Below are 57,671 nucleotides of genomic sequence, written 5' to 3'. Positions count from 1 at the left end.
GAGCTTTTGAGATGCCAATCGGCTATTCTTCGCAATCAAGATGAGCCGTTTGTTGACGTAGTGAAGAGACTCCTCGTCGAGCCCTTCAAGCATTGTGGCATTGAGGGATTGTCTTTTGATTGACAGCTTCCTGATTTCCGCTTGCGCTTTTTGAGTCAGCGATATCCGCAGGTATCTCGCATCATCGGGCGAGGTCACGCGGGAAAGGAACTCCATTGCCTCGAGTTTCTTTGTTTGGTTGGTGACGAAGGCGGGATGAATTCGCAGCTTGTTCGCAACCGCTATTCCCGAGACTCCTCGGCCTTCATCGAGTTCGTCAACAGCCATCAAGATCAACCACTGCGGTTCCGTTATGCCTAATAGCTGAGCCCAAGTCTTGTGTATTTCCTCGAGCTGGGAATGGACCTCGACGATATTCCAGATGAAGTCACTAACCGCTCGATCGAGTTGTTCTTTTACTTGCATGGTGTTGTTCCCCGGCAAATCTAGATTGGCCGACACGCGCACAGTCGATGTCCACTCCGGCGGAAACGTACCTACTCTTCTTATGCGCTCGAAAATAGAGCTCACAGGACACACTAGATCAAAAACAATTGAGGCGTGCAATTGATCCAAGTGCGCATTGAAGTTGGATGTCGAGCAAGTGGCACTTTTACGTCGATTCGTAATTTAAGCGGCGTTCGCCTTCGTTCCGATAGCCTTATCCACCAAGACTTCGTCCACGAAATGGCCTTGCGATAGAATAATGTTGCTCTCATCGAATCGCGCACATGATTTCGTTCTGACGCTTTATTGAAGCCGAGATTACCATTCGGCAGGTCGTGGCGAGACGCCTGTGCTCAGGCGGGTTGCTGACTGCGAGAATTCGATAGATTTAGCTTCAAATTCTATAGGGAGCGCTAATCGCCGTCATCCTCGAGACATGACACGCCTTTAACGTGATGGGTTGGGTGAGTTGGTCCCTCAATAGGACGAGCGTAGAGGCGGGTGGGCCGTGCTGTGGCCCTCAGGAATATCGCCGACGAGCGGCGAATTTTTTCCGCGTCTTCGGCCCTATGCGTCCGACAAAGACAAAGCTTTGAATGTTGCGTTCGGACTTGTCCTTCTGGCATCAGGAGCGTGCGCCGATGTCTTGAGAGTCTCATTCCAAGTACGCGGGGTCGGCGCGCCGAGACCGTCACTTCTTGAATGATTTAGGTCTTCCAGGCCGCCACGATTGCAATCCACACGTTCATAGCGAATGCGCATGGAGTGCGCGGGGCCAAATGCCTGGCGCAAAATAATGGCTGCGCTTGCGCGTTCAAACCGGATCGGTTCGCGCTCCGCAAAACGCTCTATTCGAGATTATGTTTGCCCGTGGCCAGAATTGCATGCCTGATCGCTTAAAAGCAGTCCGCTTCTCGAGGGCCACGGTGGCCTCAAAGTGTGGCGGAAGCGAACGCCGAGGTTTTCGCGTGCCAGCCAAGCTCTGCTAGACGGCTGACATCGAGCAACTTACGCGGCGTACCGTCGGGGCGAGAGGCATCGAACGCGATCTCGCCTCGATAGCCGACGACCTCCGCGACAAGCCGGGCGAATTCCAAGATCGTGACGTCCTCGCCAGTCCCTATATTGATCAGCTCTGCACCCGAATAGGTCTTCATCAGGTGGACGCAGGCATCCGCCATGTCGTCGACATAGAGGAATTCGCGGCGGGGTGTGCCGGTGTCCCAAGCCGGGACGCTTTTTCCACCGGAAACCTTGGCTTCGTGAAAGCGGCGGATTACACATGACTATATTCCGGGTGGTCGTTGTCGCCGGGACCATAGAGGTTGGTCGGCATCACACTGATGAAGTCACTTCCGTACTGACTGCGATAAGCCTCCACCAGCTTGATGCCGGCGATCTTGGCGATCGCATAGGGCTCGTTAGTCGGTTCGAGCGGACCGGTCAGAATCATGTCTCCGCGCGGGGGCTGGGAGCAAGTTTCGGGTGGATGCAGGAGGAGCCCAAGAACATCAGCTTTTCCGCACCATTTAGATGCGCGGCATGGATGACGTTCGCGGCGATCGCGTTGTCGTAAAGAAATTCGGCGCGCAGTGTATCATTGGCGACGATGCCGCCGACCTTGGCGGAGGCCAAAAATACCACCTGTGGCCGCGTCTTGGCGAACCAGCCGAAGACCTGGGCTTGTCGCGCAGGCCGACCTCGCTTCGCTCAATGATGACGAGCCGGGTGTCTTCCCGCGCGAGCCTGCGCATCAGCGCGGCCCCGGCCATGCCGCGATGGCCGGCGACACAGACCGTCTTGCCTTTCAGCTCAAACGGGGCGCTTGCCATTTTCGGCTTCCCGTTTCGCCTCGGCAAGATCGCTTGCGACCATCTCCTGCACGAGCTCTGCAAAGCTGCGCTTCGGCTTCCAGCCGAGCTGTTCGCGCGCCTTGCTGGAATCACCGATGAGAAGATCAACCTCCGTCGGGCGGAAATAGGTTGGGTCGATCCTGACCACGATCTTGCCGCTCTTGGTGTCGACCCCAGTTTCTTCTACGCCCTTGCCGCGCCATTCGATGCGGCGACCGACCTCGGAAAAGCCGAGCTCGACCATTTCGCGCACCGACCGCGTCTCGCCGGTTGCGAGCACGAAATCGTCGGGCTTTTCCGCCTGCAGGATCATGTGCATGCCTTCGACGTAGTCGCGAGCATGCCCCCAGTCGCGCTTGGCTTCGAGGTTGCCAAGATAAAGTGTGTTCTCGAGACCGACCTCAATGCGGGCGACGGCGCGAGTGATCTTGCGGGTCACAAAGGTCTCGCCGCGGAACGGGCTTTCGTGATTGAATAGAATGCCGTTACTTGCAAACATGCCATAGGCTTCGCGGTAGTTCACCGTGATCCAGTAGCCGTAGAGCTTCGCCACGCCATAGGGTGAGCGCGGATAAAATGGCGTGGTCTCTTTCTGGGGGACTTCCTGAACCAGGCCGTAAAGCTCCGACGTAGACGCCTGGTAGAAGCGCGTCTCCTTCTCCAGGTCAAGAATCCGGATCGCCTCAAGCAGGCGTAGCACGCCAATCGCGTCGGCGTTTGCGGTATACTCCGGGCTTTCAAAGCTAACGCCGACATGGCTCTGGGCGGCCAGATTGTAGATCTCGGTTGGCCTAATCTGCTGGACCAAGCGGATCAAATTGGTCGAATCGGTCATGTCACCGTAGTGCATGAGAAACGGCACATTGCCGGCATGCCGGTCTTGATAGAGGTGATCGACGCGCGCGGTGTTGAAGGAAGATGACCGTCGCTTAATACCATGCACGACATAGCCGAGCGACAGGAGATATTCGGAGAGATAGGCGCCATCCTGCCCGGTCACGCCAGTGATCAGAGCGACCCGCCTTTGAGAGTTTCCGTTAGGCAAATTCTACCCTATGCAAACGAAGTGATCATTTTCCGTGCCCCTTGGTCACCGCCGTACGCACCCGGTCGAAACGCTATTCGAGGGAGCAAAACCGGCCACGGTGATAAACAAAAGGCTGGCCAAGGACAATAGACGCTTACGACAATGATTTTGCAAAGGTTTTTGCCATTTTCCAGATTTGGCCGTGCAAACGCGGTCAGAGGAACTGCTCCGAGCGGGATGCGGCCTTAGATCCTCTGAATGAACCCTTTAACCGTATTCGGCAACCGCAGGCTCGCCACGATGTTCTTCATGCGCCGCAATCTCAAGGCGATAAAGATCGATCGAAATCGTGAGGACTACCATCAGAGCAAGAAGGTGAAATCCGTCGAAAAATGCAATCACGCGCGGAACTAATGCGCCAATACACCACCCCTTGCATCAATCCACTTGGCTGCTGCGCAATGAGAACTCTTGCAGGAAGCTGAAGAGAATGAATCGGCAAAACCATATCAGCAAAGGGAGATAGGAGCACGACGTTGCTGGCGCTGTCCGCCTAGTGGGGTGGGCAAAACTCCCTCGGACGGTTTGGGGCAGACGTGGATGAAGCAGTAATAGAAGCAACTGTGATCTATCCCACTTGAATTTAGGAACACGCGCTTCGTATTATCTTCTTCATGAGGGGTCGGGGGATCTGCAAATGTTGGATACGGCTACCGCCAAGCTTCTGCGCGCTGTCCTCGACGAGGTCTGCGCGAGCATTTCTCGCTATGAAACAGGCGTCCGTGCACATGTGGCCGCTAAGCTTCTGGAAGCCGCCACCAGAGGCGAAACAACGCCCAGTCGCCTCAAGCAGATTGGTATCGAAGCGCTTCGTGAAGCACCGACCATGTGGCGGTAGGCGCGGGCAACATGAAGTCTCATTCAGGTGAATCTCCAAGTTACCGTCCTAAAAATCCTTGTGAGCTGTCCGGACGGCTTCGCGCCGATGGAGGATCTTAAGCGCGACATGGCGATTCCAGCGACGAGTAGTCGAGAGTGGGACGAGCGCACGACGAGAATGGCCACCCGTGCTCAGAACCTCGACATCTTTTCCCAGAAACTCATTGAGCGGATGAACGGTGGCTGGGATACCACTGAAGAGGGCCGTGCCGTCCTTGATCTCATGGAAGCGCAGCCGGTCGTTGCACAGCTGCCGCCCGAAACGAACGAATCTGCATCCGAGCAAAGAGACGACTAGTCACGGATCGAGAAAGTCGTGCCGGTGTTGTGAACGCTAAAATTAGCATGCTGAGCACGATGGGTCCTCAAGTCTTTAGTCCCGTGCTCTATGTTCCTGGTGCGGCCGGACTGGATGCCGCGCCTCGTTCATTCCCGCTGACGAGAGATGGTGTACCGCCCAAGGTGTATTAGGCCATCGGACCTGCCTTGCATGCAGACAAGCCAAAAAAGATCCAAGCCAGCAAACGATCTGATCTGTTTGGTTCCTAGCGTTTTCCACGCTGGGCGCATGTGTCGTCTTACGTATTCTACGCGCGCCGTTGCGCGCGCAACGCGGGTGGCGGTGCCAGAGATTTAAGAACCTGCGGAACGATTCGCGATGGCTTGCGCTCTCGTTACCAAAGCGTTCGCCTATTTTCGCTCGGGGCGTGCTCATACGATTGCGGCATCCTTGGATTCCGCAATCATGCCTCAGGCCGGCCCCACTATAAGGACGATGACGCAGAGCAGGGCGATTGAGGCGGCCCACAGCGCCAAGTAGTGCCACCAACTCAACTCACGCTCCGACGTCTCACGTGCGACGGTGGCAGCCAAGCCCCCCAAGGTCATTCCGGCTATGACGGTTACGAACATATCAATGTCTTTCATAGGTGCTCCATTCAACCAGGCGCGCGTCGCGGTTTGCTCGTCACGCAAAGAGCTGGTTGCGCATTGTGATCGATGCCGGGCCCGGCGTTGGCCAGACTGATGATGGGAGAGTCGAAACATAAATGTTCGGCCCACCACAGTCGGTGCGTGACAGGAAAGCAGGATCATGCGTGGGCCCACACGGCGGGTAGTCGATATTCCAACTATGCAAACGAGTTCGTCCGGGCGAGGAAGCCCAGAGTGCGCCCCTGCACAATTGAGGTCGTGATCCTCAACCGGGAAAGCGACTTCACTGAACCACCCCTACAACTTGACGCTACGTACGGTTCAACCCCCAACGACATCCATGCGAAATTGTCCAAAGACTATTTCGCGCGCAGGCGCATGCCGAATCGCAAGTGGCGTCCTGTGCACGATCTTCAGTAGGCCACTGTTTGCGATGTGGTCTTCCGACCTGCGACACTTGGCTCTTGAGCGACATCAATGCGCGTTAAGAACGTCTCTATCTAGTTTGTGGCAGTAGCCGAACAACCCGCGCTACCGTGTTGCTGAGGCTATGGGCTCGGATTGCTGCGCAGTCCGGGCCCAACGCCTTGAGAAGCGCTTCGGACCGTACGTTTCCACGGAGCACGAATGCTTCTTGGTGACGACGCATCAGTGGGCTTCGAAAGTCGCAAACATTCCTGATGAAAAAAACCATGAGCCGGACTGTCGTGGCTGCAGGCCGTAGCGAACTGGGGACAATTGTTGCCTTGGTGACAATTCGAATGACTTGATGTTCACAAAAGCTGTCCCTTCGAAGAAGCGCATGAGAACTGCTTGTAAATGCAGCGCTCTCGGTCGCGGCACACGACTTGCTTTGTTCAACGTAGCATCGCCACCCAGTCTGGTGATGTAGGGGCGGGCCGGCGCGCCCCCGCTTGTTCGTCAGGCCCGCCCTGTTCTGTTCTAAAAGCCAGCAGCGCTCAGGCCTGGTGGTAATTCAAAAACTTGAGACGGCCTCAGATTGAAGGTCGCCCGAAGGGACAATCGTATGGAACGCCTAGACCGATTACGGCCGCACTATCACTTGTCGCATGCTGGAGTGAACATGCGGAAGCCATGGTGCTATCTGCGACACACCGTCGACTTGTTGCGTCGCCGCTTTCAACCATCGCCCGCAGTGTGCCCGCGCCAATTCATCTACATCAACGTCTGATTCCCGACGCCCGTCCACTGGTGTGAGATCTGCCGTTCTACTCCCAGTTCCCACCAGCTATTGGAGAGATAGCCGATGCACAACGTCGTTTGCATAAAACAGGTTCCGGACTCAGCGCAGATTCGCGTCCATCCCGTAACCAACACCATTATGCGCCAAGGCGTACCAACAATCGTCAATCCTTACGATTTGTTTGCGCTCGAGGCCGCCATGGAGCTGCGCGACAGGATTGGTGGCGAGATCACTGTTCTGACCATGGGCCCCCCCGCCGCCGAAGACTCGCTTCGAAAGGCGCTGACCTTCGGGGCGGATCGCGCTGTGTTGCTCACCGATCGTGTTTTCGCAGGCGCCGATACGCTGGCGACGACTTACGCGCTGGCGGCGGCCATTCGTAAGATTGGAGAAGAGTACGGCACGCCCGACCTCATCTTCGCTGGCAAGCAGACGATCGACGGCGACACAGCGCAGGTTGGGCCTGGTATTGCCAAACGGCTTGGCGTGGTTCAGCTCACCTACGTCGCCGAGATCACGAGCCTTGATCTCGCGGCGCGCGCAATCGAGGTGGAGCGACGTTCGGAAGGCGGCGTGCAGGTGCTTCGAACCAAGCTTCCATGTCTCATTACCATGCTGGAGGCGACAAACGAGATCCGGCGAGGTGGCATGAAGGACGCGCTGCGCGCGGCACGTACTGACATCGTAAAATGGAACGCGCAGGATGCAGGCATAGTAGATACACAGAAATGTGGTCTTAAGGGCTCCCCGACAATCGTTAAGCGCGTGTTCGCTCCCTCCAAGCGCGCCGAGAAAGCAATGCTGGTCGAGGGGGCCGATCAACCTGTGCCGGCATTAATCGATGCAATTTTCAAGCAGCGGCCGAAGCTTGAAACTGAGCTTACAGCGCTGGCGCGCACTTCCGACGTGCGATCGGAGCGATGAGCCGTTGAAATGTCTCTCGATCTTCGGGTCGTGGTGTTGCCCATGAAGCCTTGGTACAAGATTCTGTACGCCCAGGTGTTGATCGCAATTATGCTGGGCACCATCGTTGGGTGGTTATGGCCCTCGGTCGCTACCAACGACTGGATCAAGGCGATGGGCGACGGCTTCATCAAGCTGATCAAGATGGTGATCGCGCCGATCATCTTCTGTACGGTCGTCTCTGGCATCTCCCACATCCAAGATGCCAAGAAGGTCGGCCGCATCGGCGTCAAGGCGCTGGTCTATTTCGAGATTGTGTCGACGTTTGCACTCCTGATCGGACTCATCGTCGGCAATCTCGTCAGGCCGGGCGCAGGCTTCGGCAGCGCCGCGGCGAGCGCCAACGCAGTTGCCAATTACGCCAAGCAGGCCGAGGGGCAGAAAACCGTCGACCTCATTCTGCACATTATCCCTGACACCGTTGTCGGCGCTTTTGCGCAAGGCGAGATCCTCCAGGTGCTGCTGTTCTCGGTATTGTTCGGCTTCGCCATCATGGGCCTCGGCGAACGGGGACACGCGATCCGCAACTTCATTGACGATGCCGCCTATGCCGTGTTTGGCGTGATCTCGATCGTGATGCGCGCGGCACCGATCGGCGCCTTCGGCGCGATGGCCTATACCATCGGCAAGTTCGGCACCGGCGCGATCCTCAACCTCGTCGGCCTGATCGCGACGTTCTACGTCACCGCGGCGTTGTTCGTGGTCATCGTGCTCGGCACCATCGCTCGGCTTGCCGGCTTCTCGATCTTCAAGTTCCTTGCCTATATCAAGGACGAGCTGCTGATCGTGCTCGGCACCTCGTCCTCCGAAAGCGCGCTGCCGTCCTTGATGGAGAAGCTGGAGCGTCTCGGCTGCTCCAAGTCGGTGGTCGGCCTCGTGGTGCCCACGGGCTACTCGTTCAACCTCGACGGCACCAACATCTACATGACGTTGTCGACCCTATTCATTGCGCAGGCGCTTGGCTTCGACCTCACATTAGGACAGCAGATGACCATCCTGGTGGTGGCCATGCTGACCTCGAAGGGAGCCTCCGGCATCACCGGTGCGGGCTTCATCACGCTCGCCGCGACGCTGGCGGTCGTCGACCCGCGCCTCGTGCCGGGCATGGCAATCGTGCTCGGCATCGACAAATTCATGAGCGAATGCCGCGCGCTGACCAATCTTTGCGGCAACGGCGTCGCCTGCGTGATCGTCGCCTGGTGGGAGGGCGAGCTCGATCGCAAGAAGCTCAGTGGGCGCGTCTGCCGAATCGATCCCACGAGCCTCAGAAAATCAAGATAGCTAGACGGGCCGGCGGATCTCGGGATAACCGGCTCGACACGTGGCGCCAATCGGTGCGGCTGACGAACCAGGCATGACCCGAGGCTAACCTGCCGCTCCGAATTCCGCTGCCAACATAAAATGACAGGGGATCTCGAATCTGAAGGCCTCGGGCGGGTCGGACGTAGCCGATTGCTCTATAGCTCATGGATATCGCCGTTAGCTCGCGACGGCTATCTGAAGGCGACACCGATTGGCCGTAAAGTACGCAACGTTCCATGCAGCGACGAGAACGAGACAAGGCTATCTCCGAAGGAGGTCTGTTAGTGCGCTAACTGAGTCTGCCGAGCAACGAATGTCCCCAATGTCCTGCGATAACGCGAGCGCTCTGACCGCTATAGCCGAAAGATCTGGTATCTGACACTCAAGTTCATTCAGGCGTTGTTTCTAGCTGGGTCTGAAGTAGCTTAATCGCCGTATCTTTCTGTATTGCAGAGTTGATGCTCCAGTCCCGTAGCGCTCGCATGAGTCGTCCCCGTTTTCATCTCGCGCCATGTCTTAGCGATGTTCGTGGCCGGAATTGGGAATTCCGCGTCGAATGCTTGGCGGTTTAACGCCGCAGCAGACCCGCTCCTGCTATGGGCAGCCTTCGCATCCAACGTCATTGTTGACCAGCGGGCGCGGCCCTCCACAAGCGACTATGCTGGTAGTGGAATAAGGCTTAGCCCGGCATTGGAGTGGCTTGAATCTAACGTTGCGTCAGGTTGTAGGTCTTCAGACAATCGCGATCGACTTCACGGCGTCAACGTGTGTCGATGAGTCAGCCCTCAGGGAGAGAAGGCGGCCTCGCGGGGGATCAAACACATGTAGAGAGCGTTCGAATCAATGCGCGATGAAGGGCACAAGCGAGATCAGGAACGCTATGGTTGTAGCGCTCGTATCGAGGCGCCCGCACGCAGTCGGCAATGGCAGAAGAAGCCTTTGGGGGTCGGCGCGGCGCGTCCGTTTCGTTTGCCTCCGATCATTGGCGGCCTCGGATTGAAGCATCGGACAAGACCGGTGGCGCCATCGGCACAAATGGAGCAGGTTCGTGTTTCGCTGATCGACTGCGCCATCACCATCGCTTTCCCTAAATTCTGCTGCGCGTGTTCTTTTGTCGAACGACGGCCCGCCGAACAGATTGTCTTATTCGGACCTAGGATCAACCGTTCACTTCAAGAGATGGACCGCTTGAAGGTTTGCAATCAGCTATGCCGCAGTGTGGCGTCACGGCCGCCGCTCCTTGCTTATCGATGAGCTCGCGTTGCTTTGGGGAGCTCGACCGCTCGTTCAGCTGCGAGCCAATGGGAGCGGCGGCAGAGCGGCACTCCCTCTCGCCTAATCTTAAGGCATTGCCCAGGTTTCGACGCGATCGGGCCTTGCGCCAAATCAGCATGAGCACGGCAGAGCTAAACGCGTGGAACAACGACGTATTTCATGAATGCAGAAAGTGAACGGATGAGGAAGCAGAATGATCAATACTCGGCAGTACTCGAGGAAGCGTCTGAGAAGAATATGATCTACGCCAGTATTTGCACGGCAAAGGAGTTAGCATGAGAGCGCAAATTGGGGACCAGCTCGAGGGCGGTCGGGTACGATATGGACAGTTCGCCAGCGCACCTGGATCAGGTCCTTGCGGTGTCTTCATCGTGCAGGGACCCTGCGGCGCTAACCTCAAGATCGTCGGATCGCTCCACCCGCGCTGGGAACATGTCTCCGTCTCGATCCCGCGGCGCTGTCCGAACTGGCAGGAGATGTGCTTCGTCAAGGATCTATTTTGGGACGAGGAAGAGTGCGTGATGCAGCTTCATCCGCGCCGATCGGAATATGTAAATAACAGTCGCTACTGTCTGCATCTCTGGAGGCCGACTAATCAGGAAATTCCGACACCACCCTCGTGGTTCGTCGGGATAGTCGGGATCGGTCCATCTGAAGCGGCTAGGCTGGCTGCACGAATACCGGTCGGATGACCCGGCCCCGGATGGTGCGTTGCAGGCAGGTTCGCAGGCGTGAAGCATGGGCGGTGCATCGATCCATTTTATGGGTCTTTAGAAACTAGCGATGAGGATTCGCAACCCCTAGCCGTCCGCTAGCTTTTGCCCGTGACGAAGGACCCATCCACTGTTCGGATATGTTCTATCTATACAATCGATTTTACGAGCGACCGCGGACGGTCGATAAGAAAAACGCTTTGAAAATATGAATTCAGGTCTATCAGGATGGCACCGAGAAGAGTCTTAAGGTACGCCTCGAGCATCGAGGGCGGATGCCAGTTAAAGCAAAATGTTTCCGGCGACCGTCTGGTCGAGGGCTGCCGGCAAACCTTTGTATAAATAGTCCAACCGTTTCGATGTCGGCTACCTACTTCCGTTCGATTGAACCACCGCTAGCTCCGGTCTTAGCTTCCCGGAAAGCGAGAACTATCGATTGCAGGTGTTGTTGAATGCTGCTTCAGAAGGATCGAGTGCAGTGCGGTCAGGTCGCCTCGCAGGTGCCGAAGAGGTCCCTCCTAGATTTAGTCCGAATGGCCCACACGCTCAATATCATCTCCGTCGTGTGCGACGATCAGTCGGTCCGCGAACCACTCATGAACATGCTCATTTCGGCCGGCTGCGTCGCCGAGCTGTTCCGAAGTGCAGATGAATTCCTGAGCTCAAACGGCTATATCAGCACGTCTTGTTTAATCGCTGACACGCAGTTGCCGAGGTCAAATGGGCTCGGCTTATACGAGCAGCTCATTTTATCCGGAAACGTAATTCCCACCATTCTGCTTGTGACTGGCCCCGACGACGACAAACGTGCGCGCGCGCTGCAGGTCGGCGTGTCGCATTTCCTGGATAAGCCGTTCAACAATGGCGAACTGCTTGCGTGCATCAAATCGGCACTGAAAGATCGAACGATGATTCGACGTCGTCCTTGAATATAGGGTATGCCTGCTTGGAGATCCCGTCGTGCGGGATCCAGTTGAGCCCGATCCTGGCGACGAATGGGATGAGATTATTTATCACGCCGACCGCAATCGCATGGCAGCAACGATCCCGCTTTTCCAGCGTATTGAAAAAGGGGATCGAAGGCACGGGCCCAAAGCGTCGGGCGATAGTCGCACGGCATGAGTCGCACGTGCATTTAACCAAAGGAGAGGCTTGATGAAGATTACGCCCTTGTTCAGAGAGGATCTTCCGACGCTGTCAACGCAGCCCATGCTTGAGGACTATAGCGCATGCTAGAATCGACCTCGAAGCTACATGTCCACGAGCAGCTTGTTTCACTTCTGGGAAATCCGAGCCCCGTTATTCTGGACATCGGCTGTAATGATGGAACCGACACGAAGCGGTTTGTGGAGCTGTGCCCCGAGGCGCGGTTCTACTGTTTTGAGCCGGACCCCCGTGCTGTGGTCCGCTTCAAGAAAAATCTACATTCGGCCCTCGACAAGGTGAGGCTGTTTGAAATTGCGATTAGCGATCGAAATGGAAAGATTGATTTCCACCCAAGCAATGGGGACGGGGAGGTCGAGGAATGGGACCTCTCTGGCTCAATACGCCGACCAAAGAATCATCTTGCTGAATATGAATGGGTTCGATTCGATAAGCCGATCTCGGTTGAAACTCGAAGGCTGGATGACTGGAGCAGTGAAGCTAAACTGGACAAGATTGATTTGATTTGGATGGATGTTCAGGGAGCGGAGTCCGATGTCATCGCCGGTGGCAAACGCGCTTTGAGCAATACGCGGTTCATCTACACGGAATATAGTGACCGCGAGCTTTATGAAGGCCAGCTGTCCCTAAACGCCATCCTTGAGCTTTTACCTTCATTCGAAGTGGTAAGGCTCTATCCCCGCGCAGTGGAGGGCGATGTATTGCTTAGAAATACGAATTGTTAGCGCGGTCCGTAAGCTTGCTTTGCAACCAGAGAGCCGCATCACGCGATCCGCGCGATGCGGCAGCGCAGTTCAGCCCGAATGGTTCTTTATTAAGTTGTTCGTTTCGCTATTTGCGATAGCGCTTGCAGATTAGTTCTCGCGCGACTATTTGATCGATGAAATTTTCTCGTGCTGGCGGACCGCAATGAAGATGAATGACCTGAAGTCAATGAGTGTCGACGAGCTGTGGAATCTCCACGAGAAGGTGTCCGCCGCTCTAAACCAACGGATTGCGGCGGAAAAGCTCAGACTCGAGGAGCGGCTGCGAACCATCGGAGCGCTCGATAACCCACCTCCGCCCACCCGTGAGCGCCGACCATACCCTCCAGTGCGGCCAAAGTATCAAAATCCGAAGAACCCGGCGCAAACTTGGTCAGGGCGCGGCAAATTACCCAGATGGCTCGACCCGCAACTGCGCGCCGGCCGAAAGTTGGATGACTTCCTCATTGATCGATCTGCGCGTAAGCGTCGCCACAAGGCCTGACAGGCCGGTCAACAATCCTGATTCGACTTTATATGGCAGCGCCTGTTGCTTCTGGCCAGGTACGGTTTTCGTCACGCGTGTCTCGCAAATGCTCGACGGCTTCGTTAGAGCCTTCGGCCGTGCACGTCCACACGTTCAAGGCTGCCAAATAGCTCACTGAGCGGCCAAAGCCGTCTGGTGAGCGCCGATGGTCTCAATTTCTGGACCTTTTTGACAAATTGTCTCCACAAAAGGATTTCGGCATCCTTGGGCCAAACCTTTCAGTGAAGCGATCGGCTAGGCAGCGCAGGAACGTGCCACGCATCATCGGCTGACCAAGAGATTTGGTCCATCTCCTTCAATCTGTTTGCGTTCGTGCCAAAAGCACATGGGCGGCAAAAAAGCGGCTGTCAGGGGCTTCGCAAGGTCTTTGATGGCGGGACCAAGCAATCGATGAACTAAAGCCGGTCAACGTCATCCGTTTCTGAGGGATCTATTGGATTGCGAGGACAGGTCCACATTTTGGACCGAGCAGCCTCACTCCACGAGCTATATAGCTACCGCGCGGCGGCTCAACGTAGTCGACCCCATCGATCCAAAAGGACATATCGTCGATCGCAAGCTGCGGATTATAAGTCCACCCGGTCTGGACGGCCTTCACGACGGCGAAGGCTCCGTGTGGCGAAAACGAGTCCGGGATAACGACATCAGCATCCTGCTCGCATCCTGATAGAACCTCAATAAGCTCTTTCACCTTCATTTCGCAGCCTTAGGGTCGCATTTGCGGGGAGTATTCTTCTATGACTTCTGTAGGATCTGTAAACGCCACGTCAAGCTGAAGCTACCAATCGCGATGAAGCCTCGCTGCGTTTGCGCGCAGCTCCAGCTCTAGGCCGGTCAAAATGTCGACGCGACGCGATGTTTTCGCGTGCCTGTCACAGCTAACCGCGGACAATCGATCCGGTTGCCGCCGGCTGAACGCTCAGCTCGCTCAGCGCCGTGGCACAAGCGCAGCTAGGTGAGAAACGGGCGAGCGAATTGCCGATGTTCCACGAGCAGGAAGCTGGCTCGGCGCACAACTGATTCGTTTCTGACGCGAGATAATGCACATGAGCTGGTGCCGCCAGGTGAGCGGCTGAGCTATGTCAGCGGATATCATCGATCCATCTTCGACGATCTGCCCTTGAGCGAAGCAGTGTCGGCTGCCGCTTCCAGCATAGTATTGCGTCGCGAGAACCGTCGGGGGCTTGAACCGGACCCAGCGTCAAGTTGTAAAGGCATACCAGTGTCGACACAAACAACGAGAAGGGGCCGTTTCATGATCTCCTCGCTGTTCCGCCGGGAAAGCGCAACCGCTTTGGAAAGAGAGACTTCTTAATGACGCTGTTTCTAGTTCTGCTTCCTATCCTGTTCGTGGGGTTTGCAGCTGGGTTCGCTATTCGCGCATGGCGCTCTCGGAAAAGGCGTGAGCGCTATCGTCGGTACGGGCCTTACCTCCGGACAACATCGCGCGTGCCCGAACGTCCGTCTGAATTGCCTAAGCGCAGAGCATTCTGAAGCTTCATTTAGGAGTGTCAGCATGAAACTGAGGCGGATAGCCGAAAGGTGCGCATAGTCGGCGGTTCAGCCGATAATGCGTATCTTCCGGCAATCGATGCTCATCTTATCGACGATGCCGCGATCATGGACTAAAGGCGTGCGGACAAAGAAATCCGAGCTTGCCGCAGGTTAAGCGTCCAGCGAGTGCGGGTGCTTTATGAGACACTCGTTCGCGAGCCTCGCATCATCTGCCTGCTGAGCCCCGCCGAGCGCACCGGCGGGGGTGTCTCCATGAATGCCGAAGCGCACATCGAGCTCGATCCGTCCGGAAGAAAAACAAGGATCTTGATAGGTAGATGCTAAAACGTGAGTTCGTCAGGTTGGAAGGCGATCGCTTCTCCCGGCCTTCATTTCACAATCCCGCATGCCTTCGATGCGCGCCATGACCACACGCTGAGAAGCTTTGGTGAGAACGGTTACGGTTCCCCGGCCGCGTGTCATCTTGAGATTGCACTCTGGCCCCTCGATCATTGCCACCCTCCACCGTGGACTACCGGCGCCCACCCACCGACGTTAGGCAGGCGGCGCTTCTCTGTTTGGACCGCGCGCGTCGCTGCTCAATCGCTGCTCAATCGCTGCCGGCTAAGGCATTTACCAAGGTTCCGCCGGGGGCGAGTGGAACGGGGGCGAGGATAAGTCGTGTGGCAATGTTCGCCAGGCTGCTAAACGCCAGTGTTGGCGAAAAGTCCGCAAGCGTTTGTGAGTGTGTGGCCTCATGTTCGTTCACTAAATTGCTTGAAGTTATCGCAGCGTCAAGTTGTAGGCTTCAAAGATCGATCACGACCGAAAAGCGACTGCCGCCCGAAGGATGCAGCTGCACTCGCGGTTCGCGTGAATGCTGATGAAGGTGTGCTGTAGTGCGAGCGAGATATGGAGCATGTTTCAATTGCCGCGCGCTTGTTTGGATGGGCCAAGATACTAATTGCGTCGCGGTGATCGAGGCCAGAAGCGACGCCGGACAGGCGAAAAGCGATGAGGAGCCAAGACTCTAGCTTCGTCGGCTCCCACAATGGAAAATCGGCGTCCCGATCGATCCATCTGCTCTTACCCAATTCTAAGCGCGACCAACGCACTCCGACCGATCTGAGAGCAGACGATGGATCTGAAATTAATTATGAGCAAAGTCGCAAGCGGCGCCCTGTTAGATCAGCAGGAAATGGCCTCGGCGATTGACAGTATGATGTCGGGCAAGGCGACTTCCTCGCAAATGGGCGGGTTGCTATTGGGGCTGAGGGTGCGCGGCGAGACAGTGGAGGAAATCACCGGCGCGGTTTCCGCGATGCGCAACAAAATGCTGCGGGTCAGTGCGCCCGCCGAATCGATCGACATTGCGGGCACGGGCGGCGACGGTTTGGGTTCGGTCAACGTCTCGACATGTGCTTCCTTCATTGTCGCGGGCGCCGGTATTCCAGTCGCCAAGCATGGCAATCGCGCACTCTCCTCACGCTCGGGCTCGGCAGATGTACTGGCATCGCTCGGCGTCAAGATCGACTTGAACGCGGACGGTGTCGCTCGCTGTGTCCGAGATGCCGGCATCGGGTTCATGTTTGCGCCGACCCACCATCCAGCGTTGAAAAACGTGAGCGCAACCCGGGTCGAGCTCGCGACCCGAACGATTTTTAATCTCGTCGCACCGCTCTGCAATCCCGCGGGGGTGAAGCGGCAGATGGTCGGCGTGTTTTCGCGCAAGTGGGTGCAACCGTTAGCGGAAGTTTTGCAAAGACTCGGCGCGGAATCGGCCTGGGTGGTCCACGGCAGCAATGGGCTCGACGAGATCACGCTCACGGGTCCTACCTTTGTCAGCGCCCTCGACAAAGGTCAAATTCGCAGCTTCGAGGTGACGCCGGAAGAAGCCGGGCTCCCCCGTTCTGGAGGGGAGGGTTTGGCGGGTGGGGACCCCCATACCAACGCGCTTGCACTACGAAGCGTGCTCGAGGGTTGGCCAGGCCCATATCGTGATGTTGCCCTGTTGAACGCGGCAGGAGCCTTTATAGTGGCCGGTCGCGCTACAACTTTGAAGGAAGGAGTGGGGATCGGGCAGGAATCACTTGGCAGCGGCGCCGCCGCGGCGTGCCTGAAGCATCTGGTCGCAGTCTCCAACGCCGAATAGACAAGATGACTGACCTCGACATTCTGACGAAAATCGAGACATATAAGCGCGAAGAAATAGCAGCTGCCAGACGCGCGCTTCCCCGTGCCGAGCTCGACGCGCACGCACAGCGTGCACCGTCTCCGCGCGGTTTTCTCAACGCAATTCGTAAAAAGCACGCGTCAGGTGGCTATGCCCTCATCGCTGAAGTTAAGAGAGCATCCCCGTCGAAGGGGCGTAACCGTCCGGTGAGGGCCGCGGGATGATCGCGTGGCGCGGTGGCCCGATCAGGCCGCAGACTGAACGGGGGTTCTGTTCCAATCCCAAGGCAGCAGCTCATTGAGCTGACCTTGAGGGGTGCTGGCGATGCGGGCCAAGACGTCCGCCAGCCAGGCTTGCGGATCGACGTCATTGAGCTTTGCCGTCATGATTAGCGTCGCCATGGTGGCGGCGCGGTCGGCACCACGTTCGGAGCCGGCGAAGAGCCATGACTTGCGGCCGAGGGCAAAGCCGCGCAGCGCGCGCTCCGCCGCATTGTTTGTCAGGCAGATCCGCCCATCATCGATGAAGCGAGCAAACCGGTCCCAGCGGCGCAGCATGTAGTCGATTGGCTTGGCGACCGCGGACGAGTTTGACAGCCGGGCACGCTGCTCGCGGAGCCATGCTTCCAATGCCGTCAAAGGCGGAGCGCTTTGCTCCTTGCGCATGCGCAGACGCTCTTCGGCGCTTTGGCCGTTGATGCTGCGCTCAATATCGAACAGTGCATCGAAGCGCTTGACCGCCTCCAGGGCAATCGGCGAGATCGCTGCGGCATTCTTGTCGCGCCTCGCATTGGCCGCGATGTCCGCCAGCTCGAAGAACTGGCGCCTGGCGTGGGCCCAACAGAGTGCGGACGTGATCGGCCCCTGCGCGCGCGAGGCGTCATACAGCTCGTTGTAGCCGCTATAGGCGTCGGCCTGCAGGATGCCGGAGAAGCTTTGGAGATGCCGTGTGGGATGCTCCTGCCGCCGGTCGCGCGAGGCGTAATAGAGCGCGGCCGGCGGCGCCCGTCCGCCAAACGGCCGATCGTCGCGAACGTAGGTCCAGATATGTCCCTTGACCGTCTGGCCCTTGGCCAGGATCGGCACCGTGGTGTCATCGCCATGCAGTCGCTCGGCGGAGAGGACGTGACGCTCGATCAGCCGATAAAGCGGCTGCAGGGCCACCGCACAGGCGCCGACCTGGTCAGCCAGTGTCGACAGACTCAGATCGATGCCCTCCCGGGCGTAGCGCTCGCTCTGCCGATTCAAGGGCTGATGCTGGCCGAACTTCTCGAACAGGATCATGGCCAGCAGGTTCGGCCCGGCAAAGCCGCGCGGCGTCACGTGGAAGGGGGCTGGCGGCTGGGTGATCGTCTCGCAGTCCCGGCACGAGAACTTCTCGCGCACCGTCTGGATCACCTTCCACTGCCGGGGAACGACCTCCAGCGTCTCGGTAATGTCTTCGCCCAGCTTTGATAGCTTCGATGAGCCACAGCAAGGGCAGCTCTGCGGTGCGGCGATCACGACCCGCTCGCGCGGTAAATGTTCGGGGAACGGTTTGCGCGACGGACGCTTGCGCTGGAAGGATTGTACCGTCTGTGTCTTGGCCGCCGCCCTCTCGGCCGCCAGCTCGTCTTCGGTTGCGGTTGCTTCCAACTCTTCGAGCTCGAGCTCCATCTGCTCCAAGAGCCGTGCCTTGCGCTCCGAGCGGCTGCCGTAAATCTGGCGACGCAGCTTCTCGATCTCGAGCTTGAGGTAACTGATCAGGGCCTCGGCCGCCTTCGCGTCGGCAGCTTCTGCTTTGGCGCTCGCCGCAACCGCTTCCGCTTCCAGGCGCGCGGCGCGCTCCGCGAGGATCATCGCATGCGCGGCGGCAAGATCGGTGGGGAGCGATTCAGATGTGGTCACGATGTTGATGGAATCACATCCATCACGATCCGCAAGCTCAAAGCCTCATCCGACCGACGTCGGTCGCCACGTCTCCTGTGGGTGCCGCCAGTCGATTCCGGACAAGAGATAACCGAGCTGCGCCGACGAGATCGTCACCACACCCTCGGCCGGGCTCGGCCAGATGAAGCGGCCGCGCTCAAGGCGTTTTGTGAACAGGCAGGCGCCCTGGCCGTCATGCCAGATCACCTTCAGCAGGTTGCCGCGGCGACCGCGAAAGCAAAACAGGTGGCCGCCCAGCGGGTCGCGATGCAAGATCTCCTGAACCTGCAACGCCAGCGACGGAAAGCCCTTCCGCATGTCGGTATGGCCGGTCGCAAGCCATACCCGCACGCCGGCCGGCAACGGGATCATCGCGGCCGTCCATCAGTCAGCGCCGCCACGACTGCGCTTAGCGTCGCCGCGTCAACCGCACCGGTGATCCGCATCCGAGCGCCGGCAGCGAACTCAATCTCGATCGCACCGCAACTTCCCGAGGGCGCCGTCAACGGTTGCCGGTCTGGCGCCATGGAGACTGCCGCAAAACGGACCTCATCGTCCTGCCGCTGCATCGGCTCGGGTCCGCAAGCGAGGACGCCGGTCCGCGCCTGCCGCCGCCAGGCCGTAACCAAATTGCGGTGAACGTCATGTCGTCGAGCAACTTCGACAACACTTGCCCCAGGAGCCAGACTCTCCTCCACGATCCGAAGCTTCTCGGCACTCGTCCACCGCCGTCGCCGCTCAGGACCGGACAGAACCGTAACCGTCGTCACGTTTGCTCATTTGCTTGCGAATTAATGCGCAAACCATCTCACGCCCGTACCCGATCCGGGAAGGCGGCCTCCACCGGAGGCGTACGAAGGGGCTCATTCGCACCGACTTCGATCCGCCGTCGCTTGCCAGATCGTATGAAGCAGGCGGCGCCGCCTGCCTCTCCATCTTGACAGACAAACCGTCCTTTATGGGTGACCTTGACTTTATGGAGGCGGCGCGCGCCGCCACCAACCTGCCAGTCTTGCGCAAGGATGGATGATCGGCATCAATAACCGCAATCTGCGCACGTTTGTGACAAATCTCAAAACGACTGAAACGTTGGCGCCGCTCATTCCGAAGGATCGACTGATTGTCAGCGAAAGCGGAATCTGTGCGTTCACTGATCTCGAGCGGCTCTCACGTGCCGGTATCGCAACCTTCCTTGTAGGCGAAAGTCTAATGCGTCAGTCCGACGTGACGGTAGCAACTCGCACGCTTCTCTCAAAGAACTAAGCTGCCACCGGGGCATATCAATGACATAGAAAGGCTCCAACCAGTTGATTCGGAACGCTCAGATCCACGACGAGAACAGCAGCCTTCGCATGGTCTGTGGATCGGCAGCACACGTCAATGTGCAGCCCGCCAAAGCAAATGGTTCTCGTGCGACGAGTTCGGAATCGGCCCTAGGACCGTGGCGGCCCACGCGAGTGTTCATCGCACGTCGGCCCGCACAAGACAAGGACCGCAAGGGTACGGTCAAACTTGCAACGTTGCCCCACAGTCCGGTTGAAGTTCCTAGGTTGAATTGCCGATGAGCGAGATACGATCAAACGAGGCGGCCGAGTTTCGCCAAGCGATGCGAAATTCGGGCAGCGGCGTTGCGATCGTGGCGACGGGCACGGCGCTTGAACGGCGTGGGTTAACGGTGAGTTCTATAAAATCGATTTGCATAGAGCCACTTTGGGATCAATATCAGTTCTGGGACACACGATGCGATACTTGCGAACGGCAAGTTTGGCGTGAGCCTCCTTGCTCTGCGATTTGTTGGCCGGGATGGCTCCAAAGGTGTCCAAACGTTCGATACGGCTCCTTGGAATCAGGGGGGCCTCGATGTGCCGCTATTGCGAAGCGCAATCTGCGCTCTCGAATGCGTTCTACACCACCACCAAGTCGTTGGCACGCACGGGGTATTCATCGGCCGAACGGTTGCGGCGCGCGCAGGAGATGGTAGTCCGCTTATTAACTGTCGCGCCGAACTCCGAACATTGTTGCCACAGGGTTGAGCGCCGTTTTTGTCATTGGGTTTCGACAGGGTGGCTAGACTGAGCGTCTGCCAGGGCGCCCAAAAAGGAAAAGTGTGGCTGTCGGCACTCCTACGCCACTTGGTCGACCCCGGGGCGTCGAATCCGTCACTTCCAACGCCCGCAGAGCGGCGCCGATTTCCCGCCTGAGGCGCGCTATCAACACTGCGCAGGTCCGCTTTCATCGCAACGTCTTCAGCCGTGTCCCTTCGACCAGAATTTGCGAGGTGAGCCGCATACTCGAGGCGATTCAATGACAAGCGAAAGGACGAGCGACGCTGCGCTAGGGGGGAGCTAGACAGGGTATGAAGTGTAGCTGAGCAATGGTTGAGATAGCCGCCAGCGTTGGCATTTAGGAGGCGCCAAGAGACAGTAGGTAACCATTCCTCGCCAGCGCTGGCATGGCCAGCTTCATCTTCGGCCAGCTCCCGCGATGGACCGAATAATGATCGCTGTATTCAATGAAGCCTCCAGGGGGATATCCCCAAATGCGAGCTGACAAAGAAGATAATTGGCACCCGCCTGTTCCAGATGACTAAGAAGCGTTTGTTGTATCGAAGCGGCCGTGCCGGCGACGCACAACTCACTCTCGATTGCGGCGTCAAAGGTCAAGGGCAGGTTCGGAGGAGTGGGGATGTTGTTGCGCTCATAAAGGAACTTAAAGCTCTTGAGCCAGCGGTCATAGGCAGACGCAGCGAGTGAATAAGCATCCGCTTCAGAATTTCCGGCTACGACCATGCGCAGCAATCCAAGAAACGGCGACGATTGATCATGCGTGTCCGAGCGTATTTCTCGACGCGAGCGGTAGGCATCAGTGACCTTTCGGACAGCCGATGAAGGTCCGATGCTTGCGATGTTTGCACCAATCTCAGCGGCCCAGCTTGCCGACTCCGGTCGATTTACGGCGATCCATGTCGGGGGATGCGGTCGCTGATGAGGCGCGAGCGCCAATGGAACGTCATCCAAGTGGAAATGATCGCCTTCGTAGCAAAGCGGGCCGCCTCGCATGGCCTTAACAAGGACTTCGCTGGCTTCTGCATAACGGCCTGGTGCCGCGTCCGCGCTGACCCCGAAATAGCTCAATTCTGCGGGAAGGGAGCCGCGCCCGATGCCAAGCTCAAGTCGGCCGCCGCTCAAGTGGTCCAGCATACAGGCCTCCTCAAATGCTCGCAGGGGATGATGAAGGCTAAGCAGCATGACCATCGGGCCGATGCGAAGATGTGTTGTGCGTTGTGCGACGCTGGACAAAAACAGATTCGGTGCGGGGCTTCTCCCATGCGGGGTGCAGTGGTGCTCTGCCAGATGATAAGCATAGAATCCCAGCCGATCGCATGCCTCAGCGAGTAGGAGGCGATCGTTATACTGCTTGGCGACATCGTGGCCGTCAGCGTCCAGGTGATCGAAGATGCCGAACGCTAATTTTGAATGTTGGGTAGTTCTCACTCGATCACCTCATGTAGTGAAGCTGGATAATGATCAGTTTGGGGGTTAGTTTGAAGACGAAGAAATGCGGCTTACGTTCGAAAGAAACACATCCATTTGCCTTTCTGTGCCGATCGTAATGCGTATAAAGTTCTCGAGACCGTTTTCGGGGAAGAACGCGACAAGCACGTTTTGCTTCTGCAATGCGGCTTGCCACCAGGCGCCATCCCGTCCTTCGGGCACGCGGGCTAGCAAGAAGTTGGCCTGGGAAGGCAACACAGTAAAGCCAAGCTTTGATAGCGCGACGCTCGTTCGCTCCCTTTCAAGCATGATATGTCGATGGTTCTCCTCGAACGCTGCTCGATGCTCAATGATGCTCATGCCGACCGCATGACCAATCACATTCATATTGAAGAGATTCTGCATGGTACGAAGCCTGCCGATAAGCTCGGGGTGACCGAAGCCGAAGCCGACACGAAGGCCCGCGGTGGCATAGCTTTTTGAGAAAGTGCGTAACAAGAGAATATTCGAATAGCGATTGACGAGCCGTAGCGCATTATCAGGCGCAAAGTCGACATACGCTTCGTCAAGCACGATCAGTCGGTCCGATTGTGCGACGAGCCTTTCGATGTCCGCGATCGGAACAAACGTTCCCGTCGGATTGTTCGGATTGGCAAGCACGACGAACTTGGCATCGCGGGCGGGGCCGAAAAGAAACTGGTGCGTTGGTAGGGAATGGTCCTTACCCCACCCGATTTCCAGAAATTGGGCCTCGTGCAACATGGCGAGCTTGCGGTTAAATGAAAACCCGGGCGACATCATCGCTACGGCGTCGCCTGGAGCCAGGAACGCTTTGTAGATAAGGCCGAGGAGTTCAGACGAACCGTTCCCTGCAATCACCTGATCAGCGGATAGGCCGTAAGCGGAGGCGGCCGCCTCCCTTAGGCCGACATTGTCATCTTCCGGGTACAGATAATGCCGCTCAAAGGCTGCAATCGCGGCTTCCCTGACGACTACCGGCAACGGGAATGGGTTCTCATTCATGTTGAGCTTGACGCAATTTGCGTCAAGCTCAGCCGGAGCGGGCGGCGGCACTTCTAACTGCTTTGCCACATGTGAAAGGGATGAGAGTGCGCTTAGCAGTCTTGCGTCTGACATGTGGTCGCTCCGTCGAAAGGCATGGGTTCTGAGCATGGCGATAATCCCATCTGAGTGAAACATTCTGTATTTTGCGCATGAGCTTCCGCACCAGCAGGTCGGTTATGTCTCTACACAGCCGATCGGCGCGGGTCTTCACCACTTTCTATATGCCAATCCTAACAGTTGCATGAACTGTTGAGAAAAACTAATACTTGTGTAGCGAGACCTGAGTTGCAAGAGGGCGCTCGTCGGATGTGCGCTCTGTCATCATCAAGCGGACAAAAATGCGCAACTTGAGCGTGGTTCAACTCCAGCGAATACTCGTTACTGGCCTTGAGCACTTCAGCGACACTTCGCTGTAAGCTGTCGCTCGTAATTTCAGACAGAATGGTGTCTGCTGACCGGCCACCGCGGCGCTCAAGGATGTCCGTCCGTTGTCGCGTGGAGGGGCGACGTCGCTGCTCTCCAGCGGGCATACACAAATGCCTCTGGTTGGTTTCTCGGAATTGGCCGGGAGGCATGAGGGACGGGCGCAGCGCAAACATTTGCGTTTGAGACATCACAATCCTCGTTTTGAGAGACGAAGGCCCCGATGCCCTCCCCAGTTTTGGTAGTTTACAACTTCACCTTACGTTCGTTTCAAGCGATTTCGATGAACATCGGACAATGTGTTACTTGCTACAAAGAGCTCATAATGGGCGCGCTGAAGCGCCACGCCATACATAATCTCGTGAGCGAGTCGTGGGCGGAGCATCCAGTAAGCGAATTGGGCAAACGTCAAAGTCGTATTCAATCGTCCTAGTCGCCGCGACGATTGAAAAGTTCTAGCCAACGCTCAAGAGACATCACTGGCGTAACGTCGCAGTAACATTGTTTGAGATTGGCACTGTTGTTGCACTTGCAATGCAGCGGAAGCATGCGAGCGAATCAACGAGCGTGGCGACATGGCGCGAGCGGGAGGGTAATGGGATGGAAGAGCAATTGGCATGAAGGATCTGAACGACGACAAGAACCTACGGGACACGGAAACTCTACTTTGTCACCTCGGCCGCGCGCCGGCGGAACACGCGGGGATGGTGAATGTGCCGATCTACCGCGGCTCAACCATTATTTCGGAAACCTTAGAGGAATGGGACGACCGGAATAAAGACAATCCTAGCTACGGTCGTTTTGGCTCGCCCCTGTCGCGCGCGCTTGAGGCTGCCATCTGCAAGCTAGAGGGCGGCTTTCGTTCGATTCTCTTCCCATCAGGGCAATCGGCTTGTACTCACTCGCTGCTGGCCTGTGTAAAAGCGGGCGACGCTGTCCTGATCAGCGACGGCGTCTACGCGCCCGTGAGAGCCTTCGCGGACAACGTTCTCTCGAGGCTGCACATTGAGGTGCGATATTTCTGTCCAACCAAGCCGTCAGAATTGGCCGCGAAGATCAGCGCAAATACACGCGCCATCTATTTGGAATCGCCATCGTCCATGACCTTCGAGGTTCAAGATGTGCCGGCACTCGCGGCCATTGCACATCTGTCGAACGCTCTTGTGATTATGGACAATACGTGGGCGACACCTCTGTATTTCAGGCCGTTCGAGCACGGTGTCGACATTTCGATTCAAGCTGCGACGAAGTATATTGTTGGCCATTCCGATGCGTTGCTTGGCGTTGCAACAGCGAATGAAGCGGCATGGGCCGCGCTGAAATCAACTGCGCATCATTTCGGCGAAATTGGCGGACCAGATGATATCTATCTGGCCCTCCGGGGACTTCGTACCCTAGCTTTGCGCATGAAGCGGCATTGGGAAAACGGCGTTGTTCTGGCGCAAAGCCTGCAAACCCACCCAGCAGTCGACAGGGTATTGCACCCGGCGCTTCCCGATGATCCTGGCCATGTTATTTGGAAGAGAGACTTTCTGGGTGCCGGTGGACTCTTTGGGGTTGTTCTAAAGCCGATGTCACGGCCGCAACTTTCGGTTCTCTTCCGTCGCCTACGTATCTTTGGAATTGGTTTGTCCTGGGGCGGGTACGAAAGTCTCGCGTTGCTCTCGGAGCCACCGAAACGAACGGAAACCTCGCTTGCGTTCCCCGGACCGCTGATTCGCATACACGCGGGCATGGAAAATCCCAGCGAGCTGATCGCGGACATGCATAACGCACTGAACGCCGCCCGCGAAGCTGCAGGTAATGGCATCGTGACCCGAGAAGAGAGCGAGCTCGTCAGTGAATGTCAAATAGTCAGTTAGACCTGGTGTTTGATCCTAGGTCGGATTTTCGCGGTACCTCAAGGCTGCCGCACTGGCGCTCGGTCAGCGGCCCCTCGTGGAATTCGTGTTATGCAACTGGGAGGTAGCTGCCAGGCCCCAACCTGATGCACCCACGGCAATCTCACCCCGTGAGATATGACCTGGCCTAGCCGCGAACCCAGCCGCTCTCGCGCGGGTCATCAATCCACTCGATGCTCCGGTTGCTCGCATCGGAGAGGCCATTCGGAAGATCACTCTCGTTCCAACGCCGTGCTGGATTCCAAACTCAGCAACAGCGTTGGCAGAACTGCGACAATGTGTCTCGCGACGAGAAGTCGGTGTCAAAGCGCGAATGCCTCGTAGGTTTCACGGCCATGAATTTTCGACTGCAATTCAGTCGTTGCCGGAATGATTTTCGAAGCGCGTGCGAGCCACCAGATCGAGCCAGGCCCTCGCGGCATGCGACAGATGGGCGCCGCGCCGCCAGATCATCGCAATGCGCCAGTCCGTATCGGCTTCGTCGAGCGGAACGCGGACGATCGAAAGATGTGCGCGTTGCTCGGCAATCATCCGTGGCAGAAAGGCGACGCCCATGCCCGCAGCCGCAAGCTCGACGATGAAGTCAACCTGGCTACTCCGCGCCGCGACGCGCGGCTCAAAACCGTGCCGTCGGAAACCTTCTATAATTACGCGGTTCAATGCAAATCCGGTTTCAAAGAGAATGAGCGGAAGCTCCCGCAAGGCCGGAATATCAAGGGATCGACACCGTGAAAGCTTGTGGTCAACCGGTAGCAGAACCGTGAGGGGCTCGCGCTTGACGTCCTGCCATTCAAAGCCTTCCGATACGGGAAGAAGCGAGGCGGCAAGTTCGATCTCGCCCGACAGCAAAATCTCCTCCAGGCGCTCGCATCCGTACTCGACGAGCCGGATGTCGACGCCGGGATAACTTTTGCGATAGATCGCAAATAGCTTCGCGAACAGCGTGCCGCTGCCAATCGGTGGCAAACCGAGCTTGAGAATGCCGCATTTCAGGCCGCGCAGCTCGTTCAGTTCGGAAACTAGATCATCCCGTTCTGCCAGAATCCTGATCGCACGACGATAAACAATCTCGCCGGCAGCGGTAAGTTTGCTGCGATGGCCGATCCGGTCAAGCAATGGCACACCAATCTCGTCCTCAAGCTGCCTGACCGCCTTGCTCACCGTAGACTGCGTCGCGAATACGACTTTGCCAGCCTTTGAGAACCCGCCTTGCCGTACGACCTCCACGAAAGCGCGTAATTTCCGAACGTCCATGTGAATTCCAAAGCCGAATAGACGCTAGTCGATCAATTCATTCGTTGCGCCATCGGAGTGTTCTCGAGGTGAGCTTGCGCCCCAAACTCAATCTTTGCATCGGACCCGCCAGGACAGTGCAACTCTGCGGGCCGAGAAATCCATTCTTGCGTTCGCTCGTTTGGGGCGGTTTTCTGTTCTGAACCGGTGGTCTTACATCCTGATCATGCTTTCCGGTTTGCCGCCTCGCTGTGAGCCGCGCACTGTCCTGCATGATGCTGAAGTTCCGCAGCTGCTACGCGATGTTGGTGCCGATCCAGGACGGACCGTCGGTGTGGTTTTCCGCTAGTAGCAGCATTCAGTTCGAATGCAACGGGTAATCCGGATGGCGCTTACTGGCTGAACTCTTGCGGATTGTCTCCTTCTACAAGCAACGATCGGACTTCGCGCCACACCGTTGAGGCGTGCCGAAAACGTCAGGTACGATTTCGGCCTGGCGAAGACGATCGAGCGGAGTGCCCGTTCGTGTTGTATGCAGTCTTGTGTTTTAGGCAGCGACAATGCCTTGCATGCCTTAGCGCGTCGGTGCTGGAAAAAGCTCATCTTCCGGCTGGTTCATCACGAGCTGGGCGATTCGGTGTGAGCGAAGTAGAAATGGGCTCGGCCCCGGCGTTCCAACGCTCGCGATGTTGGTTGCGCGGTCAAAATCCACAGTCGACCGGTTGCCCGCATCCTTCGCGCCAATGCGCCGAAGTGCTGCATCGAACGACGAGTCGACATGTTCATGAGGCTGGCGCGCCGCAGGTAGGTCTTTTTTTTGCCCTAACGCAGCCAAACGTCCTTGCAAGGAGCCGCGCCGCCGGCGCGATACGTCGACAGGAGAGACGGTGCAAGTTTTGCAGGTACGAAGTGGCGTCTTCGATCCAGAAGACCTTTCAGTGTTGGGGAAGATCTATGATGAGACGGTGGCGGCGCTACCTGCAAGTATGAGAACTCCCGTCAATCGAACAGAGATTGCCAAGATTGTACTTGGTCGTACCGCCGCTGGTGAGGCCGAATTGGTTCTCCTAAGAAGGCTAATGGTGGCCATTGCGTCAGTCGCTTAGTCTAGCGCTTGGATACACCATGACGACTCGTCCGACGCCATGGCAGGAGAGTGGTGCTTGTATCTTGCATGTCACTCAGCCCGCTAAGGCGCTCCCCGCAATTCGAGGTTCGATGTTGTCGACGGAAAGTTGGCAACAAAATCTCCAGGCCGTTGAAACCGCTTGAACCTCACGTGACGTTAGGTTGTAGGTTTGAGAAAGAGAAACATGACCAGACCTACAGTATTCAGGCGTCGCTGGCGACGCATCGGTGAACTTGCAGAGGCGACCGGCGTGACGGTGCGCGCGCTGCGTCATTATGAACACACGGGATTGCTTAGAGCATCGCAGCGCACGGGTGGTGGTCACCGGATTTACGACTCTGAAAGCGTTCGAAGAGTTTATCATATCCTGGCACTTCGCGAGCTTGGCTTCACTCTGCAAGAGATCCGGAAAGCGATGGAGGGCAGATCCTCGCTTCCTAACTTGTTGAGCGAGCAATTGGAGCGAGCGGAGCTTCAGGTCGCGCGCGCAACCGAGTTGCGCGATCGTTTGCGCAACATCACGAAGAATGCCGAATCGAACGTGAGTGTGGACGAACTACCTGCTCGCCTCGATGCGATGTCGCATGATGGGTGCGGACATACCCGCCGGCGTGCACGCGCTCCAGATGATGCAGATCAATAGCCGGGTAAGAGGAACAATTGGATTGCGCGGACGATCGCTCAGACAAAGGCGACGCTCTGTGCGTCCGCTAACATCCGCGACCGAGGTGCTCGAAACCACTGCAAGCCTTACCGCAAGAACAAACCACAGTTAGGAACGTCAAATGGCCTTCTTTAGCAAAAGTTCGGTTGCCGGCGCGGTGGTCCTTGCTTCTGTATTGGTTTCGGTCGCGTCCGCTGACGATATCTATATTGCAGTAGCGGGTCCCATGACGGGCAGCAACGCCGCGGTTGGTGCGCAGATGCAGTATGGCGCTAATGCGGCCGTGGACGATTTGAATTCTTCCGGAGTGTTTCTCGATACAAAGATCAGATTGATTGTTGCCGACGACGCCTGCGATCCTAAGCAAGCCGTGGCGGTCGCAAATCGATTGGTGTCAGATCAGGTCAGGTTGGTCGTTGGCCACTTTTGCTCCTCTTCATCAATTCCCGCCTCCGACGTTTACGATGAAGCAGCAATTATCCAGATTTCGTCTGGATCAACTAATCCTCAACTGACCGAGCGAGGCCTCAAGACGGTTTTTCGGATCTGCGGCCGTGACGATCAGCAAGGCCTAGTCGCCGCCGATTATATCTTGCGGCACTATTCGAAGAGTAAGATTGCCATCCTTGATGACAAGAGCACTGCCGGGAAGGGCATTGCAGACGTTGTTGCATCTCGTCTCAATGATGCGGGTCTGCAGCCTCTGATGCGGCAAAGCTATATGGCCGGCGAGAAGGATTACACGGCGCTGGTGACGAGATTGAAGAGAGAAGCCATTCAGATCGCTTATATCGGTGGCTACTACACGGAAATCGGCTTGATCGTACGGCAAGCGGCGGACGCACAAGCCGGCTTCACGGTCATGGCTAACGATCCCTTGATGACCGGAGAGTTTTGGGCGATTGCGAGCGGTGCCGCAAACGGCACTCTCTTCACCTTCATGCCCGACGCCACCAAAAGGCCTGAGGCGGCCGACGTCGTCGCTCGACTGAAAGCATCTAGCAAGTCTCCGGAGGGCTACACGCTTTACACTTATGCTGCCGTACAAGCATGGGCCGACGCGGTGAAGCGCGCGGGCTCGTTCAACGCTATGCGCGTGGCGAAAGAACTTCGGTCGCAAGAAATTGAGACCGTGGTCGGCCAAGTTCGATTTGATGCCAAAGGTGACAATGGGTCTGCCGCCTTCGTAGTCAATCGCTGGCGCGACCACGCGGTTGAGATGGTCGAGTAGCCTCGATATTACCAGATCGATAGCCGTCACGTCGACGCCGCCGGCAGCTGATCTGACGAACCGTTCGCCAAATGGCCTCTTTGTGGCGAGTCGAGTCGATTGGAGGGAAACGAGCGCTGGCCACGAGATGCAACGTGATCAAGGGGCGGCCAAGTGCATTAATCGGAGGAGTGCCGGCCACTAAGCTGACGTCATCAAGTCCCGGCGAGAGCTGCGTGGAAAAGTCCTGATCGTGAAAAAGCGCTAGTACAGCAAGCGCTATTGACTAACCATTATCATCGACATCAGTTCTTGGAGCAAGAAGCAGGTTAGGAGCCGGAGTTGCCATTTTTTTGAGCGTCTGCAGCCGAGTCGTTAGCTGGTGAAAGGTCGTTCGATGAATGGCTTAAGCGAGTTTTGGAACTAGCGCGCCCAGGAGCTAGGCGAGCTGCCTCCTGTAACAAAACCTCGCGCATCCATATGCTCGCCGGATCGGTATTGTGGACCGAAGGCCACTGAACCGCCTCGGTAAAACCGGGAAGTGGTAGCGGAAGTGTGTTGATCCGCAGTGGCATCGTCTTTGCGAAGTATTTCACTAGCGTCAAGGGCATCGTGGCTATTCGGTTGGTGCCCACTAGCATGTGCGGGATCATGCTAAAGCTCGGCACGACGAGCTCAACCCGTCGCCTGAGGCCGTGCTCTCTCATGTACCAATCGTCGATGGAGGGCACTCGCGAACGGCCAAATTTGACCGCAACGTGCCCCATCGACATGTATCGTCCGAATGTAAGCTGCCGAGACAGATGCTTGTTCGAACGGCAACCGACGCACACAATTGTCTCGTCAAAGAGGGCCGCCCTGGGGTGCGTATGCGACATGTATACCTCAGGCACGATAAGAAAGTCGATTTCTGCGCGTTCGAGCGGGTGATCGAACGGGTCCGCGAGAGGCATCAACTCGAACCGTATTCCGGGAGCTTCTCGTGCGACGCGCTCGACGACGTTTCGGAACAACACGATCGTAGCAAAGTCCGACAGGCAGATTCTAAAACGGCGGTCGGATTCACTCGGCTTGAACGTATCCCGCGACGTAATCGAGACCTGGATGTGGAGCAGAGCCTCCCGAGTTGGAGCGGCGAGGGCTTCCGCACGCGGGGTCGGGATAAGCTCGCGCCCCCTCATCGTAAAGAGCTCGTCTCGGAAGTAAGTGCGCAGTCGGCCGACTGCCGCGCTCATGGCCGGTTGACTCAAATTTATGCTGCGTGCTGCCGCCGTGAGATTGCGCTCGGTCATGAGAGCATCGAGCGCGACGAGGAGATTTAGATCAAGGCCTCGGAAACGCATTGTCACCTATCCGCAATGTAGATGTTTCTCATCCAAACAATCGATTTTACCAGTTCGCTCAGCGCCAGCTAGGAAAGCTGACAGACTTTAAGAACTTGGTAGGTTTTGGAGTAGCGGAGCGTGACGCGGCAGATCGCAGAAGATGGCGACGAGGCTCCGTCCGCGGCTGCGCGCAGCCTCGCTCGACGGTCGTCATTCGATCGTAACATTCGAGTACATTGTACAGAGTCCAGCATTAACCAGTCGTGCGAACGATTTACGATCGCACACGCAGTGAGCCCTCACGCTCGTCTTAAGATCATTGAACGGCACGAGGTTCGTCGCGTCCATCGAGGTCGATGCCAGAGTTTGCACGAAGCAAGTCATGGCGCGACCAACATCGTCCCGTCCCGCTTTCTCCGCATGCAGTCAGCATTCCCGCTGCGCAAGCTGGGGAGCATAACGTCGGGTGCAGCAAAGTTGCGGCACCTTCGTAAAATGCTCCCTCCTGAGAAATGCTCTACATCAACGTCCTGTTTAATAGCAACCGCACGCCGTTTAATAACGCCGCCAGGAGCGCGGTTTAAACCATCGTATACTCCCTACATACGATTCAATGGCAGGTGCCTACTCGGATATGAGTGGGTAAATGGGCGCTCCTTCGATAGCTTCCGTGTTGCGCAGAGACGTCGCGAAGAATTGGCGTTCACGCGTAATAAAGAAAAACGGAAGTGCGGAATAATTCATGAAGCATTAGCGGTAGCAGAGCCGGCCGTTACTCGCCTGAAGGAGAGGACGGCGACATTTAGCTGCGGTACGTTCAAGATCGGAAGTATCCAAAAAGGCTTGCTCCTCGCACGTCGCGCCTCAAACGCCGTCGGCAAGTCAACATCATTCACAGTCTCTGACGACACCATGGAACGAGCGCCATCGCACTGCTCGTCGCTCGCCTGATGCGTGCTTCAGGAACGCTGCAAGAAGCAGGAGATCCTTTCATGCGCCCTCAACTCCAGTGGAGGACGTGCTGGGAAAACGACTTACAGCTCGCCGACCACGTCGAGATCTCCGAGTTCTTTCGCAATGCCTACGGGCGAACCGGGGTATTTAACGCAAAACCCTTTGAAGGCGATCGAAGCTGGGCCGGCGCGAGACCCGAGCTCCGTGTAATTGGCTACGATGATCGCGGTGTGGCGGCTCATATCGGCGCGCTGCGCCGGTTCATCAAGGTCGGCGAAGTCGATCTGTTAGTCGCTGAACTCGGACTATACGCGGTACGGCCGGACCTCGAAGGACTTGGAATCTCGCACTCTATGCGCGTGATGTATCCAGTGCTGCAGGAGCTTGGCGTGCCGTTCGGGTTCGGTACGGTTCGACATGAACTCAAAGAGCATATCCACCGGCTACTCGGCCGCCCAGGGTTGGCGACGATTATTCCGGGCATTCGCGTGCGGTCCACTCTTGCGGATATCTATGACAACCTGCCGCCAACTCGCGTCGATGATGCACTCCTCGTAGTGTTTCCGATAGCGAGGTCCATGAGCGAGTGGCCGCCTGGTACAATCATCGAGCGAAACGGGCCAGAGCTGTGAAACACGCCAATTTAGCCTTCGATGCGCGCCGCAAGCGCGCCGAGGATACGGTCGGCTGCGGCGTCTATTTGACGTTTGATGACGGGCCTAATTCCTATTGTACGCCGGATATTCTCGATGTGCTGGCGGAATTTCGTGCACCAGCGACGTTCTGCGTAGTCGGCACATATGCGGCGAATGAGCCGAGGCTGATCCGACGGATGATCGCGGAGGGACACGAGGTCGCAAATCACACGATGACGCATCCGGACCTATCCAAATGCAAACCGGATGAAGTGCAATATGAGATACTAGCGGCGAGCGGCGCTATCAGATGGGCGTGCCCGCAGGCGTCAGTGCGACACGTGCGTGCGCCTTATGGCGTCTGGACCGAAGAAGTGCTGGCGATGTCAGCGAAGGCCGGCCTGGCTGCACTTCCCTGGTCAGTCGACCCGCGCGACTGGTCCTGCCCCGGCGTCGATGCGATCGTCGATGCAGTGCTAACAACCGTCCGTCCCGGTGCAATTGTGCTCCTGCACGATGGATGCCCGCCCGACGAGTTGGGACGGGGCATTCGTGCCGATCGGCGCAAGCAGACCCTGAAGGCGCTCCCCAAACTTATTCCAGCCCTGCGGGATCGCGGATTTGCGATCTGCCCGCTTCCCGAACTTCACTGAACAAACCAAGTCCCATGAATCTGATTGACACAGCTAGCACTGTTATCGTTTCGTCTTATGCGCTGCTCTCAGCGGTCTACAAGACCGCGCAGGCGTTCCATGCCTCGCCGACACACACGCCTTCGGTGTCGACACATGCGGTCCGCCCCGAAGCCGCGACGAGCGTGGATGTGATCGTACCATGCTTCAACGAGGATCCTCGTACGCTGTCGGCGTGTCTACAATCCATCGCAGGCCAAGACTACGTCGGACAGCTGCGCGTCTATGTGGTTGATGACGGCTCTTCGAATCGCGAGGATGTGGCGCCTGTCCATCAAGAGTTTGCGCGTGACCCAAGATTTAGCTTCATTCTGCTTCCGAAAAATGTTGGCAAGCGGAAAGCGCAGATTGCGGCGATCCGCGCCTCGTCCGGAGATCTGGTGCTGAACGTCGATTCGGACACAATACTCGCGGGCGACATGGTCGGGAAGCTTGCGCTGAGAATGCAGGATGCCGGGATCGGTGCTGCCATGGGGCAGCTGACGGCCAGCAATCGGGACGCCAGTTGGCTAACTGGCTTGATCGACATGGAGTACTGGTTGGCGTGCAACGAAGAGCGTGCAGCTCAAGCCCGTTTCGGTGCGGTCATGTGTTGCTGCGGCCCATGCGCTATGTACCGACGATCCGCACTCGATTTGCTGCTGGATCAATACGAAGCGCAATACTTTCGAGGGAAGCCAAGCGATTTCGGCGAGGATCGTCATCTCACGATCCTTATGTTGAAAGCGGGATTTCGAACTGAATACGTTTCCGACGCCTACGCCGCGACGCTCGTTCCGGATAGGTTAAGCCCCTATCTGCGCCAACAGCTTCGCTGGGCTCGGAGTACGTTCCGCGACACACTGCTTGCGTTGCGCCTTTTACCAGGTCTCGACCCATACCTGACACTAGATGTTATCGGGCAGAACCTCGGACCGCTGCTTCTGGCGTTTTCGGTTGTAACGGGCATGGCGCAGGTCGCAGTCACGGGTACCGTGCCATGGTGGACAGTTCTGATGATCGCATCAATGACCATGGTGCGATGCGCCGTAGCGTCCTTTCGTGCTCGTCAACTTCGGTTTTTAGCGTTTTCCCTGCATACGCCCATCAACATCTTTCTGCTACTTCCAGTAAAAGCGTATGCCTTGTGTACGTTGAGCAACAGCGATTGGCTCTCACGCAAGCCGGCCAAGACCCTCGGGGCTGGCGGAGAACAGGTGGTCAAGCAAAGCCAGCAGCCTCAATCAGACCCAGCGATGCCGGTCCGCAAGCGGGATGGCTCGCGCCGTCCTTCTGGCGGTGACGGGGCTGCGCTTGTGGCGAGTGACGGTGCGGACTGAGGAGCGGCTGGCCATGAAGTTGGATGAGACTCATTCATCGTTGGATCGAGAGCTGGCTGCCGATGATCCCTGGCAACTGGACGGCAATCCGTTCGAGCGTGAGCGTCACGCGCAAATGCTGCGGCTTTCGCTTTCCAATGGCTTTATCAGGAATGCGCTCGAAGTCGGATGCGCTGCAGGCGCGTTCACGGAAAAGTTGGCGCCTAACTGCGACCGACTTACAGTGGTCGATGTCGCGCCGCGAGCGATCGCTCGGGCAAGTGTCCGGACGAAGCAATGGTCACACATCAGTTGGGTTGTCTCCGACATCGAACATTTCTCGAGAGCCGAGCCGTTCGAGTTGATCGTGGTGGCCGAAGTCCTCTATTACCTCCGCGATGTCGCCGAGATGCGTGCGGCCATCGGCAATTTGATACGCATGCTTGCGCCGAATGGTCATCTGGTTTTCGGATCAGCGCGTGATGCCACTTGCCGTCGCTGGGGCCATGCTGCCGGCGCAGAGACGATCATCGCGATGTTGAGCGAGACATTGGTCGAGGTCGAGCGGGTGCAATGCCAAGGTGAGTCGGCCAACGAAGACTGTTTGCTCGCTTGTTTTCGCAGTTCGAACCGCTCGTCGTTTCCATTCAAAAGCCAATCTTAGCATGAGGCACTATGCGCATCTGTGGCATCAAGCTGACGCATGACGGGTCCGTCGCTCTTGTGGAGGACGGACGTCTGGTGTTTTGCATCGAACAGGAGAAACGCGACAACAATCGGCGGTACCAGACCATCGAGAATCTTGACACGGTTGTTCTTGCCTTGGCGGAACATGGGCTCACTCCCAACGATATCGATCAGTTCGTCATCGATGGCTGGGATGGCGAAGTCGAATCGGAGTTCCAGGTCTTGAGTGGGTCGGAACGTCTCACTCTCAAAGGTGCGCCGTATGTGGAACGTCCCGAGGGACTCCTCTTTTCAAACGAAGGGTCCGGCCTTGTGCTTGACGGCAAGAGTGTCTCTTACAGAAGCTATGCACACGTCACAGGCCATGTTACTTCCGCATACTGCACTAGCCCTTTTGCAAAAAATGGAGAGCCCGCCTTCTGCCTCGTGTGGGACGGCTGCATCTTTCCACGGCTCTATCATGTAGCACCTGGTGGCGGCCGCTTCCTGGAATGCCTATTCCCAATGATAGGCCATGCCTATGCCGTCGCCGGCCACCACTTTGGACCGTACCGGCAGCCTAACCGAACCAATTGGGACCTGGGTGTCGCGGGTAAACTGATGGCCTATATCGGTCTTGGTACGCCTGATGAAGACATCATAACCGTGTTTAGGAGCCTCTATGAGAAGCACTTTGCGGCAGACACGGAGTCCGCTCGGCAATACCGTGAAAACATAAGTAACGGCGAGGCGTCACTCGCGGCTACACACGACTTCTTCGCGGAAAGCGCCCTTCGATTAGACGCCAAGCGAGCCGAAGATATCCTTGCATCGTTTCATGTTTTCCTTGAGCGCCTGCTCGTGCGAGAGATGGCACTTGCGTTACTGCGGCATTCGTACTTTTCGGGGCCGCGCAACCTCTGCATAGCCGGGGGATGCGGTCTTAACATCAAATGGAACAGTGCGTTACGTGAGACCGGTCTGTTCGATGCTGTATGGGTACCGCCGTTTCCGAATGACAGTGGCTCCGCAATCGGCGCCGCTTGCTCAGCGATGGTGGCGGACAAGGGGTTTGGGCCACTAGAGTGGTCGGTCTATAGCGGCCCCGCCCTCAGAAGCGGTGATGCGTCATCGGAATGGGACGCGAGACCGTGCAGCATAAGGGAGCTTGCCGCGCTCCTTGCAAGTAATAAGCCCGTGGTATTCCTCGCTGGTCGCGCCGAACTTGGACCTCGCGCCTTGGGTGGCAGAAGCATTCTTGCCGCCGCGACTTCGCCGGGAATGAAGGACTACCTCAACGACATCAAATTTCGCGAACATTTCCGCCCTGTTGCGCCAATATGCCTGGAGGACCGTGCGCCGGACATTTTCGATCCTGGAACGCCGGACCCGTACATGCTCTTCGATCATCAGACGCGGCCAGAATGGCGAGACAGGATCCCGGCCGTTGTGCACCTTGACGGATCTGCCCGACTGCAGACGATTAGCAGAACATCGCAGCAGACGGCTGTTGAGTTGCTCATTGAATATGAAAAACTCACGGGCATTCCGCTGCTTTGCAATACCAGCGCTAACCACCATGGACGTGGCTTCTTCCCCGATGTCGCAGCTGCTTGCGAGTGGGGGCGCGTCGAACACGTCTGGTGCGACGGTTTACTCTGGACAAAAATGCTCGCAACGGAGGTGCCGTCGTCCGAACGACCAGCTGAGATGGACACATGTCGAGCGTAGCTATCGACCTTGCCGCGGTAGACAAATCATATCGCGGCAAGGTCGTTGTCAACGGGTTGACATTCACTGTAGCAGCAGGAGAGTGCTTCGGATTGCTCGGCCCGAATGGCGCTGGCAAAAGCACGATTGTGCGTATGGTCCTCGGTATGGTGCCGCCGGACGCGGGCAAGATTACTGTGCTCGGCAAGCAAGTACCGGCCCACGCTCGCTTGGCGCGAGCAGGCGTGGGCGTGGTCCCGCAGTTTGATAATCTAGAGAACGAGTTCACCGTCCGCGAGAACTTGCTGGTGTTCGGGCGCTATTTCAGCATGAGCGCGCGTGAAATCGAGGCAGTCATTCCATCATTGCTTGAATTTGCCCGTCTAGAAAGCAAAGCGGATGCACGCGTTGCGGAGCTATCCGGCGGCATGAAGCGGCGGTTGGTGCTGGCACGTGCGCTGATCAACGATCCGCAACTGCTTGTTATGGATGAGCCGACGACCGGTCTCGATCCGCATGCCCGTCATCTGATCTGGGAGCGACTGCGCTCGCTACTTGCACGCGGCAAGACGATCCTGCTAACGACCCACTTTATGGAAGAGGCAGAGCGACTGTGCGATAGGCTGTGCGTACTTGAAGAAGGACGTAAGATCGCTGAAGGCGAGCCTCACACGCTCATCAACGAGCAGATTGGCTGCGATGTCATGGAGATCTATGGCGGCAATCCGCACGAATCGATTGAACTGATCAGGCCTTACGCGCAGCGCATTGAACAGAGCGGCGAGACCATCTTTTGCTATGCGCCGGATCTGGAGCCGGTGCGCAAGCAGTTGCGGGGGCGTGCGGGTTTACGTCTTCTGGAGCGTCCGCCGAACCTCGAAGATGTGTTCTTGCGCCTTACTGGACGCGAGATAGAGATATGATCAGAATGACTTACGGAGCGGCCATGCCCGCTAACGCGCGCAACTGGACCGCGGTATGGCGTCGCAACTATCTGGCCTGGAGGAAGGTCGCGCTAGCATCGCTTCTCGGAAATCTTGCCGATCCGATGACCAACCTACTTGGTCTTGGCTTTGGCCTCGGCCTAATCGTCGGCAGCGTGAACGGAACTTCTTATATCGATTTTCTGGTGGGAGGCATGGTCGCGACCAGCGCGATGACTTCCGCGAGCTTCGAAACAATTTACGCAACATTCGCCCGCATGCACACGCAACGGACCTGGGAGGCAATGCTGTGTACACAGCTGACACTCGGCGACATCCTGCTCGGTGAGGTGGCGTGGGCAGCCAGCAAGGCCGTGCTGGCCGGCACAGGAATCACAATCGTCGCCGCCGGACTGGGGTATGCGGCATGGCCATCCATGCTCTATGCGCTACCCGCTATCGCCCTCACGGGAGTCGTCTTCGCAAGTTTGGCGATGGTCATTGTATCACTGGCGCCCAGCTACGACTATTTTGTGTTTTACCAGACGCTAATCCTTACACCCATGGTGTTTCTCTGCGGCGCAGTGTTCCCGATCACGCAGTTGCCTGCCGCCTTCCAGCTCGTAGCCGCCTTGTTGCCGCTGGAGCATTCGATTGAGCTTATTCGCCCGGCGATGCTTGGCCGGCCAGCCGGCAGCGTCGGTACACATATCGGTGCACTTTGCATTTATGCGGTGGCTCCGTTCTTGTTGTCGGTTGCGCTGCTCCTCAGACGTCTGATGCGATGAGAGACCGCGGTGGAGGATTAGAACCTACGCTCGGCCCATGGTTTGGAGATTCGTGGAGCCTCCAAGGTCTCGTGTGCCGGCGTTGTCGGGCTGGTGTATGCAGCGGCAAGTGGCTGAAAGGCCGGTTGTCACAATTGAGCCTTCTACAATCAATGGAGAGTAAAGATGCTGTGTCTCGGCGTGAGCGGCGGAATAGACAAGGTTTATGAATGTCGACCCGAGCTTCCAAGCACATTCCTTCACGATGGGGCAGCTGTGCTCGTGCGCGACGGGCGTGTTATCGCGGCCGTTGAAGAAGAACGCCTCAATCGGGTCAAGCACTCTAACAAATTTCCAAGCCGTTCGATCCAATACTGCCTCGAAGCGGCAGGTGTTGGACTGGGCGACGTTGATCGCATCGCGTTCTATGCAACCGAAGCCTACTGCAATACGATGCTCGAGCGCCTGTTCGTTTCGCAGCCGTCCGACGCTATTCCGATCGATGCCAGGCTTTTGCTGCGAACGATGCTGGCTCAGGAGTTCAACACCGAGCTTGATCCGACCCGTATCTCATTCGTAAGTCACCACCAGGCGCACGCGATAAGCGCATTCGCAATGTCCGGATTTGAAAAAAGTCTGGTCCTTGCAATCGATGGCGGTGGTGAGTTCCTCTCCGGCCTCGTGGCCATCGGAGACGGAAGCGAGGTTAACCAACTCGAGAGCTTCCCGGAGAGCAACTCTTTGGGGCTGTTTTATCTCGAGACGATACGATACCTCGGTTACAGCTTATTCGACGAGTACAAAGTCATGGGCCTTGCCCCGTACGGGGATCCTGTTCCTTATCGCAAGCTGTTCGAGCAGTTCTATGAACTGGGAGATTACGGCGGCTACCGGGTCCACCTGGATCGCATCGGTCCGGCGTTGGTCCGCAATATTCAGGTTCGGCGGAAGGGAATGCCATTCACTCAGCAACACCGCGATGTCAGCGCTTCGTTGCAGGAAGCGCTCGAACGGATCGTGTTTCACATACTTCGGCATTATCGAGAAGCCACGGGCATGACGCGCCTTTGCTTGGCTGGCGGGGTAGCTCACAACTGCACCGTGAACGGTAAGCTGCTGTATTCAGGACTTTTCGAGGATATCTTCGTGCAGCCCGCGGCGCACGATGCCGGTTGCGCGTTAGGCGCGGCACTGATGGCCTCTCGTGAGATTGGTCAATCCGCGCCGCGCGAGCGGCTCCAGGAGGTCTATTGGGGGCCCGATCTCGGGACCGAGCATTCCGTGGAGCAGGAACTGAGTGCATGGGCCGGGCACCTCGATATTGAACGCAGTGATGACGTGGCGGGTAGGGCAGCCGATTTGATGGCAAACGGCGCAGTCATTGGCTGGGTGCAGGGTCGGTCGGAGTTCGGACCACGTGCGCTCGGCAACCGCAGTATTCTCGCCGACCCGCGACCTGCAGCTAACAAGGATCGCATAAACGCGATGGTCAAGAAGCGCGAGGGCTACCGGCCGTTCGCGCCCTCCGTATTGGAGGAGGATGCTCCCGAATATTTCGATCTGCCGGCTGGTTTGAGGGAATTTCCATTCATGAACTTCGTCGTTCGCGTGCATGAGTCAAAGCGCGACTTGCTGGGAGCGATTACGCACGTTGATGGCACTGCAAGGCTGCAGACAGTGTCCCGCAAGTCAAATCCAAGCTACTGGGGCCTTATCGATGAGTTCAAGAAGCGGACGGGAATTCCAGTTGTGCTCAACACCTCCTTTAACAATAATGCCGAACCGATCGTGGATTCGGTTGCAGACGCCGTCGCCACATTTCTGACGACCGAGCTCGATGCTCTTGTAGTTGGGCCGTTTCTGGTCAGAAAGCGAGCTGTGACGCTTGACGATTGGACGTCGCTTGCGGTTTCATTGCCACCTTATGCATCCCTGTATCGCGTTCGCGCTCACACCGCACGAGATCGGCAAGAGACGGTATGCGAGGTCCGCACCACGGTTTCCGGCGGTGGCGCAGTCCGTATCTCAGATGAGCTGTTCGATCTGCTGATGGGGGTCAAGGGCGAAGCCGTCCTCCGTGACCTCTTCGATTCTATGGTCTTGGACCACACGAAGCGTGAGGCGCTGGTCGAAGAACTGAGAGGCCTGTGGGAGCAACGGCGGGTTCGCCTGCATCCACCCTCATGCGCTACTCACTTGAAGAGTGACTCCCATCAGATGACAGAACTAGCATAAGCGCACTCACCAGGGTGGGGCAAATCTCGAAGCATGGGCGGCGAGGCCCGGGGGAAGAGCGTACTCCGGTGATAGCGCTCCTATGCGGAGGAGCCGATGGACCTGCTCAATGTTGTGTCGAACACCATTGTTCGAGCTGATAGTCATTCGGTCCTAAGTAGCTCATCAGGAGTTGCCGGGTCGTGAAGCATGGCGACAGGCTCGGGCTAAAGTTTGCGCGACCTGCTGATCGATCAGGTACGTTGCGACGAGGTTAAAATGCTTGATGACGGAGTTAGGAAGGAAAGGTTCGTCGTTTCTCGGCGGCGTACTGGGCTCGGCGATTGTCTATGGTCGCTGGCGGCAGCTTGGCAGTACGCCAAACGGACAGGCCGTACACTGGTCATCGATTGGCGGGACTCTTGCTATCTCGGTCAACCCTTCACCAATGCGTTTCCGGTATTCTTCGAACAAATTGATGAGATCGCCGGCGTACGTGTGATCTGTGATGATCAGGTCAACAATCTCTCACTTCCCGGACCATTCTTTCCAACGTGGTGGAATCGGCCAACGATCGACTGCGTGTATCGACCAGATGAGCAGATCTTCCGGGAGCGCGACGAGCTGAGGCAGCTTTTCGAGTCGAAGGACGATACAGACGCGAATACCGTGGTGTGCGATGCGTGTTTGATGTGGGCTTGTGATGAGGACGCCGAGCGACAAGTGTTTCGAAGCATCAAACTGCGGTCTGAAATTCAGGCGCGGATCAACGCGATATATCAGGAACACCTTGAGGGGTGCAGTGTAGTCGGCGTTCATGTTCGACATGGCAATGGCGAAGATATCATGGGGCACAGGCCCTACTGGGCCGATCCGGAGGTTGCCTTGCGGCAGGTGTGCACTGCCATCCAAAAAGCTAAAGCGCTGCCCCATGCAAAGCCAGCGAAGGTCTTTTTGTGCACGGATAGCCCGAAAGTTCGTGATCAAATCTCGGCCAAGTTCCCCGACCTCTTTACGATCTCGAAGCGCTTTCAAGCGGATCAAGCCGGCCCGTTACACAGTGCCGAGCTAGGAGCGGACGGCGGATCTTCGGCTCTTATCGAGATGTACCTTCTCGGGCGATGCGACACCGTAATTCGTTTTCCCCCGACGAGCGCCTTTACGCGCTATGCTCGACTTGTCGCGCCCCGCATTATTGAGTTCGATTTGAATGATCCGGCGCATTTAATCCTGATTGAAGAGCCGGCTAAAGGCTACCCGATCTCATAAGCCGCATAACGCTGGCTCTCGCTGATCATACGGCGTCGTCGCGTGTCCTCTTACTTCCTCGGGGCGAGCGCTCTTGCCGAGGCTTAAACGGCACGGTGCCTGCGCAGCAGATTGCCTGGCTTCGTAACGATTCCTGCCGATTATACCCCGCGTGGCGACCCGTAGATGAAGCGCGTCCCGCAAGGCCATGTCGATTGCCGCTGAGCGGACATACGTCTTCGCGTCGACGAACGGCCTGTTGGAGATCAAGTGTGTCTCTAGAGCGCACCGAAAGCAAAAAAAAGGCGCCAACCGCTGAAACGACGCGCCTTCACGGCATGTCGCTCGCGCAGCGGCCTAGCCGATAAATCTGACCTAATCGGCTGCTTGCGTCTGGTTGGCAATCCCGGCCGGTGTGGTCAAGGCAATGAACACCGGGCTGCTTGACTGTCCTGCGCATCCAAAAGATCGGTGCCATCAATTCAAGGAACGCGCTCGCGGACGTGATGTTCGTCGGTTAGCTCACAAATTGCCTGCCTTTGGATGCATTGAAGGGTTTCGGACAAAAAAGCACCCCTTTGCGGTTGCGCAAGCCCGAAAAAGACAATGGTGCACATGCCTGCCGGCAGCATTTCGGGAGTTCGAAGAGGCACGAATACACGGCAAGTGCTGGGGTCTGAAGGACCCCGCGCGCCTGATGGCCGGAAGGGACTAAGCCGTTTGCGCGCGTGACATTGTCTCCCATCGTGCCAACGTCTTGTGTAATCCGACTGGTCCAAATCCTGCACTCACCTAGGCGTGAGTGAATGGACAACGACAAAAGAAGGAAAGATATCGTTCATTTATCGGCATGTCGTACGAGAGCGCGCTCCGGCGTCATTGTCGGAAATGGACGTTAGGGTCCGTTTCACGTTGCCGAAAGTTCATGCAGAATGCAGCACGTTTGGAAAAGAGGATCTAGTGCTCGGCGAAGACCGGGGTCACCTAGATCATGATCCATGACGGTGGAATAGATATGATCGGTTTCGCTCACACAGAAGATATCGCCCATTGTCGCTAAATGGACGTCGGTTGTGTTCGAAGAGTTTCCGCCCAATTGTTTGAAGGAACGTGAACCGAATGAAAGCCCCTTCTTTATCGTCGTGCCATGAAAAGATGTTATATCTTAGCGCCATCAGAATTAGCGCGAGATCGAGCGTGAGATGCAAGACGATGTTTCGAAGTGCCAACTAACTGGATGTAGGGAGAATAAGGGCGGCGTCGACGTTGTAGGAGTGCAGATTGATTCCGAATGCGAGTGGCAAGGCCCGGAAGCCGGATCGAACCTTCCCGTGATCCTGCCATTGAACGAGATCGCACTTAGAGGAGTGTTCGAAATATCGAACATGCTCGCCAGCCCGTCGCGGCTCGAAGTCGCGTTGGCAAATGTCATCGATTTGCTGCAGTCCTCTTTGCAGATGCGACATGGTGTCGTGTCTCTCATGGCAGACGATGATGTGCCCGAGATTGCAGTCGGCGCTGGCTGGACCGAAGGAAGCGATGAGCGCTACCGTACGCGCCTGCCGCAAAAGGCGATTGAGGAGATCGTGACAACGGGCATGCCGTTCGTCGCTGAAGACATCGCCAAGCATCCGGCCTTTAGCGCAGCTGATTTGAACGTACTCGGCGTATCCGATCACATGCGATTGTCGTTCATTGGGGTTCCTATCAGCGTCGATGGAAAGGTGGTTGGCACCCTATCTATAGAGCGTGTGCCGGACCTGGACTCGATGTTCCCACTCGATTCCGATATCCGGCTACTCACCATGATCGCGAACCTGATAGGGCAGGCGGTGAAGCTCCATCGGTTGGTCGCGCGCGACCGCAAACGCCTCATGGCGGAGAGCTATCGATGGCAGAAGGAACTGCTTGAATTTAAGCAGCCTGCGCGGGAGCGTAAGAAGGTTCACATCGATGGTATTATCGGTACCAGCCCGGCGTTGCGCGCACTGCTCGACAAGATCGCGGTGGTGGCCAAGTCGAATGTGACGGTTCTTTTGCGAGGTGAATCAGGCACCGGCAAGGAGCTGGTTGCCAAGGCAATCCACGAGCTATCCCCGCGTGCCAAGCGGCCGTTCATCAAAATGAACTGCGCCGCGCTGCCTGAGACGGTGCTGGAATCCGAATTGTTCGGGCATGAAAAAGGAGCCTTTACCGGGGCCCTTAATTCACGCAAAGGACGCTTCGAGCTTGCCGACAAGGGAACGCTGTTTCTCGACGAGATTGGCGAGATCTCAGGCTCGTTTCAGGCAAAGTTGCTGCGGGTTCTTCAGGAGCAAGAGTTCGAACGGGTCGGTAGTGGTCACACCATGAAAGTTGACGTCCGAGTGATCGCTGCAACCAACAAGGACCTGGAGGGGGCGGTGTCAAAAAGCGAGTTTCGCGCCGACCTCTACTATCGTATTAGCGTAGTTCCATTGCTTCTGCCCCCGCTCCGGGAAAGGCGCAGCGACATTCCGCTGCTTGCCACTGAGTTTCTCAAAAACTTCAACAGCGAGAACAGTCGTACACTAACGTTCGATCCGGATGCCGTGGACGTGCTGATGAATTGTGGGTTTCCGGGCAATGTTCGTGAACTCGAGAATTGCGTTCAGCGGACCGCAACACTGGCGCCGGGGCCATTCATTGTCAGAAGCGATTTCGCTTGCTGTCATGGTCAGTGTCTTTCCGCCCTACTATGGAAAAGCGGATTGGACGAAGCGAAGCCGCGCTCCCCGCTGATCAGTGTGCTATCGCCCGAGCCAGCTAGGCCAATCCCCGACGCCACCGCGTCGGTTGCGGTTCTGACTCCGCCTGTCCTGGCCGAGCCGGTTGCCGGTAACATCTTGAGCGGTTCGAAGTTGACGGATCGCGAGCGCCTCATTGCTGCCATGGAGAAGGCTGGCTGGGTGCAGGCAAAGGCGGCGCGCCTACTCGGACTAACGCCGCGCCAAATCGGCTACGCGCTGAGGAAATACGGCATCGAAATTAAGCGCCTGTGAGTAGCTGCTGAGCTCGTTAGGATGTGAGTTTGTCGGCCCGCGCAATCAACGGCAGTGCTCGTAGATCTAGCCGCGGAATGCGACGATCAGCTTTGATCGGACTTCGAAAGAAGGCAGTCTGCCTCGCGCTCGCGGGGGCGGCTGTATGCTAACATTCTAGCCGGGGACGCGCAAACATCAGACGGACCTGTATGTCTACCTACTGGAAGCGGGCCGTACGGGTGCAACGGAGGCTGCAGCCAAACGAAGACCATTGCCTACCTTCAAGAGCGCCGATCCATGGTAGTTGGGACTTACGACCGCTTTCCGGGCCCCCGCGAGGACGGCACTATACTCGGCTGCCGTCCAAGTTCGGTGCGTAGATTCCATATAGCGTTGTTTGCCAGATGAAGAACATTTTTTTCGCCCGTTTCCAATGAACGCTCCAGATGGATGCGCAGCCGAGCGCGGAGCAATGCCTCCGCATTATGGGTCAGGAACGGGTCTTTCTCTACAAAACGCCATGACTTCTCAAATGCCACGCTCACCAGAGCGTCAAATCCTTGCTGCTGTTGGGGAGAAGGGTGATCCATGAGCGGAAACTCCAGTAGAATATCCTTTCGGCAACGGCACGCTGCTGGCCAGAAGTGGGACGTAGCTGGCGCTGGAACGCGTCGCGAAGCAGTCGCAATCATTCATCCCACTGAATGCATGTCGATGCGTTGATCAAGCCTATACAGGCGCTCGTTGAAGCCATGATGACTATTGGTGTTTGAAGTGGCTTGTACTTAGCGAAATTCGATATTTTAGTACCTTCAATAGTAAGATTGATGCGTCAAATCACGGATCGAATCTATCTGTGCGCGGGACAGCCGTGGCTGTTGTCCCATTAGCGAGACGGCGCGGTAACTCTGTATGGAATGCGCTGTTCTCTCAAGAAAGACTCCGCGCAAAAACCTCAATCCGTGCCGTTGAAAAATTAAGGATCTCTAATCAGTTACGGTTGACGAGCCGAAGCGGCGTCGTGTGTGCCACGCATCACGACTCGAAACGGACCGTTTTGGGAAAGAGAGTATCCAAGCCCGGCCGGAGATCTGCCACGGGATGGTGTCACCGGAAGGCTTTAGATTGTTGGCTAAGGTGGCGACTATTCATATTCAAATACTATGGTCAGAATAGTGTTTACATGCGATGGGGGACAGGGGCGCTGCAACATTTCAAGCGCCCCGCAGAGATAAGCTGACAGGACAATCGAGGTAGCACAGTATGTCCATCGGAAAGCTCTGGTGAGCTTCTTTGTCGACGACGCAAGCTGAATTGGTCGTCCGTGAAGAATGCAGATCGGCCTGAGAGATAGGCAGAAGTTGGCTCGATAAAGTATTCGATTTTGCAGGAAAGCCGGGTGTTGGGCCACGCTTTCTTGCGTTTTGGGATTTTGCTTTCGAGCGATTCGTGATTCCCTGGCGGCGGGTCATCGGCATTGGGGACGGCGATGAGCAAACCGCGGGATGATCGCCAGAAAGACCTGTTGCTTCCGGCGCTTGATCAAATCATCGACATGGGCCACCCGTTGGTACGGTTGGCGGCGCTGATCGACTGGAAGTTTCTGGATGACCGTTTTGGTTCGGTGTGCCAAACCGGTCCGGGGCAGCCTGGCCTGCCGACGCGGCTTGTCGCCGGCCTGTTCATCCTGAAGCACATGCACAATCTCTCGGATGAGGTGCTGTGCGCCCGCTGGATCGAGAACCCCTATTACCAATACTTCTGTGGCGAGTTGAGCTTCTGCCACCGGCTGCCGTTCGATCGATCGTCGATGACACGCTGGCGCCAGCGGCTCGGCGAGGAACAGCTCGTCGCGCTGATCCAGGAAAGTCTGTCGGTGGCGCACAAGACTGGCGCCATCGGCCCTAAGGACCTGGAGCGGGTGGTCGTTGATACCACGGTGCAGCCCAAGGCCGTTGCGCATCCAACCGACGCGCGGCTGATGCATCGGGCCATCACCAAGCTCGTGGGGTTCGCCAAGTGCAACCGTGTGCCGCTGCGCCAGAGCTATCTGCGCCTGGCCAAGCGCGCCGCCATCATGGTCGGCCGTTATACCCACGCTCATCAGTTCAAGCGCGCCCGGCGCCAGCTCAAGTTCCTGCGGACGCGGCTTGGGCGGATCATCCGCGACATCCGCCGCAAGATTGATGGCGATGCGGTGCTGGAGGCGCGCTTCGGCCCGCTGCTCGATCTGGCGCAGCGGGTGCGCAGCCAGGATCAGCATCAGCGCGGCCCCAAGGTCTATGCGTTACATGCGCCGGAGGTCGAGTGCATCGGCAAGGGGAAAGCCCGCGCGCCTTACGAGTTCGGCTGCAAGGTCAGTATCGTCACCCCCGTGACGTCCCCGAAGGGTGGACAGTTCGTGCTCCATGCCAAGGCGCTGCACGGCAATCCCTTCGACGGGCACACGCTCGGCCCCGTGGTTGCCGACATGGAGAAGCTCACCGGCGTGGAGGCTCGCCGCATCCATGTCGACAAAGGGTACCGCGGCCACAACCACCCGCACCGGCTCAGGGTCTGGATCTCGGGGCAGGTCCGTCGCGTCACGGCTTCCATCCGGCGCGAGATGAAGCGTCGTGCGGCTGTCGAGCCCGTCATCGGCCACGTCAAGGCCGAGCATCGCATGGACCGCAACTATCTCAAAGGCCGCGCCGGCGACCGCATCAACGCCGTCCTCGCCGCGGCCGGCTACAACTTCGGCCTGCTCCTGCGATGGCTCGCAGAACTCTTGCGTGCCATCATCCGGGCCTTCGCCGCAACTGTCCCGGATCAAAAGATCGCTTAAATCAGCGCTCGTCCGCGTTCTTCACGGCGGACGAATTGGAGCTTGCGAAAACGTCGCGCCATCAGTAGCACCCATCTGAAATTGTGCGAGAAAGGTGTTTCTGAGCGATCATTCTAATTTGATGTCCCATTACGTCGTGCGATCACTTTTGCGGCGTTGTGCCGTGCTCCGATCGCTTGGTCTTCAGTCATGAATCCGGCTTCGATCAAGTTGTCCAGCACCATGTTGGCGCGAGCATGAGCGGTAGTCGGGTCGATGGGAGGAGCATATCTTGTCGGCGCGTTGATCAGGCCGACCAGCATCGCAGCTTCAGCGAGGGTCACATCGCGGGCAGGCTTATTGAAGTAAAAGCGCGCCGCACCATCGACACCGAGGGTATCGGCGCCCATATCGACACAGTTGAGATAAAGCCTCAAGATTTCATCTTTGGTCAGATTCCATTCTAGCCAGATTACAAGCAGAACCTGCTTGATTTTGTGTCCGATGCTGGGCTCTGCATCCAAAAGCAGTGTCCTTGCGAGTTGCTCGGTGATTGTTGAGCTGTGCTGGTGGGCGCCGTTCTGCGCCTCAAGTAGCAGGTGGAGAGTACCAGGGAAATTGATGTCGAGATGGTTGTAAAATTGGCGGTCCTCGGTTGCGATCGTGGCCTTGATCAGCGAATCGGGAAGGTCCCTAAGCGGGATCGGTACCCCATGGCCAATCGGCCCGGCGCGTCCGTTAAGCAGGCACACCGTGACATCGGAAGCCTTCAGGCAATCCTCTTGCCAAAGGGCGCGGGTAGTCGAGATGGCAAACGCCAGCAGCAGAAGCAATCCACAGAAAGTGAAGGTCAGGGCCTCGGAAACAGGTTCGAGAAGGAGCCAGCGCTGCCACCGACCCAGAGAGATGCCGACTAGAAGCCTCGAGTAACAGTAATATAATTCCCGCACGTCCCTCGCGTAGGACAGTAGGGCGAGTCCGAAGGACCGCTCGCGAGCCGACAAGCAGTGCCGGATGGCGGACGTCTTTGGTGGTATAATTTGAATCACGTGGATCTTTCAGGTTTACGTACACGGGCCTGCGGCGGGCGACTAGGCGTTCTTCGAGAGCGCTGAGGCAAACCTCAAGAATTGCATAGCTTAGCGGGATGCCTTTTCCGTTTGGCGCGGGAGGCAGAGGCCAGCGCGAGGTTGAGATACGCGGTCGTGATCTGCTGCGTCCCAGGGCCTTCGCCCGGATGCGCCCTGAGCGACAAGGTCCGATTCTGCAAATGTCATGGTAGCTATTCGGGTAAAGATTGGTCGAACGACGGTGAGGGAGAGCCGGATCGCACGTCGGTCTTAGCTTCAGCTCGCATGTTCGCGAGGCCGCGGAAAGCGGAGTGAAGCGTTCGCTAATGCTCATCCGTGAAAGTATCGGTTGTACGAACTGATGGATCGCGGTCGCAGCCGTTGGTGCCAAAAAAGATGCGAAGCGTCTATTCCATTCCCCGCCGTATCTCGAGAGGCATATCGAAACAGATTGATGTTCTGACCAAGCATCGATGCTCCCGCTGTCTGATGTGAGTTCTGCCTTCTAAATCGGCAAGCAAGCTCGCCCGCCAACATAGGGGGCAAGTGTGGCGGCTTCGCGCGGTTGCTGAAGCGAAAAATCGGCAGCACCTGACATCCACGGCAAAGTGCGTCAACTTTCGTCCCAAAAAAATCGACGAGCGACGTGTTGCCGACAGCTTCAGCCGGTCTGGTCGCTGGAAGGGATGTTCTTCATTGGAGCGTGCATTCGCCGATGATTCGCAGCGGCACGCGGCGCTGAAGCGCATGAACGTTATCGGTACAGGAAGAGTTGCGCGTACCCCCAAGATGCCGTTCGTCAATCGCTGAGGGCATTCTGGCCTGAGCGAGCATCGAGCTGTTTGAGCACAGTATGCTGAATCTTACCCAGGGCCGTTTTCGGCAATTCTTCTATAAAAATGATTTCGCGCGGCGCTTTGAAGCGTGCAAGATGGGATTGCACATGTGTTACGAGTGCCTCGCCGTCTATGCGGGCTCCTGACCGCTTGATCACATAGGCAACCGGCACCTCATCCCATTGTGGATCCGGCCGGCCGATGACCGCGCACTCAGCAACATCGGGATGCTCCAAAAGTACGCGCTCGACCTCTGCCGGATAGATGTTTTCTCCACCGGAAATGATCAGATTTTTCTTACGGTCATCGACCCAAAAATATCCGTCGGCATCGCGACGGGCGATGTCGCCAGTACGATACCAGCCGTCATGCATCACCTCGCGCGTGGCGGGATGATTGCCCCAATACTCCTGCAATACGTTAGGCCCGCGCACTGCGATCTCACCTGGCGACCCCGCGGGCAACTCGTTACCTGCATCATCCATGACAACCGCTTCGCAGCATATTCCGGGCAGGCCGGTCGACCCTTGCCGCGAAAGGTCGCCGCCGAGCCTTGTATAGATCGCAATGGGGCTTGTCTCCGTGGAGCCGTAAATGTGGAGCACCGGCACGCGAGCAACCAAGCGATCAACCAGATGCTGCGGCACGGTCGAGGAGCCAACGGAAACCGCCTTCAGTGACGACACATCGGTCCTGGACCACATCAGGTGGTCGGTCAAGGCCTGAATGGTCGCAGGCACCAGGACTGTCAAAGTGGGGCGATCCTGCTTGAGCGCGGAAAGGGTAGCCTCAGTCGCAAACCGTGAATGGATTGTGACGGTCGCGCCGATATGCAATGCAGGCGTCGTCTGAATGTTGAGGCCGCCGACGTGGAAAAGCGGCAATACGGTCAGCACATGATCGTCAGATGTGAGGGCGTGCATGTGTTGGCTCATCACGCCGTTCCACAATAACGCCTCTTGGCGGAGCACTGCCCCCTTCGGCCGGCCAGTGGTGCCTGATGTGTAGACAATCAGAAGCGGGTCGGCCAGGTTTGCGCGAGGCTCGTAGCTGTTCCCCTGTGTCTGATCCAACAAGCCCTCCCACGTGCACGCGCCGGGAGACGCAAAGCCGAAGCCCACGGTTGCGATGCCGGGCAGCGTCTCCGACAATATCGGCAGAACGGCTCCAAAAGCCTGCTCGAGGACCAGAACCTTAGCGCCAACGTTCGAAAGGATGAAAAGCTGCTCAGCCAACGCCAATCGCCAATTCATCGGCACCAATATCGCCCCGATCCGTGCGCAAGCGTAGAGGAGAACTAGATAATCAGGGCGGTTGAGGCTCAGGACAGCGACGCGATCGCCCCTCTTGACGCCGAATGCAGTTTGCAGGGTCCGTGCCGCCCGGCCGATACGCTGATTAAAGTCGGCGTAACTTAAGGTGTCGCCTTCGAAGTGGATCGCAGGTTTGTTAGGAGCGAACGCCGCGTTACGCTCAATCAATGTGGAAAGATTCACTATCCTTCATCCTGTGTCGTTGGGTGCTTACAGTAGCTATCCCCGAGTTGGCCAAACCATCGCTTCTCAGCGCTCTTGAGGGCCGTTATCGTGTGTTACGCCCCTTCGGCAAATGCAGCTTAAGCACGATGGACCGCATTGTTTCCCCTGTCGGGCCTCACTTAACAGGACCATTGGGGGATCACACTCAGCTCGATATCGCGGAAGATAGTGTAATTCCGCCGAATCCACTGATGAAGTTCCGTCGAAGTGTCTTTCTCGTGGCGCAGATAGCCGGTGAAGGACAAACCTAGCCGGCAGATGTAATTATTGAGAAATACCGGCAGTGCCGCAAAACGCACCACGGGCCCGTGGTGCATAGCCTCGAACAGTTCGCCGCGGACAAAGAATTCGTTATGTACGGTGATTAGGATCTGCTTCGGGATCTGCCGCCGCAGCATCTCATGCGCACGAGCTGACACGCGATTAATATCTGCGACAAATAGAATGATTGGCACAACGTTTTGTCGTATCGCTTCGCTGAGGAAGCCGATCTCGCCGCACATCTTGAAGAACTCGTCGAAAGCGTGGAAGCCAAGGTCGATCACCTTGGCTACCCCGTCGTTAAGAATGAGTCGATCAACGAGCTGCATTTTGCCATAGGTATCGGTGACATCCGCCGTCTCTGTGATGGAGGGGAGGTAGTCGAGCAACGACGGCTCCTTCAAGTTGATATCGAAGGAGAGCACCGCACCGTTCTTCAGTAGCAAGAACTCGCTCAAGAGCCGAGCAATCAGCGTCTTGCCGACTTGCGGGCTTGCAGAGCAGATGATGTAGACCGGGGTGGCCAAGATCGCTAATCCAGCGCGTATGGATCCGCAAGGGACTATCTTTCGCCCGCACGGGTCACCGACTTAGCGCCGGCGAGATCGGTCAGGTTGATGCGGTCATACTCGCTCCAGACATTGGCGAGCCAATGCCGTACGTAGCCGCGCAGCACGAACGAGAAGTTCGCGGCGTCGTCGTGTAGTCCCTTGTTCGCGACGAAATTGACGAACGGAACGGAGGCGACCTCGACCTGTTCATAGGCCATCTCGTTGAGCTTCGGGATGGTCAGATCGGTGGCGTCTTTGATTCGCTTAAAATAGGAATCGTAGGTCGACTGGTCCCACTGAAAGAACTGGGTGTCGTTGATGAAGTTCTTGACTAAATAGTATTTTGCGCCGGCCATGAAATCGCTTGTTTCAGCGATCTCATCTAGCGAGGCGATGGACGATCCCAATACGTGAAATACTGCGAAGGTGAGTTGGCCTGACCGCGCGGCCTCCAAAAAACCTATGTCGCGCAGGGACGCCAACGCTGGGGACATCAATCCGGCACGAACATCGATGACGGTAACTGATAGACCGGAGTTCAGCGTATCAAAGATCTTCATCTGGTCCGCGGTTCTCGTCATGTCAACGATCTCGGTGATCGCAGGGTGAAAGCGCTTCAGCGTGCCGCGGGGCGACTCGGTATCAAATGCGCGGGTCTGCACATTATTCGCGCTGAAATAATCCAGAAGCGTCCGAGATACGGTCGTCTTGCCGACTCCTCCCTTGTCTGCGCCGACCACAATTACAACTGGCTTTACCATAGAAGTCCTCTCAGGTTATCGCTTCATACGTGCGATCGCGAAGCGCGCGGTCTGTGTGTTTCCGGTCCTGCCTTCGACCCTGTGTTGACCGAAAGAGGAGATCGTCCGATTTGTGAATGTCGTTTGCAGCTATTGTTGCCGGAGGGCCCCGTCTATTGTCGCTCCGAAATCGGCTGCATCTTGTTCGTTGTCGGATTCTGCATGTTTTGATACTTTTCCTCGGTTTCGCGCTGTATGCCGCAGCCATAGAGGTCGTGGTGTGATCTTAACCTGCGTTACACTTAGCTCTTGGTAGGCAGGATCATGCGGCTGAGCAGGGCGCACACACCAAGCCCGTATGTCGCTCCTCTTCCATTCCTCGGCGGGATCTCTACGCGAGAAGCGCTGATCGCGCGGAACGCGAAGAGAAAACCATCACAGTAGACGGCCGCAAAGCCGCGACTAAAATGATGGAAAAAGTGTTCGACCACAGGTGAGCTCCTACAGGTTCAGGCGCGACGGATTGTCAAGCCGGAATTCTCAAGCGCCTGGAGGATCTCGCTTGCGGCGCGCTGATGATCAAGTCGGATGCCACGACATCGGCGACTATGGCGCACGCTCTTTTGTGCTCGGCCAGCTCGTCCTCAACATAGTCGGCGCAAGCGTTGCAGGCGATCACCGGACGGCCGCTCCAGGGGTCGTGTAATGCGCTTTGATCATTGGCATGACATTTCGGGCATTGCATGGGCAGGCTTTCGGGTGGTTCAGTGCGTGAGTGACTTCGTGGTGGTGAGAACGCGCTCGCTCCGCTGGACGGGAACAATGCGTCGGATTGAGTGAAAGGCCGGTCCCGTTGAATTGGAGCTCTCCTTGCGAAGTGCCTGTTGCGCGAGAGCGCGTGCTCAATGCGTTGCCCGCAGCTACATTCTAAAGACACCGTAACGCGGCGCTTCGATTGGAGTATTAAGCGAAGCGCTCAAGGCGATTGACAGTGCGTTTCGCGTATCTACGGGATCAAGAATACCGTCATCCCAAAGCTCGGAAGTTGCATAATAGGCGCTCGATCGCGCCCGGTACTCTTTCATGATCGGCTCTCGAATGACTGCCAGTTCCTGGTCGGACAAATGCCCGCCTTCACGCGCCAATTGCCTTGCTTTGACATGGGTGAGTACGCCCGCCGCTTGTTCCGCCCCCATGGCCGAAATCTGCGATTGTGGCCAGGTAAACAAGAAACGTGGATCGAATGCTCGCCCCGCCATAGCGTATGTTCCTGCTCCGTGGGAGCCATTGCAGATCACGGTGAGTTTGGGTACCGACGCGGCGGAGACGGCCATGATGAGGTTGGCGCCGTGCTTGGTGATGCCGCCATGTTCGTATTCTCGTCCAACCATAAAGCCGGTGGTGTTCTGCAGGAAGAGCAGGGGCGTCCGGTTCTCATCGCAGAGTTGGATAAAGTGAGCGCCCTTCAGGACGCTGTGGTTCTGCAACACGCCATTGTTTGCGATGACCCCGATCTGATATCCCTGGAGACGTGCGAAACCGCATATCAGGAGCGGTCATAGCACGGCTGGTATTCATGGAATCGGCTGCCATCCACGAGGCGCGCGATGATCTCCAGAATGTCGAACTGAACGCGAGGATCCTTCGGAATGATGCCGTATAGTTCGGATGCGTTATAGGCCGGAGGCTCCGGAGCGGATTGATCAATCGCTTCTTTCGTTGGGCGCTTTGTGCGAGCGACGATGTCCCGCGCGATGGCGATCGCATGCACTTCGCAAGTCGCAAAGTAGTCGCTCGTTCCCGAAACGCGCGTATGCATGTCAGCGCCACCCAGCTCTTCGGCAGATACCACCTCCCCGGTGGCGGCTTTTACGACTGGAGGTCCACCGAGAAAGATGGCCCCCGTTCCCTGCACGATGATGTTGTAATCGCTCAGTGCCGGAACGTAGGCCCCTCCCGCGCTACAGTGCCCCATGACGATGGCGACCTGCGGTACTCCCATCTTGGCGAGGATTGATTGGTTACGGAGGATTCGACCCGCGTGGTAGCGATCAGCGAAAAACTCAGCCTGCAGAGGCAAGAAGCCGCCGGCGCAGTCGCAAAGATGGACCACCATGAGGCGGTTCTCAATTGCGATATCCAATGCCCGCACAATCTTCTTCACGGATAGTGGATACCAAGCTCCGCCCTTCACACTGGCATCATCTGCGTGAACAATGACCTCGCGACCCGCCACGATGCCGAGGCCGACGATCTGCCCGGCGCCCGGTACCTCGCCATCATAAGCCTTGTTGCCAGCAAGCGTCGAAAGCTCGAGAAACGGAGTTTCGGGATCGAGCAACGCTTCGATCCGATCACGAACAAATAGCTTGTTTTGCCGCCGCAGGCGCTCAATGTCTCGTGTCGGCCGATCGAAGCGAGCGGAACGCTGGCGCTCCTTCAGCTCGGCAGCAAGCCTTCGGTTGTGGAGCTCGTTAACGCGAAATTCTTGCGAGGTGGTATCCACCCGAGAAATAATCCGCTGCATGTTAACGCCCTTCGTCGGAAAACGTAACCAGCGCAGCGCCTTGTTCGAAGCTTTGGCCCACTTCAAAGTGAACGCGATCGACCACACCGCCCCGAGGGGCACGTACGACAAATTCCAGCTTCATGCTTTCGACCAACATCAGCGTTGCGCCTCGGCTGACCGCATCGCCCCGCGAAACGTTGATCGCAACCACGACGCCGGGCATCGGCGCTCGGGCCGCATCATGACTTGCCAGCACCTCAGATAAATCGAATTCACTTAGTCTATCGCGGTATCGCAGGATGTGCGTCCTGCCGCGGACATGCAGGTGAAGCACGTCGCCGTCGATTGCAAATCTGACTGGCACAGTCTCGCTCGCAATTTCCAGTATGCCGCTGCCGCCGAGATGATGGGAGAACGCCACTGGCGCAATGACCTCTCCGCCTAGGTGAAGGCGATAGTCGCGTTGGCCTGGTGAAAGCCATAGTTCATAGCTCTCGGCCTTAAGCGCAAAAGAATGCCTCACGTTAGTTTCTCCACTTGCCGAGCTCTGCATGGAGCTTGGGCACGTTGTCTGCCGCATCGCGAACGGGCTTGGTCAGAAGTGCCGCGGCTGCCAAGATGGCGGGCAGATCGCTTCCGCATTGGCCGACGGCCAGGTGCGGGTTCTCATCGAGATAACCGGTATGAATCTGTCCGCTCAAAAACGTGTCGTCCATGAGCAGGCGAGCCAGAAAATCGGCGTTGGTCTCACAGCCGAGGAGCACCAACTGGCGCATCACGTGGGCCGCCTTCAATGCGGCTTCACGGCGCGTGGCCGAATGTACGACGATCTTTGCGAGCATCGGATCAAACGCCGTCGAGATTTTCTGACCCTGGACTATACCGCTGTCGATTCGAACGCCTTCGTGCTCTGGGTACTCCAACATGAGGATCTTTCCGGTTGTCGGAGCGTATTCCCGTTCAGGAGCCTCGGCGTATAGCCTCGCTTCAATTGCGTGACCGTTGGACACAATGTCGGATTGTGAGAGGGTAAGCTCGTAACCCGCGGCCACATGGAGTTGTTCGGCGACCAGATCGATGCCGGTGACCATCTCGGTCACTGGATGTTCAACCTGAAGTCGAGTGTTCATCTCGAGAAAATGGAACTCATGCCCATCGAAGATGAACTCGACGGTGCCAGCATTTCGATAATTGGCGCTACGGGCGATACCAACCGCCATTTCACAAACACGCTTCTGCAGATTGGCGGACAAGGCGGGCGAGGGCGTCTCCTCGATGATCTTCTGAAAGCGTCGCTGGACGGAGCACTCGCGCTCAAAGAGATGGACAACGTTTCCGAAGAAATCCCCGAGCACCTGCACTTCGATGTGGCGTGGTTTCTCAAAACATCGTTCGACGTAGAGCCGGCCATCTCCAAAATACCGCAATCCCTCACGACGAGCTTGAACAATCGCATCATCGAGGGCGCCGAGGTCGCGCACAATCTGAATCCCCTTGCCTCCACCACCTGCCGAAGGTTTCACCAGCAAAGGTAAGCCAAGGTCCCGCGCGCGGGACGCGAAGGTCTCTGGATCGTCTTCTTCTACGGCTGACGGTGCGACAAGAAATCCAGCCTGCTGAACAAATTTCCGGGCGCGGATTTTATCGCCCATCAATTCGATGCTTTCCGGAGTTGGCCCGACGAATGCGATGCAAGCGTTCGAAACGGCCCTCGCGAATTCGGGGCTCTCCGACAGAAACCCATAGCCGGGATGCAACGCGCCTACATTGGCTCTGCGGGCGGAAGCGATGATTTGCTCAGCATCAAGATATGCCGCGATCGGGGAACTACCCTCGATGGCAATCGCTGTGTCCGCCATAGAAACGGCTAATGTCGCCGCATCCACCTCGTGGTAGACGATTGCTGAGCGCAAACCCAATTTACGCAACGTCTTGATGATGCGCACGGCTATTTCGCCCCTATTGGCGATCAAAACCGTATCGAATGGTAGTTTCTGCATTCGTCTATTTGCTCAAGCACAGCTCGAGAGCGCGACGCTCGAAAGCTGCGGGGACTTACGGTTCCGAGAAGAGTTGTCCCGGCTGGT

General features: G+C 57.1%; 38 protein-coding genes and 6 pseudogenes (1 of these 44 running past the window's edge). 27 read left to right on the top strand and 17 right to left on the bottom strand.

All coding sequences use genetic code 11. From position 1 onward, the window contains the following. From ACNJX9_RS33825 to gmd, 3 genes and pseudogenes are all read right to left on the bottom strand, one after another. On the bottom strand, nt 1-465 hold the 5' portion of the coding sequence (locus ACNJX9_RS33825; RefSeq protein WP_439406367.1) for a MarR family winged helix-turn-helix transcriptional regulator. The gene continues 18 nt to the left of window position 1, outside the view; the window shows 465 of its 483 coding nt (coding positions 1-465); the start codon lies at nt 463-465; the stop codon falls past the left edge of the window. Nucleotides 466-1,418: 953 nt separating this feature from the next. Continuing rightward, a pseudogene (locus ACNJX9_RS33820) lies at nt 1,419-2,318 on the bottom strand (GDP-L-fucose synthase family protein). Beyond that, nucleotides 2,299-3,384, bottom strand: a complete 1,086-nt coding sequence (gmd, locus tag ACNJX9_RS33815; protein ID WP_439406365.1) for a GDP-mannose 4,6-dehydratase — start codon at nt 3,382-3,384, stop codon at nt 2,299-2,301. Before gmd ends, ACNJX9_RS33820 begins: the two are co-directional and overlap by 20 nt. Before the next feature lie 679 nt (nt 3,385-4,063). Between gmd and ACNJX9_RS33810 the strand changes: the two genes are divergently transcribed. From ACNJX9_RS33810 to ACNJX9_RS33765, 10 genes and pseudogenes are all read left to right on the top strand, one after another. Beyond that, nucleotides 4,064-4,264 carry a hypothetical protein gene (locus tag ACNJX9_RS33810; protein WP_057748097.1) on the top strand — a complete coding sequence of 67 codons (201 nt, stop codon included), beginning with the start codon at nt 4,064-4,066 and terminating at the stop codon, nt 4,262-4,264. Nucleotides 4,265-4,291: 27 nt separating this feature from the next. After that, nucleotides 4,292-4,567: pseudogene (locus ACNJX9_RS33805) on the top strand (hypothetical protein); the annotation flags it as partial. Between the two features lie 1,938 nt (nt 4,568-6,505). Continuing rightward, entirely contained in the window at nt 6,506-7,366 is an 861-nt protein-coding gene (locus tag ACNJX9_RS33800; RefSeq protein ID WP_057750191.1) for an electron transfer flavoprotein subunit beta/FixA family protein, read from the top strand. A gap of 9 nt (nt 7,367-7,375) precedes the next feature. After that, nucleotides 7,376-8,686: a C4-dicarboxylate transporter DctA gene (gene dctA, locus ACNJX9_RS33795; protein WP_057750188.1), complete on the top strand. Its 1,311-nt coding sequence runs from the start codon at nt 7,376-7,378 to the stop codon at nt 8,684-8,686. 1,571 nt (nt 8,687-10,257) lie between these two features. Further along, entirely contained in the window at nt 10,258-10,674 is a 417-nt protein-coding gene (locus ACNJX9_RS33790) for a DUF7694 domain-containing protein (RefSeq protein WP_083514367.1), read from the top strand. A 554-nt stretch (nt 10,675-11,228) separates the two neighbouring features. Beyond that, nucleotides 11,229-11,624: a response regulator gene (locus tag ACNJX9_RS33785; protein ID WP_439406363.1), complete on the top strand. Its 396-nt coding sequence runs from the start codon at nt 11,229-11,231 to the stop codon at nt 11,622-11,624. 300 nt (nt 11,625-11,924) lie between these two features. Continuing rightward, nucleotides 11,925-12,584 carry an FkbM family methyltransferase gene (locus ACNJX9_RS33780; RefSeq protein ID WP_057750180.1) on the top strand — a complete coding sequence of 220 codons (660 nt, stop codon included), beginning with the start codon at nt 11,925-11,927 and terminating at the stop codon, nt 12,582-12,584. Nucleotides 12,585-12,768: 184 nt separating this feature from the next. Further along, entirely contained in the window at nt 12,769-13,107 is a 339-nt protein-coding gene (locus ACNJX9_RS33775) for an H-NS histone family protein (RefSeq protein WP_439406360.1), read from the top strand. A 2,674-nt stretch (nt 13,108-15,781) separates the two neighbouring features. Further along, nucleotides 15,782-16,795: an anthranilate phosphoribosyltransferase gene (trpD, locus tag ACNJX9_RS33770; protein WP_439406358.1), complete on the top strand. Its 1,014-nt coding sequence runs from the start codon at nt 15,782-15,784 to the stop codon at nt 16,793-16,795. A 5-nt stretch (nt 16,796-16,800) separates the two neighbouring features. Next, nucleotides 16,801-17,010, top strand: a pseudogene (locus ACNJX9_RS33765) (indole-3-glycerol phosphate synthase TrpC); the annotation flags it as partial. A 51-nt stretch (nt 17,011-17,061) separates the two neighbouring features. On the opposite strand, the gene tnpC reads toward ACNJX9_RS33765, so the two are convergent. The 3 genes from tnpC to tnpA form a co-directional block, all read right to left on the bottom strand. Next, on the bottom strand, nt 17,062-18,654 hold the full coding sequence (gene tnpC / locus ACNJX9_RS33760) for an IS66 family transposase (RefSeq protein ID WP_439410172.1): 1,593 nt from the start codon (nt 18,652-18,654) through the stop codon (nt 17,062-17,064). A 93-nt stretch (nt 18,655-18,747) separates the two neighbouring features. Then, the gene (gene tnpB, locus ACNJX9_RS33755; protein ID WP_027520144.1) at nt 18,748-19,095 is read right to left on the bottom strand and encodes an IS66 family insertion sequence element accessory protein TnpB; all 348 of its coding nucleotides are present in this window, start codon (nt 19,093-19,095) and stop codon (nt 18,748-18,750) included. Beyond that, complete coding sequence (tnpA, locus tag ACNJX9_RS33750) at nt 19,092-19,493, bottom strand: IS66-like element accessory protein TnpA (protein ID WP_439404878.1); 402 nt, start codon at nt 19,491-19,493, stop codon at nt 19,092-19,094. Before tnpA ends, tnpB begins: the two co-directional genes overlap by 4 nt. A gap of 83 nt (nt 19,494-19,576) precedes the next feature. Between tnpA and ACNJX9_RS33745 the strand changes: the two are divergent. Together ACNJX9_RS33745 and ACNJX9_RS33740 are read left to right on the top strand one after the other, a co-directional pair. After that, nucleotides 19,577-19,986: pseudogene (locus ACNJX9_RS33745) on the top strand (indole-3-glycerol phosphate synthase TrpC); the annotation flags it as partial. A 506-nt stretch (nt 19,987-20,492) separates the two neighbouring features. After that, nucleotides 20,493-20,756 (top strand): flavin reductase, encoded by a 264-nt coding sequence (locus ACNJX9_RS33740; protein WP_439406356.1) that lies wholly within the window; start codon nt 20,493-20,495, stop codon nt 20,754-20,756. 429 nt (nt 20,757-21,185) lie between these two features. Here the strand turns inward: ACNJX9_RS33740 and ACNJX9_RS33735 are convergent, their stop codons facing one another. Both ACNJX9_RS33735 and ACNJX9_RS33730 read right to left on the bottom strand, forming a co-directional pair. Next, nucleotides 21,186-22,217, bottom strand: coding sequence for an LLM class flavin-dependent oxidoreductase (locus ACNJX9_RS33735; RefSeq protein WP_439406354.1), 1,032 nt, complete (start codon nt 22,215-22,217; stop codon nt 21,186-21,188). Nucleotides 22,218-22,262: 45 nt separating this feature from the next. Further along, the gene (locus ACNJX9_RS33730; RefSeq protein ID WP_439406352.1) at nt 22,263-23,354 is read right to left on the bottom strand and encodes a pyridoxal phosphate-dependent aminotransferase; all 1,092 of its coding nucleotides are present in this window, start codon (nt 23,352-23,354) and stop codon (nt 22,263-22,265) included. A 968-nt stretch (nt 23,355-24,322) separates the two neighbouring features. Here ACNJX9_RS33730 and metC point away from each other — a divergent pair. Beyond that, the gene (metC, locus tag ACNJX9_RS33725; protein ID WP_439406351.1) at nt 24,323-25,567 is read left to right on the top strand and encodes a cystathionine beta-lyase; all 1,245 of its coding nucleotides are present in this window, start codon (nt 24,323-24,325) and stop codon (nt 25,565-25,567) included. A 393-nt stretch (nt 25,568-25,960) separates the two neighbouring features. Here metC and ACNJX9_RS33720 read toward each other — a convergent pair whose 3' ends face one another. Continuing rightward, nucleotides 25,961-26,860, bottom strand: coding sequence for a LysR family transcriptional regulator (locus ACNJX9_RS33720; protein ID WP_439406349.1), 900 nt, complete (start codon nt 26,858-26,860; stop codon nt 25,961-25,963). A gap of 1,292 nt (nt 26,861-28,152) precedes the next feature. On the opposite strand from ACNJX9_RS33720, the gene ACNJX9_RS33715 reads away from it, so the two are divergent. Both ACNJX9_RS33715 and ACNJX9_RS33710 read left to right on the top strand, forming a co-directional pair. Beyond that, nucleotides 28,153-28,611, top strand: a complete 459-nt coding sequence (locus tag ACNJX9_RS33715; RefSeq protein WP_083514366.1) for a MerR family transcriptional regulator — start codon at nt 28,153-28,155, stop codon at nt 28,609-28,611. 142 nt (nt 28,612-28,753) lie between these two features. Beyond that, on the top strand, nt 28,754-29,863 hold the full coding sequence (locus tag ACNJX9_RS33710) for a branched-chain amino acid ABC transporter substrate-binding protein (protein WP_439406348.1): 1,110 nt from the start codon (nt 28,754-28,756) through the stop codon (nt 29,861-29,863). Between the two features lie 389 nt (nt 29,864-30,252). Here ACNJX9_RS33710 and ACNJX9_RS33705 read toward each other — a convergent pair. Further along, a pseudogene (locus ACNJX9_RS33705) lies at nt 30,253-31,185 on the bottom strand (LysR family transcriptional regulator); the annotation flags it as partial. 974 nt (nt 31,186-32,159) lie between these two features. Here ACNJX9_RS33705 and ACNJX9_RS33700 point away from each other — a divergent pair. The 11 genes from ACNJX9_RS33700 to ACNJX9_RS33650 all read left to right on the top strand — a co-directional run bounded on the left by ACNJX9_RS33700 (nt 32,160) and on the right by ACNJX9_RS33650 (nt 48,100). Continuing rightward, complete coding sequence (locus tag ACNJX9_RS33700; protein ID WP_439406346.1) at nt 32,160-32,753, top strand: NodA family N-acyltransferase; 594 nt, start codon at nt 32,160-32,162, stop codon at nt 32,751-32,753. Further along, entirely contained in the window at nt 32,750-33,409 is a 660-nt protein-coding gene (gene nodB, locus ACNJX9_RS33695; protein ID WP_439406344.1) for a chitooligosaccharide deacetylase NodB, read from the top strand. Before ACNJX9_RS33700 ends, nodB begins: the two co-directional genes overlap by 4 nt. A 14-nt stretch (nt 33,410-33,423) precedes the next feature. Beyond that, nucleotides 33,424-34,767 carry a chitooligosaccharide synthase NodC gene (nodC, locus tag ACNJX9_RS33690; protein ID WP_439406342.1) on the top strand — a complete coding sequence of 448 codons (1,344 nt, stop codon included), beginning with the start codon at nt 33,424-33,426 and terminating at the stop codon, nt 34,765-34,767. Between the two features lie 13 nt (nt 34,768-34,780). Further along, nucleotides 34,781-35,410, top strand: coding sequence for a nodulation methyltransferase NodS (gene nodS / locus ACNJX9_RS33685; RefSeq protein WP_439406341.1), 630 nt, complete (start codon nt 34,781-34,783; stop codon nt 35,408-35,410). A gap of 11 nt (nt 35,411-35,421) precedes the next feature. Continuing rightward, entirely contained in the window at nt 35,422-37,143 is a 1,722-nt protein-coding gene (nodU, locus tag ACNJX9_RS33680) for a nodulation protein NodU (RefSeq protein ID WP_439406340.1), read from the top strand. Beyond that, entirely contained in the window at nt 37,131-38,045 is a 915-nt protein-coding gene (nodI, locus tag ACNJX9_RS33675) for a nodulation factor ABC transporter ATP-binding protein NodI (RefSeq protein WP_439406339.1), read from the top strand. Before nodU ends, nodI begins: the two co-directional genes overlap by 13 nt. Further along, nucleotides 38,042-38,833: an ABC transporter permease gene (locus tag ACNJX9_RS33670; RefSeq protein ID WP_439406338.1), complete on the top strand. Its 792-nt coding sequence runs from the start codon at nt 38,042-38,044 to the stop codon at nt 38,831-38,833. Before nodI ends, ACNJX9_RS33670 begins: the two co-directional genes overlap by 4 nt. 165 nt (nt 38,834-38,998) lie before the next feature. Then, complete coding sequence (locus tag ACNJX9_RS33665) at nt 38,999-41,047, top strand: carbamoyltransferase family protein (RefSeq protein ID WP_439406337.1); 2,049 nt, start codon at nt 38,999-39,001, stop codon at nt 41,045-41,047. A gap of 258 nt (nt 41,048-41,305) precedes the next feature. Continuing rightward, complete coding sequence (locus ACNJX9_RS33660) at nt 41,306-42,295, top strand: nodulation protein NodZ (protein WP_439410171.1); 990 nt, start codon at nt 41,306-41,308, stop codon at nt 42,293-42,295. A 1,259-nt stretch (nt 42,296-43,554) separates the two neighbouring features. Further along, a complete protein-coding gene (nifA, locus tag ACNJX9_RS33655) occupies nt 43,555-45,294 on the top strand; it encodes a nif-specific transcriptional activator NifA (protein WP_439410170.1) in 1,740 nt (579 codons plus the stop codon). 1,471 nt (nt 45,295-46,765) lie between these two features. Continuing rightward, nucleotides 46,766-48,100, top strand: a complete 1,335-nt coding sequence (locus ACNJX9_RS33650; protein WP_439410169.1) for an IS5 family transposase — start codon at nt 46,766-46,768, stop codon at nt 48,098-48,100. A gap of 113 nt (nt 48,101-48,213) precedes the next feature. Here ACNJX9_RS33650 and ACNJX9_RS33645 read toward each other — a convergent pair whose 3' ends face one another. Continuing rightward, nucleotides 48,214-48,912 carry a transglycosylase domain-containing protein gene (locus ACNJX9_RS33645; RefSeq protein WP_439406335.1) on the bottom strand — a complete coding sequence of 233 codons (699 nt, stop codon included), beginning with the start codon at nt 48,910-48,912 and terminating at the stop codon, nt 48,214-48,216. Between the two features lie 783 nt (nt 48,913-49,695). Between ACNJX9_RS33645 and ACNJX9_RS33640 the strand changes: the two genes are divergently transcribed. Beyond that, the gene (locus ACNJX9_RS33640) at nt 49,696-49,959 is read left to right on the top strand and encodes a hypothetical protein (protein WP_439406334.1); all 264 of its coding nucleotides are present in this window, start codon (nt 49,696-49,698) and stop codon (nt 49,957-49,959) included. Here ACNJX9_RS33640 and ACNJX9_RS33635 read toward each other — a convergent pair. The 6 genes and pseudogenes from ACNJX9_RS33635 to ACNJX9_RS33610 all read right to left on the bottom strand — a co-directional run bounded on the left by ACNJX9_RS33635 (nt 49,949) and on the right by ACNJX9_RS33610 (nt 57,584). Next, the gene (locus ACNJX9_RS33635) at nt 49,949-51,481 is read right to left on the bottom strand and encodes a class I adenylate-forming enzyme family protein (RefSeq protein WP_439406333.1); all 1,533 of its coding nucleotides are present in this window, start codon (nt 51,479-51,481) and stop codon (nt 49,949-49,951) included. The two genes, ACNJX9_RS33640 and ACNJX9_RS33635, sit on opposite strands and share 11 nt — an antisense overlap. 161 nt (nt 51,482-51,642) lie before the next feature. Continuing rightward, the gene (locus ACNJX9_RS33630; protein ID WP_439410168.1) at nt 51,643-52,314 is read right to left on the bottom strand and encodes a hypothetical protein; all 672 of its coding nucleotides are present in this window, start codon (nt 52,312-52,314) and stop codon (nt 51,643-51,645) included. A gap of 32 nt (nt 52,315-52,346) precedes the next feature. Continuing rightward, on the bottom strand, nt 52,347-53,096 hold the full coding sequence (locus tag ACNJX9_RS33625; RefSeq protein WP_439406332.1) for a hypothetical protein: 750 nt from the start codon (nt 53,094-53,096) through the stop codon (nt 52,347-52,349). An 899-nt stretch (nt 53,097-53,995) separates the two neighbouring features. After that, nucleotides 53,996-55,602, bottom strand: a pseudogene (locus ACNJX9_RS33620) (acyl-CoA carboxylase subunit beta). Between the two features lies 1 nt (nt 55,603). Then, nucleotides 55,604-56,107, bottom strand: a complete 504-nt coding sequence (locus tag ACNJX9_RS33615) for an acetyl-CoA carboxylase biotin carboxyl carrier protein subunit (protein ID WP_439406331.1) — start codon at nt 56,105-56,107, stop codon at nt 55,604-55,606. Between the two features lies 1 nt (nt 56,108). Then, nucleotides 56,109-57,584 carry an acetyl-CoA carboxylase biotin carboxylase subunit gene (locus tag ACNJX9_RS33610; RefSeq protein WP_439406330.1) on the bottom strand — a complete coding sequence of 492 codons (1,476 nt, stop codon included), beginning with the start codon at nt 57,582-57,584 and terminating at the stop codon, nt 56,109-56,111. Nucleotides 57,585-57,671: the final 87 nt, after the last annotated feature.

Source organism: Bradyrhizobium sp. BLXBL-03 (assembly GCF_051853015.1).
In the GTDB taxonomy this organism is placed as follows: domain Bacteria; phylum Pseudomonadota; class Alphaproteobacteria; order Rhizobiales; family Xanthobacteraceae; genus Bradyrhizobium; species Bradyrhizobium manausense.
This window is presented reverse-complemented; position numbering and strand designations above follow the sequence as displayed.

Bases quoted from the DNA above. Each gene is read 5' to 3' on its own strand.
- ACNJX9_RS33775 (WP_439406360.1), top strand. From the start codon at position 12,769: ATGAAGATGAATGACCTGAAGTCAATGAGTGTCGACGAGCTGTGGAAT.
- ACNJX9_RS33810 (WP_057748097.1), top strand. From the start codon at position 4,064: ATGTTGGATACGGCTACCGCCAAGCTTCTGCGCGCTGTCCTCGACGAG.
- tnpC (WP_439410172.1), bottom strand. From the start codon at position 18,654: ATGATCCTCGCGGAGCGCGCCGCGCGCCTGGAAGCGGAAGCGGTTGCG.
- ACNJX9_RS33660 (WP_439410171.1), top strand. From the start codon at position 41,306: ATGCTTGATGACGGAGTTAGGAAGGAAAGGTTCGTCGTTTCTCGGCGG.
- ACNJX9_RS33730 (WP_439406352.1), bottom strand. From the start codon at position 23,354: ATGTCAGACGCAAGACTGCTAAGCGCACTCTCATCCCTTTCACATGTG.
- tnpB (WP_027520144.1), bottom strand. From the start codon at position 19,095: ATGATCCCGTTGCCGGCCGGCGTGCGGGTATGGCTTGCGACCGGCCAT.
- ACNJX9_RS33710 (WP_439406348.1), top strand. From the start codon at position 28,754: ATGGCCTTCTTTAGCAAAAGTTCGGTTGCCGGCGCGGTGGTCCTTGCT.
- ACNJX9_RS33800 (WP_057750191.1), top strand. From the start codon at position 6,506: ATGCACAACGTCGTTTGCATAAAACAGGTTCCGGACTCAGCGCAGATT.
- nodC (WP_439406342.1), top strand. From the start codon at position 33,424: ATGAATCTGATTGACACAGCTAGCACTGTTATCGTTTCGTCTTATGCG.
- ACNJX9_RS33610 (WP_439406330.1), bottom strand. From the start codon at position 57,584: ATGCAGAAACTACCATTCGATACGGTTTTGATCGCCAATAGGGGCGAA.
- ACNJX9_RS33720 (WP_439406349.1), bottom strand. From the start codon at position 26,860: ATGGACGTTCGGAAATTACGCGCTTTCGTGGAGGTCGTACGGCAAGGC.
- ACNJX9_RS33780 (WP_057750180.1), top strand. From the start codon at position 11,925: ATGCTAGAATCGACCTCGAAGCTACATGTCCACGAGCAGCTTGTTTCA.
- ACNJX9_RS33670 (WP_439406338.1), top strand. From the start codon at position 38,042: ATGATCAGAATGACTTACGGAGCGGCCATGCCCGCTAACGCGCGCAAC.
- ACNJX9_RS33790 (WP_083514367.1), top strand. From the start codon at position 10,258: ATGAGAGCGCAAATTGGGGACCAGCTCGAGGGCGGTCGGGTACGATAT.
- nodS (WP_439406341.1), top strand. From the start codon at position 34,781: ATGAAGTTGGATGAGACTCATTCATCGTTGGATCGAGAGCTGGCTGCC.
- nodU (WP_439406340.1), top strand. From the start codon at position 35,422: ATGCGCATCTGTGGCATCAAGCTGACGCATGACGGGTCCGTCGCTCTT.
- ACNJX9_RS33650 (WP_439410169.1), top strand. From the start codon at position 46,766: ATGAGCAAACCGCGGGATGATCGCCAGAAAGACCTGTTGCTTCCGGCG.
- dctA (WP_057750188.1), top strand. From the start codon at position 7,376: ATGTCTCTCGATCTTCGGGTCGTGGTGTTGCCCATGAAGCCTTGGTAC.
- ACNJX9_RS33785 (WP_439406363.1), top strand. From the start codon at position 11,229: ATGGCCCACACGCTCAATATCATCTCCGTCGTGTGCGACGATCAGTCG.
- ACNJX9_RS33625 (WP_439406332.1), bottom strand. From the start codon at position 53,096: ATGGTAAAGCCAGTTGTAATTGTGGTCGGCGCAGACAAGGGAGGAGTC.
- ACNJX9_RS33715 (WP_083514366.1), top strand. From the start codon at position 28,153: ATGACCAGACCTACAGTATTCAGGCGTCGCTGGCGACGCATCGGTGAA.
- ACNJX9_RS33700 (WP_439406346.1), top strand. From the start codon at position 32,160: ATGCGCCCTCAACTCCAGTGGAGGACGTGCTGGGAAAACGACTTACAG.
- nodI (WP_439406339.1), top strand. From the start codon at position 37,131: ATGTCGAGCGTAGCTATCGACCTTGCCGCGGTAGACAAATCATATCGC.
- ACNJX9_RS33665 (WP_439406337.1), top strand. From the start codon at position 38,999: ATGCTGTGTCTCGGCGTGAGCGGCGGAATAGACAAGGTTTATGAATGT.
- trpD (WP_439406358.1), top strand. From the start codon at position 15,782: ATGGATCTGAAATTAATTATGAGCAAAGTCGCAAGCGGCGCCCTGTTA.
- metC (WP_439406351.1), top strand. From the start codon at position 24,323: ATGAAGGATCTGAACGACGACAAGAACCTACGGGACACGGAAACTCTA.